A 55071-nucleotide genomic window follows, 5' to 3' on the forward strand; every position below is an offset into this window, starting at 1 on the left:
CCCCCCCCCCCCCCCCCCCGCCCCCCCCCCCCCCCCCCCCGCCCCCCGCCCCCCTGCCCCACCGCGCCCCCGGGGGCGAAGAGGGGGTCTGGCCAGCCGCGGCTGAGCCGGATCGGGCGCGGCTGGGGTCGTGCCGGCTGGCTAGAGTCCCGGCCGTGCCGGTCGACGAGCTGCTGACCCGATCCCCCGACTCCTGGCGCGCTGCCACCGCGCACCCGTTCCTCACCGGGGTGCGCGACGGCACCGTGCCGGTGGCCGCCTTCGACACCTGGCTGGTGCAGGACGCCCGGTTCGTCGCCGACCTGCTGCGCTTCCAGGCCCGGCTGCTGGCCCGGGCGCCCCGGCCGGCGCAGGCGGTGCTGGCCGGCGGGCTGGTCGCGCTGACCGACGAGCTGGCCTGGTTCGAGTCCCTGGCCGCGGCCCGCGGGCTGGACCTCACCGCGCCGGCGCGGGCGGCCACCACCGGGTACGCCGAGCTGCTGGCGCGGCTGGACGGCGCCGACGTCCCCACCGGGCTGACCGCGCTCTGGACGATCGAGCGCACGTACCTGGACGCCTGGTCCGGCGCGCTCCCCGGGGCGCCGCAGTACCGGGAGTTCGTCGAGCACTGGACCGTGCCGGGCTTCGCCGGCTACGTGGCCGGTCTGGCCGAGGCCGCCGACGCGTACCCGCCCGCCGGCCCCGACGCCCAGGCGGTGTTCGACGAGGTCGTCGCCGCGGAGATCTCCTTCTGGGACATGGCGATGGAGGCGGCGTGAGCGTCTCCGCCGAGCTCTGGGCGGCCGACGCCGACCTGGCCGCGGCCGCGCTGGCGCACCCGTTCGTGCAGGGGATCGCCGACGGCACGCTGCCCCGGGAGCGGTTCGCCGGCTACGTCGCCCAGGACGCCTTCTTCCTCGACGCCTTCGCCCGCGCCTACGCCCTCGGTGCCGACAGCAGCGGCGACCCCCGGGTTCGCGAGGTGCTCACCGACCTGCGGGCCGGGGTGCAGGAGGAGCTGCGGCTGCACGCCGGCTACGCCCAGCAGTGGGGGATCGACCTCACGCAGGTGCAGCCGCTGCCGGCGACCTCGGCCTACACGGACTTCCTGCTGGACGCCGCCGGCCGCGGCGACGCCGCGCTGACCTGCGCCGCGATGACCCCGTGCATGCGGCTCTACGCCCATCTGGGGCAGCAGCTGGCCGACCGGGCGCACGGGTCCTACCGCGAGTGGGTGGACACGTACGCCGCGCCGGAGTTCGACGAGCTCGCCGCCACCCTGGAGCGGCTGCTCGACCAGCTCTGCGCCGGTGCGGGCGAGGACCGCCGCGCCGCGGTGCGGGCCGCCCACCGCCGGGCGATGCAGCTGGAGGTCGGCTTCTTCGACGCGGCCTGGGCCGGTGCCTGACCCGGCGCTGCTCGAGGCGCACGACCTGCTCGTCGGCTACGCCGCGGGCGAGCCGGTCTGCGCCCCGGTCACCGTGGCGGTGCAGCCGGGCACGGCGCTGGGCCTGGTCGGGCCGAACGGGGCGGGCAAGTCGACGGTGCTGCAGACCCTGGTCGGGCTGCTCCCGGCGCTGGGCGGTTCGGTGCACTACGCCGGGACGCCGGTGGACGAGCGCTCGGCGACCTTCCGCGCCGAGGTGGCCACCGTGCTGGACGAGGACGCGTTCTTCCCGGCGCTCACCGGGGTGGAGCACCTGCTGCTGACCGCCCGCGGGCACGGCGTCGCCGACGCCGAGGAGGTCGTCGCCCGGGAGGTCGAGGCGTTCGGGCTGGCCGGGCGGGCCGAGGCGCTGCCCGCGGCGGTCTCCTCCGGGCAGCGGCGGCGGCTCGCGCTGGCCGCGGCGCTGGTGCGGCCGGCCCGGCTGCTGGTGCTCGACGAGCCCGAGCGCCGGCTGGACACCGGGATGCGCCGGCAGCTGGCCGCCCGGCTGCACGCCGAGGTCGCCGCCGGTGCCGCCGTCGTGTTCGCCAGCCACGACCCGGAGTTCCTCCGCGCCCTGGCCGACGTGGTGCTGGTCGTCGACGACGAGGAGTGCCCGCTGGTCTCCCCGGACGACGCCGTCGCCGTGCTGCACGAGGGCTGAGCCCTGGCCGTCACCGTCGCCGGGGCGCCCGACGCCGTGGGCCTCAGCGGCGCCGCCGTCCGCCGGGTCACCCGCCGGGCGACCGCGGCGCGGGCCGACACCAGCTGGCTGACGCTGGTCGGCGACGTCGTCGGCTGGCTGACCTCGCTCGGGGTGCTCGTCGCGGTGGTCGGCGGCACCGTCTCCAGCCTGCGCGTGCAGATCGCCGCCCGCCCGGCGACCGGGACGGCGGTGCTGCCCGGCGCGGTCACCTCCCTGGTCGCCGCGGTGCCGGTGGTGGCCGGGCTCGCCTGGGTGCTGGCCCGGCTCGGCCCGGTCAGCGCCACGCCGGCCGCGGCCGTCTGGTGGCTGCCGCTGCCGGCCGACCGGCGCGGGCTGCTGCGCGGCGAGCTGGTCCGGGTGGTGCTGGTCTCGGCGACGGCGGCCGCGGTGGTCGTCGTCCCGGTGCTGCTCGCCGTGCCGGTCGCGCCGGCCGCGGCCGACGTGCTGATCGGGGTGGCGACCGCGGCGCTGCTCACCGCCGCGGGAGCCGGGGTGCTGGTGGTGCTGCAGGCGGCCGGCCGGGGCGGGTGGCTGCCGACCGCCGCCGGTGCGCTGGCGTGCGCGGGGGTGGTGGGCGCCGCGCTGGCCGGCACGGTGCTGGCCGCGGTCGGCGCCGGGCCGGGAACCGGGTGGGCGGTGCGGCCGGCCGGGACGCCGCTGGTGGCCGCCGCCGTCGTGGCCGCGGTGCTGGCGGTGCTCGCGGTGGTGACCGCCGACCGCCGGCTGGACCGGCTGCGCGCCGGTGACCTGCGGGCGCGGGGCGAGATCGTGCAGTACGCCACCGCCTCGACGTTCTCCATGGACACCCGCGAGCTGGGCCGGGCGCTGGCCAGCTCGCCCCGGGCTCCGCGTCGTCCGCGCCGGTGGCGGCGGGTGCGCGGCCCGGGCACCGCCGTCCTCGCCGCCGACCTCGCGGTGCTCACCCGGTCGCCCTGGCGCTGGGGGCAGCTGGCGGTGGGTGCGGCGCTGCCGGTGCTGGCCGCGCGCACCGCCGGGCTCGGGAACCTGCCGGCGCTGGTCGCCGTGGTGGCCGTGGTGGGGTGGGCGCTGGCCGCGGTCGCGCTGGGTGAGCCGAGCCGGCGCGCGCAGGCCTCCCCGGCGCTGGACCGGGTGCTGCCGCTCTCCGCCGACGTCGTCGTCCGGCTGCGGTCGGTGGTGCCGCTGGCCGTGCTGGTGGTCGTGTGCGGGGTCTCCGGCGCGCTGGTCGGCCAGGGCACCGGGTCGATGGCCGTGTGGGCCGGGCTGGGCGCCGCGGTCGCGCCGGCGTGGGCCGGGGCCGCGGTCCGCGGTGGGTACCGGCCGGAGCTGGACTGGTCGGGGCCGGTGGTGGCGACGCCGATGGGCGCGGTGCCCACCGGGGTGGGCCAGACGCTGGTGCGCGGGCTCGACCTGGGCGTCGTCGGGACCGTGCCGTTCGGCATCGCCCTGCTGGTGGGCACGCCGTCGGTGGTGTGGGTGCCGGTGCAGCTGGGCTGGGCGCTGGCCGTCGGCGCCCTCGCCGTGCTCACCGCCCGCCCGAAGAGCTGACCGCTGCCCTCCGGGTGTATGCACGAGGGCGACAGCACCGGACTCGACGGTGCCGGACTCGACGAGGAGATGCAGTGGCAGAGCAGCGGACGGCGATCATCACCGGGGCGGCGCGCGGGATCGGCGCGGCCATCGCGAGGCGGTTCGCCACGGACGGCATGGCGGTGGCCGTGCTCGACCTGGACGAGTCGGCCTGCGCGGGCACGGTCGAGGCGATCACCGACGCCGGTGGGCGGGCGCTCGCCGTCGGCGCGAACGTCGCCGACGAGGACTCGGTGGCCGCCGCCGTCGACCGGGTGGCCGCCGATCTGGGCGCCCCGACCGTGCTGGTGAACAACGCCGGGATCACCCGGGACAACCTGCTGTTCAAGATGAGCGTCGGCGACTGGGACGCGGTGCTGGGTGTGCACCTGCGCGGGGCGTTCCTGATGAGCCGGGCGGCGCAGAAGCACATGGTCGAGGCCGAGTGGGGCCGGATCGTGAACCTCTCCAGCGTCTCGGCGCTGGGCAACCGCGGGCAGGTCAACTACTCGGCGGCGAAGGCCGGCATGCAGGGGCTCACCAAGACCCTCGCCATCGAGCTGGGCCGCTACAACGTGACCGCGAACGCGATCGCGCCCGGGTTCATCGAGACCGAGATGACCGTGGCGACGGCCGAGCGGGTCGGCGTGCCGTTCGAGGAGTTCAAGGCGGGCGCGGCTAAGCAGATCCCGGTGCGCCGCGTCGGCCAGCCCGAGGACATCGCGCACACCGCGGCGTTCCTGGCCAGCGAGGGCGCGGGCTTCGTCTCCGGCCAGGTCATCTACGTCGCCGGCGGCCCCAAGGCGTAAGGGCCCCCTTCCTCCCCGCACCTCGCAAGCTCGGCACGGGCCCCTGGAAGGGGGCCGAACGGGCCGCCGTGCCGTCAGTCGGTGCGGCGGCCCGGTCCGCCGTCGAGGCCGCGGCGGGCCATCGCGGCGGTCAGCGCCGTCCAGGCCCGCACCGGCACCAGCCGGGTGGCCTTCATCAGCAGCGACATCGGCAGCGGGAAGACGATCTCCGCCTTGTCCCGGGCGATGCCGTCGGCGATGGTGCGGGCGGCCGCGTCCGCCTCGACCCGGAACGGCATCGGGAAGCGGTTCCGGTCGGTCATCCGGGTGCGCACGAAGCCCGGGTTGACCAGCTGGACGACGACGCCGCGCGGCGCCAACGAGCCGCGCAGGCTCTCCAGCAGGCTGATCAGCGCGGCCTTGCCGGCGTTGTAGGCCTCCGAGCCGGGGAGCCCGCGGTAGCCGGCGACCGAGGCGACGCCGATGATCCGGCCCCGCCCGTCGGCGAGCATCTGCGGGACGACGGCCTCGAAGGTGTGCACCGCGCCCATCACGTTGATCCGCAGGTGCGCGGCGAACAGGTCCGAGTCCCACGGTTCCACGTGGAACCCCGACCAGGTGCCGGCGTTGGCGACGACGACGTCGATGCCGCCCAGGGCCTGCCGGACCGCGTGCCCGGCGGCGACGGTGGCCGCCCGGTCGGTGACGTCGACCGGGACCACGGTCATCCGGTCCCCGGCCACCTCGGTGAGCTGCTCGGCGTTGCGGGCGCTGATCGCCACGCGTGCCCCGCGGTCGGTGAGCTCCCGGGCGAGCGCCGCGCCGATGCCCGCCGAGGCGCCGGTGATCCAGATCCGTGCTCCGCTGATCTCCACGCGCCGATCATCCGACGGCGACCGCCGCCGGCGTGCAGCCGGGGACCGTGCGCGGGACCGGATCGGCGCGGCACCGTGTCCTACGCTCGCCGGACGAGCTCGACCGGACCAGGGCAGGTGGTTGCTGTGTACGGCGGAATCGGCGGGAACGGGCACTGGGTGCGCACGCGGGACCCCGAGGGAGCGAAGGCGTTCCTGCGGGAGCGGGAGATGACGGCCGCGCGCCGGGAGGCATCCGCCGCCCGCTCCCGGGAGCGGTGGGCGGCCGCTCTGGGTTGGCTCCGCAGTCGGGTGTCCCGCCGCTGACCCACGCCGGTGGCCGGCACCACCGGGTCCGGGATGATCGGGCGCATGGCCCCGCGCAAGCAGCCCCGCCGGTCCGCCGCGCCGTCCCCAGGAGTCGGTCCCGGCGAGTTCGTGATGTACCCGGGCACCCGTGCCGAGGTGTACGACCTGCTGGAGCGGCTGTCCGCGGCCGCCGGTGACTCACCCGACTCCGGGACGCCGGGGCTGAGCCTGGACCGCACCCGGCTGGTGGTCCGCTGGTTCGGGGAGGTGCCGGCCGCCGTCCAGCGGGTGGTCGACTCCGCCGGCGAGGGGCTCACCGTCGTCGTCCAGCAGACCGAGTTCCGACCCGGCGACCTCCGGGCGGAGGCCGAGCGGATCACCGCGGAGCACGCCCCGGTGGTGCAGTCGGCCGCCGCCCGACCCGAGGGGGACGGCGTCGAGGTGCTGGTCGCGCCGGACGCGGTGCAGGCCGCGGGCAGTGCGGAGACCGCCGTCCTGGCCGCCGGTGTGGAGAGCGGCTTCCCGCTGTTCGCCGAGACCGGGGACGCCGGCTGACCGGCCCCGCTCAGCGCTTCGGGTGGTTGCGCCGGCTCCAGCTGCTCCAGCTGACGTCCTGGTTGTAGGGGTTGCCGAGGATCTCGGCGTCCCGGCGGCTCTCCCGCGCCTGCCAGGCGACGTCGGCGCCGTGGCTGATCCGCGCTCCGCGCCGCCGGCCGGCCCGGTCCATCAGCCAGGCCACCAGCAGCAGCCCGGCCAGCACCATGCCCATGACCAGCCAGAAGACGCCCATGGGTGATCCTGGCACATCCGGACGGTCCCGGTCCGGTGCGCGTCGGAACGGGCCCTAGCTCCCGGCCGGGCCGTAGGTCAGGTGGACGACCCCGTTGCTCAGCGATTCGCTGCCCAGGTGCGCGAGCGGCTGGGCCGTCCCCTCGGGGAAGAGCCGGATCCCGGTGCCGACGGCGAGCGGGTAGACGTAGAGGTGCAGCTCGTCGACCAGCCCGTCGGCCAGCAGCGCCCGGACCAGCGTGGCGCTGCCGCTGACGTACAGGTCGCCGCCCACCTCGCCCTTGAGCGCCCGGATCCGGTCGGCGTCGTAACCGCCGAGCACCGTGGTCGGGGCCCAGATCGACTCGGCATCGGTGAGCGTGGAGCTGACCACGTACTTGCGGGTGTCGTTGAAGAACGGGGCACCCTCGTCGTCCTCGACCGTCCGGGTCGACCAGGCCGGGCCGAACATCTCGAAGGTCCGCCGGCCCAGCAGGATGCCCGCCGAGGAGCCGGTCAGCGCGCCGATCGAGGCGGCGAGGTCGGCGGGGAAGCCGTACTCCATCGTCCACATCGGGGTGTCGACGACGCCGTCGACGGTGGTGAACTCGTGGACCTTGATCGCACCCACAGCACTGCTCCTCACGCCTCGCCCCGGCCCGGTCGCCGGATGCTGTCACGGAGAGGACGACTGGCGGCGCGACAACTCATCGGCGTTCAGCCCAGGAAGGTGCTCACCAGCAGGTAGCCGTTCAGCGCGATGATCAGCGCAGCGACCACCGAGCCGGTGAGCGTGGTGATCCGGCGGTTGACCCAGCCGCCCATCAGGTCCTTGCGGGAGGTCAGCCACAGCAGCGGCACCAGCGCGAACGGGATGCCGAAGCACAGCACCACCTGCGACCAGACCAGCGCCGTCGTCGGGTCGCCGCCCAGGCCCAGCACCAGCAGCGCGGGGGCCAGGGTGATCAGCCGGCGGACCAGCACCGGGATGTGCTTGCGCAGGAAGCCGGCCATCACCACCTGGCCGGCGTGGGTGCCGACCGAGGAGCTGGCGAACCCGGCGGCGAGCAGGGCGACGGCGAAGGCCAGCGCCGCGCCGCTGCCGAGCTGGTCGCCCAGGCCGGCGTGCACGCTCTCCAGCGACTCGATGCCGTCGCCGGCGGTGAACAGCTGGGCGGCGATCACCAGCATCGCGGCGTTGACCAGCCCGGCCAGGCCCATCGCGATGAAGACGTCGATCCGCTGGGCGCGCAGCAGGCCGCGCCGTCCGGTGTGCGTCCTGCCGGCGGTGACGGTGTCGCCGTACCGGCCGGGCGTCAGTGCGGAGTGCACGTAGATGACGTGCGGCATGACCGTGGCCCCCAGGATGCCGGTGGCCAGCAGCAGGCTGTCGGTACCGGCGAAGCTGGGCACCATGCCCGAGGCGACGCCGCCGGGGTCGACGCCGGCGCCGATCAGCGTGTAGACGAAGCCGCCCCCGATGACCAGCAGCAGCCCGGTGATCACCCGCTCGAACGGCCGGAAGCCCCGCGACTGGGCGGCCAGCAGGACGAACGCGACGACCGCGGTGATGATCCCGCCCATCCACAGCGGCACCCCGAACAGCAGGTTCAGCGCGACCGCCCCGCCGACGATCTCGGCCAGGTCGGTGGCGATGGCCACCGCCTCGGCCTGCGCCCACAGCCCCCAGGTGACCGGCCGGGGGAGCCGCTCGCGGCAGCAGGTGGCCAGGTCCCGCCCGGTCGCCAGCCCCAGCTTGGCGGTGAGCGTCTGGATGAGCATCGCCATCAGGTTGGCCGCGACGATCACCCACAGCAGCGTGTAGCCGAACGAGGCGCCGCCGGAGAAGTTGGTCGCGAAGTTGCCCGGGTCCACGTAGGCGACCGCCGCGACGAACGCCGGCCCGAGCAGCGGCCACAGCCGCCGCTTCGTCTTCGGGGGCGTCGGGCGGGGCAGGGTGCGCGGCAGCGTGCTGGTGAGGACGGCGGCCTCGGTCTTCGACAGGTACACGGGGACCTCGCGGGGGGCTGGGGCGGGGCGGTCGCTCCTGTCCTGCCCGACCCGCGGGGGCCAACCGGGCCGACCTGTGGCCCCCGGGGGTCAGGTCAGCCTCACCTGGCCCCGGGGTCAGCTGCGCTTCGGCTGGCGGACCAGGGTCCAGATCGGCAGCTCGTGGTCGACCGCGGTGCGGGTCGAGTGCGTGACGGCGAAACCGGACCGCTGCAGCCAGCGCACCACGGTGGAGGTGTAGACCGTGGCCGCGGCCGGCACCCCGTCGGCGTCGCAGCGGTCCAGCACCGGCTGCAGCACCGCGGAACCCAGCCCCTGGTGCCGGGCCGCCGGGCGGGTGCCGACGGCGTGCAGCCACCAGTGCGGCTCGTCCGGCCGGCCCAGCGCGCCGAGCCGCTCGCTGGCCAGCACGACCGGCTGGCGGGCACCGAACACCCGGGGCAGGTCGCGGTCGATGACCGCCTGCAGGTCCGCGGCGTGGGGTTCGGCGTCGGGGGCGACCCAGGCGGCGGCTGCCTGCACGTCGTCGGTGACCCACGCCGTCCCGGCCAGCACCGGCACCAGCGCGCCCCACAGCTCCGCCCAGCGGGACAGCCGCTGGACGCGGCCGTCCTCGGGCAGCGCCCAGGAGGTCCACCGGTAGTCGGGGTAGGCGGCGGCCAGGGTCGCGGCCAGCCGGGGGACGTCGGCCCGGGTCGCGCGCCGGACGACGGGGGGAGTGCTCACCGGTCGATCAGACCACGGGCCCGCCACGCCCACGCCCCGGCCCGTCAACCCGCCTTCGCCCACGGCACAAGAAATGCGCTGACCGCGCAATACGCCATTTCCACGGGCTCCTCGACGTGCATTCCTGCTTGGCTCACGTCGTCCATTCCGACGACCTGCAGGAGTCCCTGATGACCATTCCCGGCATGCCCTTCCCGATCACCATGCGGACCGCCGCCCCGCCCGCCACCACCCTCGGCGACGCGGTCTACGAGCGCCTGATGCGCGAGCGCATCGTCTTCCTCGGCCGCGAGGTCGACGACGTCATCGCCAACGAGCTGTGCGCGCAGATGCTGCTGCTCTCGGCCGAGGACCCGACCCGTGACATCCATCTGTACGTGAACTCCCCGGGTGGCTCGGTGATGGCCGGGCTGGCCGTCTACGACACGATGCGGTTCGTCGACTGCGACGTCGCCACCTACGCCATGGGCATGGCTGCCTCGATGGGCCAGTTCCTGGTCACGGCCGGCACCGCGGGCAAGCGCCACAGCTTGCCGCACACCCGGATCCTCATGCACCAGCCGAGCGCCGGCCTGCGGGGGACCGCCGCCGACATCACCATCCAGGCCGAGATGCTCGGCCAGCTCAAGCAGCAGGTCAACGAGCTGCAGGCGGAGCACTCGGGGCAGGACGTCGAGCAGGTCGCCCGGGACTCCGAGCGCGACCGCTGGTTCTCCCCGGCCGAGGCCCGGTCCTACGGCCTGGTCGACCACGTCATCCCGGACGCGAGTGCGTCGCCGCCGCGATGAGCTCGTCGATGCGGCGGCTGTGGGCGCCGCGCCAGTAGACGTGCCCGCAGCGGGTGCACCGGGAGAACTCCTCGGCAGCGCGCGCGGTCCCCGGTTCGACCAGGTCGGCGACCTCTGCCCTCGGCACCCGCGCCAGCTCCCCGTTGCAGGCCGTGCAGCGGGTGAGCGGCGCCGGTGCGACGGTGAACCGGTCCACCACGTCCGCGAGCTGGTCGTCCGGGTCGCTCCCGCGGACCAGTGCGCCGTGCCGCAGGGCCCGGCGCTTCAGCAGGCCGCGGTCCTGCGTCAGCAGCACCCGGTCCTCGGCCGCCGCCCGGGTCACCAGCTCCGGGTCGTCCGCGTCGTTCGACCAGGCGGCGTCCAGTCCGAGCAGGCGCAGCCGCCGGGCCAGCGCCCCCAGCCCGACGTCCAGCAGGAAGCCCCCGGCCGGCACCGGCTGCGGACGGGCGGCGGGGGAGACCTCGAGGACGGTGCCGGGGGAGGGCCGCGCGGACAGCTGGACCGACGCCCCGTCGACCCGCACCTCCCCCACCTCGGTCAGCGGCACCCCGGCGGCCTGCACCAGGTGCCCGATCGTGGCGTCCGGGTCGGCGGTCAGCTCCCGCTCACCGGCGGCCCGGATCCGCGGGGGCAGCAGCCACCGCAGGTCGGGGTCCAGCCGGACGGTCACCGTGGGACGTCCCCGGCCCGAGTGGTCCATGTCCGGCGTCGGTACCCCACCGGCCGGGGTTCCGCACCCGGCCTCCGGTCGGTCCACGCCCGAGTGAGCAGCGGCTCGCGGCGGGTACCCAGGCCCCGTCCTGGTCGCCGGCCCAGGGCTGCTCCCGGCGTCGGCCGGAGGAGGACCGAGAGGAGCGCTGACGCGTGGAGGTCGTGCTGCTGCCCACCCCGGAGGACTGCGGCCGGGTGGTCGCCGACGCCGTCGCCGGCTCGGTGCTCGCGGCGCTGGCCCGCGGTGGTCCGGTGGTGCTTGGGCTGGCCACCGGCTCCTCGCCGCTGCTGGCCTACCGCGAGCTGCGGCGCCGGCACGCGGAGGAGGGGCTGTCCTTCGCCGGGGTGCAGGCGTTCCTGCTCGACGAGTACGTCGGCCTGCCCGCCGGTCACCCGGAGAGCTACCGGGAGGTGATCCGCCGGGAGCTCACCGACGGCCTGGAGCTGGACCCCGCGGTGGTGCACGGCCCGGACGGCTCGGCGGCCGACCCGGTGCGGGCGGCCCGCGACTACGAGGCGCGGCTGCGGGCGGCCGGTCCGGTGGCGGCGCAGCTGCTGGGCATCGGCGCCAACGGGCACCTCGGCTTCAACGAGCCGGGGTCGTCGCTGGCCAGCCGCACCCGGCTGAAGACGCTGACCGAGCAGACCCGGCGGGACAACGCCCGGTTCTTCGGCGGCGACGTCGCCGCGGTGCCCCGGCACGTGCTGACCCAGGGGCTGGGCACCATCCTGGACGCCGAGCACCTGGTGCTGGTGGCCACCGGGGAGCGGAAGGCGACCGCGGTCGCCGGGGCGGTCGAGGGGCCGCTGACCGCGTCGTGCCCGGCGTCGGTGCTCCAGCTGCACCCGCACGTGACGTTCGTCGTCGACGAGGCGGCGGGGTCGCGGCTGGACCGGGCGGACCACTACCGGTACGTGCTGGCCCACAAGCTGCCGCAGCAGGGCTGGTGACCGGGACGACGCTCAGCAGCCGCAGCTGACCCCGGCCGGTGCGGTGAGCGGGTCGACGTCCGGGCGGGTCACCCCGGCGGCGGTCTCCACCGGCAGGCCCTCCCGGGCCCAGTACTCGAAGCCGCCGATCATCTCCCGCACCCGGAAGCCGAGCCCGGCCAGCGCCAGCGCGGCGCGGGTCGCGCCGTTGCAGCCCGGCCCCCAGCAGTAGGTGACCACCGGGACGGCGGGGTCCAGCTCCGCCGCGCGCGCGGTGATCTCCCGGCCGGGCAGGTGGACCGCCCCCGGCACGCGCCCCTGCGCCCACGACTCGGCGCTGCGGCTGTCCAGCAGCACGAAGCCGGGCTGCCCGGTCTCCAGCGCGGCGTGGACGTCGGAGACGTCGGTCTCCACGGCGAGCCGGCGGGCGAAGTGGGCGGCGGCGTCGGCGGGCGGGGTGGACCAGTCGAGCGTCATGTCGTCGATGGTGTCGGTGGCGGGGGCGGCCGACGAGGGCCAGGACGGACACCGATCGCAACGAACGGGCCCTTGACGGGACGGCGTCTGACATCTGAGATGTCAGTCATGCCGATCGGTCCCGTCCCGCGGGTGCTGCTGCGTGACCAGGCGGCCCAGCTGATCCGCGCCGCGATCGTCAGCGGGGAGCTGGCGCCCGGTGCGGTGGTGAAGGACGCCGAGCTCGCCACCCGGCTCGGGTTGTCGGTCGCCCCGGTGCGCACCGCGCTGGCCCGGCTGGCCGACGAGGGCCTGGTCGAGGCGAAGCCGCAGAGCCACACCCGGGTCACCCCGCTCGACCGGCGGCAGGTGCGCGACGCGGCCGTCGTCGTCCGGGCGATGCACGAGCTCGCCACCGGCGAGGCCGCCGGGCGGACGACGGCCGAGGACGTCGCCGCGATGCGGGCGGCGAACAGCCGGTTCGCCGCCGCGGTGGCCGCCGGCGACCTCCCCACCGCGCTGGCCGCCGACGACGAGCTGCACCAGGTGCTGCTCACCCGGTGCGCCAACGGCGCGGTGCAGGCGACGGTCGACCGGTTCACCCCCGCGGTCCGGCGGCTGGAGCGGCAGCGGTTCGCCGCGGCCCACGGCCGGGAGTCGGTGGCCCTGCACGACCGCCTGATCGCCGCCTGCGCGGCCGGGGACGTCGAGGACGCCGTCGCCACCACCACCGAGATCTGGACGGCGCTGCTGTCCGAACTGGAGGAGACGACCGATGACTGACGCGACCCCGGGGACCACCCTGGCCGACTTCCCCCGCTTTCCGCTGCTGTTCGGGCCCTCGCCGGTGCACCGGCTCGACCGGCTGACCGAGCGCCTGGGCGGCGCGGCGGTGTGGGCGAAGCGGGAGGACGTGAACTCGCCGATCGCCTTCGGCGGCAACAAGACCCGCAAGCTCGAGTACCTGGTCGCCGACGCGCTGGCCCAGGGTTGCGACACGCTGGTGTCGATCGGCGGGGTGCAGAGCAACCACACCCGGCAGGTCGCGGCGGTGGCCGCCCGGGTCGGGCTGCGGTGCGTGCTGGTGCAGGAGAGCTGGGTCGACTGGCCCGACGCCGTCTACGACAAGGTCGGCAACATCCTCATCTCGCGGCTGGCGGGTGCCGACGTCCGGCTGGTGAAGGCCGGCTTCGGCATCGGGTTCAAGGAGAGCTGGGAGGCGGCGCTCGCCGAGATCACCGAGCGCGGCGGGAAGCCCTACCCGATCCCGGCCGGGGCGTCGGACCACCCGCTCGGCGGGCTCGGGTTCGCCAACTGGGCGCACGAGGTGGCTGCCCAGGAGGCCGAGCTCGGCGTCTTCTTCGACACCGTCGTGGTCTGCTCGGTGACCGGGTCGACCCAGGCAGGGATGGTCGCCGGGTTCGCCCAGCTCGAGGAGAGCGGCGCCCGGCCGCGGCGGGTGCTGGGCATCGACGCCTCGGCGAAGCCGGCCGAGACGCGCGACCAGGTGCTGCGCATCGCCCGGCGGACCGCGCGGGCCATCGGCGTGCAGCGAGAGCTGACCCTCGATGACGTCGAGCTGGACGAGCGGTTCCACGCGGGCACCTACGGCATCCCGGACGCCGCGACGATCGCCGCGATGGAGCTGGCTGCCCGCACCGAGGGCATGGTCACCGACCCGGTCTACGAGGGGAAGTCGATGGCCGCGACGATCGACCTGGTCGGGCGCGGGGAGATCGACCGCTCGTCGACCGTGCTCTACGCGCACCTCGGCGGGCAGCCGGCGCTGAACGGCTACAGCGCGCTCTTCTCCTGACGACGCCCTCCCGTGGGACCGGGTCGCCGGTAACCGATCAGCGCCAGCCGGACACTTCCCGGGTGTGAGCAAGGTGGACGGTGCCCGTGACTGAGCCCAGCGAGACGCGGTTCGACCGGCTGTGGGCCGATCATGCCGCGGCCGTGGTGCGCTACGCCCGGGCACACGTGCTGCCCGACGACGTCGAGGACGTCGTCGCCGAGACGTTCGTGGTGGCCTGGCGGCGGCTGGACGAGGTCCCCGAGTTCGGCCTGCCCTGGTTGCTGGGGGTCGCCCGCGGGGTGAGCGCCAATGCCCGGCGCACCCGTCGGCGGCACGGCGCGCTGCAGGAGCGGCTGCTGGCCCTGGGGGAGGGGCGGGCGCACGAGCCACCCGAGGACGCCTGGCCGCTGCTCGAGGACGGCGCCACCATCGCCGCCCTGCATGCGCTCTCCGACGCCGACCGGGAGCTGCTCACCCTGCTGGCCTGGGACGGCCTGAGCCAGGAGGAGGCCGCCGAGGCGCTGGGCTGCTCGCGCGGCGCGCTGAAGGTGCGGCTGCACCGGGCCCGCCGCCGGTTCGCCCAGCTCGTGGACGTGGCCCGCGACGTCACTCGTGACCGCCACCCCGCCCGTCACCCCGGAGGCACCCCGTGACCGACGACATCGACACCCGGCTGGACCACGCCCGGCCGCGCGACCTGCCCGACGAGTCGATGCAGGTGCTGCTGTCGCGGGTCCGGCGCACCGTGGACACCGAGCGCCGCCGCATCGCCCCCGGTCGCAGCCACCGCCTCACGCCCCGGACCCGGTTGGCGCTGGTCGCCGTCGCGGCCGCGGTCATCACCGCGGTGCCGGTCGCGGTCAGCGTGGTGGAGCAGGACGACTGGACGGCGCCGTCGGTGCTGCCGGTGGCGGTCGCCCAGAACGGCGAGTTCGTCTGCGGCGTCGGGTACGCCAGCGTCGTCGACCCGGCCGACGCCGAGGTCCGCCTGCTCCCCGACCAGCTGCCCGACGGCTGGGCCTACACCGAGGTCTTCGCCCGGCACGAGACCGGGGACGGCTGCGACGCCCAGTCGCTGGTCGCCCTGCGGCTCGATCCGGACGGCGTGGTGACCGGCCGGGTGGCGGTCAGCGGCCCGGTCGACGCCTACGTCAACGCGCCGGTCGTGGACCGCGACTCGGTTCCCGACACCGTCTTCGGGCACCCCGCACGCCGCTTCGACCACCTGCCGGGCCCGGACCGGCCCTCCGACGCCGAGCTCCACCGCTGGGTCTGGACCGACGACACCGGCCGCCAGTGGTCCGCGGAGGTGATCGGCTTCGGGCTGGACGAGGCGCGCCGGCAGCTCACCGGGGTCTCGATCGACGGGGACGCAGTCGCCTGGGCGGCGGTCGACCCCGGCTGGACCGCGGTCCACCAGCGCACCGGCGTCCCGTACGCCGTGCCCAGCGCCCGGGTCATCTGGTCGGTGCAGCTCACCGGCGGAGTGGAGGGCCACGGGTTCGACGTCTACAGCGGTCCCGAGCCGCGGCTGCCGGTCGCCGCCGATGCCTACATCGGGGACCGGCTCACCGACCTCGACGGCCACCCGGCGGTCGTGAGCCCGGCGCGGGGCGGCGAGGCCGACGGTGGTGCGCCCGGTTCCGTGCCGCTGATCACCATCGGGGTCGATGTGGGGCCGGGCGTGCAGGCCTTCTCCCGGTTCGCGGCCGACGACCTCACGGGCGTCCGGCAGATGCTCGGCTCGCTCCGGCAGGTCCCCCCGGACGATCCCCGGCTCGAGGAGTACGGCACGACCTGACGGCCGGTCACAACGGGACGGCGAGGCCCTCCGGGCTGGGCTGGGTGAGGGCGTCGGCGATCGCCTCGGGCATGGGCTCGAGGCCGGTGCCGGCCAGGACGACGTCCCGGGCGAAGGTGTGCCAGCGGTGCGACCGCCGGACCATGCCGTGCCCGCCGGCGATCGTGAACCGGGCCACCCGGGCCTTGGCGCGGCGGGCCCGGACGGCGAACTCCGCGGACAGCCGGGCGGGCACCCAGCGGTCGCCCCGGCCGTGCAGGATCACCACCGTCTGACCCCCCAGGTGCATCACCGGCTCGCCGGGCGGGGTCCACGGGGCGAGCGCGCAGACCGCGGTCACCGAGGGCTCGCCGCCCGCCCGCAGGACGGCGCGCCCGCCCATCGAGTGCCCGACCAGGACGATCGGCACGTCGGTGCCGTGCTCGGCGCGCATCTGCCCGATCGCCCAGCGGACGTCCTGGAACGCGTCGGCCGCCTCGCCGTTCCAGCCGGCCACCCGGTAGCGGAGCAGCGCGGTGGCGATCCCGCGGTCGGCGGTGCTGCGGTGCACGAACGACTGGAAGGCCCGCATCCGGACCAATGACAGCGCGCGCTCCTTGGGCGGGTCGATACTGGCGACGGTGCCGCCGTGGCAGAACAGCGCGATCCCGCGGGTCTCGCCCACCGCGGGGAGCTGCTCCAGCGCCGGGGAGCCGGGGTCGGGGCGGGCGGCGTCCGGGGTGTCGGGGGTGCTCACGTCGTCCTCCGGGTCGTCAGCGGCGGCGGCGCTTGCCACCCAGCTTCATGCGCGCCTTCTCGCCGAGGTCACCGGCCTTGAGCAGGCCGTTGCTGATCGCAGAGGGGCCGTTGCGCCGCTGCAGCGACTCCCCGAGGCCACGCAGCACCTTCGTGGCCAGCGGCGCGACGACGGTGAGGATGACCCACATGCGGAAACGGCGGGTGAGGAAGAGCCACATGATCGGCACTCTGCCCTGATCCGGCGGTCGGCAACCGGACCGCCCCTGTGCCGAGGAGCGGACGGGGGTCGGTGTTGCACGACGGATCTACCATCGGATCATGTTCTTCTCCCGCGCCAAGACCCAGCCGGTCACCGCGGAGGACGCCCTGACCGGCCGTTCCGAGCCGCTCCCCGGCATCCCCGAGGTGCACGCGGTCAACGGCAACCGCATCCAGCCGCCCTTCCCCGAGGGCATGCAGACCGCCGTCTTCGGCGCCGGCTGCTTCTGGGGTGTCGAGAAGGTCTTCTGGGAGACCCCCGGCGTGTACTCGACCGCCGCGGGCTACGCCGGCGGCCACACCCCGAACCCGACCTACGACGAGGTCTGCTCGGCGCGCACCGGGCACACCGAGGTGGTCCTGGTCGTCTTCGACCCGGCCGTCCTCTCCTACGACCGCCTGCTCAAGGAGTTCTGGGAGGAGCACGACCCCACCCAGGGCATGCGCCAGGGCAACGACATCGGCACCCAGTACCGCTCGGCGATCTACACCCAGGGCCCGGAGCAGGAGGCTGCCGCCAAGGTCAGCCGCGACCTGTTCCAGGAGCGCCTGACGGCGGCCGGCTACGGCGAGATCACCACCGAGATCGCCCCGTTGGGCGAGTTCTTCTACGCCGAGGGCTACCACCAGCAGTACCTGTACAAGGTGCCGAACGGCTACTGCCCGGTGAACTCCACCGGGGTCGCCTGCCCGGTCGGCCTCCCCGGGGTCTGAACGACGTGCTGACGGTGGGCCCGGGCGGGTCCACCGTCAGTAGGTGAACCGGGCGACCGTCCCGCGCAGGCCGGTCGCCATCCGCGACAGCTCGGCCACCGCGGTCGTCGTCTGGGTCAGCGCCTGCGTCGTCGAGTCGGCCGCCGCGGAGACGCCGGTGATGTTCGCGGCGATCTCCCCCGCGCCCCCGGCCGCCTCGGTCACCGAGCGGGCCATCTCCTGGGTGGTGGCGGTCTGCTCCTCGACCGCGCCGGCGATCACCGTCTGGTGGTCGCTGATCCGGCCCACGACGCTGCCGATCTCACCGATGGCGTCGACGGCGCCCGCCGCGTCGGCCTGGATCGCCTCGATCCGCCGGGCCACCTCCTCGGTCGCCGTCGCGGTCTGCCGGGCCAGCTCCTTCACCTCGGTGGCCACCACCGCGAAGCCCGTGCCGGACTCGCCGGCGCGGGCGGCCTCGATCGTGGCGTTGAGCGCCAGCAGGTTCGTCTGCTCGGCGATGGCGGTGATGATCCTCACGACGTTGCCGACCTCCCGGCTGGACTCCCCGAGCGCGAGCACCGCCGCGTTGGCGGCCTCGGTCCGGCGGACGGCGTCGCCGGCCACCCGCGCCGCCTCGTTCGCGCTGCCGGCGATCTCCCGGATGGAGCTGCCCATCTCCTCGGCGCCCGCGGCGACGGTGCTGACGTTGCGGGAGACCGCCTCGGCCGAGGCGGTCACCACCTGCGACTGGGTGCTCGCCTCCTCCGCGGCGGCGGCGATCTGCGTGGTGGACGCCGACAGCTCCTCCGTCGCGGCGGCGACCGCGTCGGCGGAGCCGACCACGTCGGACATGACCGCCCGCATGGCACCGGTCGCCTCGTCCAGCGCCACGCTCATCCGGCCCAGCTCGTCCTCGCTGGTCAGCCCGGTGGTGCGGGTCAGGTCGCCCAGGGCCAGCCCCTCGGCCACGTGCTGCACCGACCGGATGCCGCGGGTGATGACCGAGGCCACCAGCAGGCCGATGCCCGCCGCGACCGCCAGCCCCACGGCCAGCACGACCAGGGCGATGGTGCGGTGGTGCTCGTAGGACTCCCGGGCGCTGGCCGCCGCGGCCGCCGCCTCCCGGGTGTCGATGGCGCGCAGCTCGTCGAGGTCCTCGATCACCTCGGTGAGCAGCGGATCGACCTCCTCGGCCCCCGGGGGCACCACGGTGGTCACGCCGGCAGTGGCCGCGGGCAGCAGCACGGTGCTGGTCAGGGCGTCGATCTGCGCCAGGTCGTCGGTCGCCTCGACGACCAGGTCGTGCTCCCGGCCGGTCAGGTGGTTCGCGGCGTAGGCGGTCACCTGCCGCTCGTAGTCCGCGACCAGCGTGTGGACCTCGGACAGCGGCGGGGCGTGCGTGTCCACGGCGGTCGCGGCGCCGATCGCCAGCCGGATCTGCTCGACGTCGTCGATCATCAGGCCGATCTCCTCGATGCTGAGGACGTTGTCGGCGTAGATCGCCTCGCTGGTCGCCGCCGAGTCGGCGAGCGCGGTCAGCCCGAGACCGCCGACCACCGCCGCGACGACGCCGGCGGCGGCCGTGGAGGCGAGGACCTTGATCCGCACCGGGCGGTCGGCGAACCACCGGGCCACCGACGGGCTGCGACGGCTGGAGCTGGGCATGCGGGTCTCCCGGGAGGCGGTCCGAGGCCGCGACGAGGCGACCGGTGTGAGTGGCATCGGCAGGCCGGCCCTGGTTGCTGAGAACAACCACCCGATCAGGCGAACGAGGAGGGGGTGGACGTGCCCCGGGTGTCGCCCGGCAGAGTGGGGGCATGGACCCGGCCGAACTCTTCGCCCAGCTGCGCCGGGAGCCCGACGTCGACGCCCCCGACCTGGTCGCCGTCGACGCCACCGACCGGCTGCTGCTCGACGAGGCCGCGGCCGAGCTCGGCCGGCACCCCGAGGGCGTGGTCGTCATCGACGACGCGTACGGCGCGCTGACCCTCGGCGCCGTCGCGCTGCACGGGGTGCGCCGGCCGCGGGTGCACCAGGACGCGCTGGTGGGCGAGCTCGCGCTGGCCCGCAACGCCGAGCGGGTCGGGCTGCCCGACCCCCACCAGGCCCTGCCGCTGGGCCCCGAGCTGGTGCGCGGTGCCCGGGTGGTGCTGGCCCGGGCACCGAAGAGCCTGCACGGGCTCCGGGAGCTCGCCGAGGTCGTCGCCGCGGACGCCGACCCCGACGTCACGTTCTACGTCGGCGCCCGGGTCAAGCACATGACCCACGCGATGAACGACGTCCTGGGGCTGGCCTTCACCGAGGTGTCCGCGACCCTCGCGCGGCAGAAGTCGCGGGTGCTGGTGGCCCGCGGGCCCCGGCCGGTCGAGCAGACCTTCCCCCGGTGCCGGGAGGACGACGAGCTGGGCTTCACCGTCTGCGCGCACGGCGCCGCCTTCGCCGGCGCCAAGGTCGACCGCGGCACCCGGGCCCTGCTCCGGGCGCTCCCCGACGCCGTCCCGGAGGCGCGGACGGCGCTGGACCTGGGTTGCGGCACCGGCGTGCTGGCCGCCCAGCTGGCCCGGTCCCGGCCGGGGCTGACGGTGTACGCGTCGGACCAGTCGGCCGCCGCCTGCGCGTCGACCACGGCGACGGCCGCCGCCAACGAGCTCGCCGACCGGATCGACGTCCGCCGGGACGACGCCGCCGCCAGCCTGCCCGACGCCAGCGTGGACCTGGTGGTCTGCAACCCGCCGTTCCACGTGGGGACGACGGTCGCTGAGAACGCCGCCGAGCGGTTGTTCGCCGGCGCCGCCCGGGTGCTCCGGCCCGGCGGGGAGCTGTGGTGCGTCTGGAACTCGCAGCTGCCCTACCGCCGGGCCCTGCAGCGGATCGTCGGGCCGACCCGTCAGGTCACCCGCGACCCCACGTTCACCGTCACCGCCAGCACCCGGCGTTAGTGGCCGGAGCCCCCGCGGCTCACGACCGGGGGCAGCGTGGACCAGGGGAAGTCGATCCAGGCGTCGGTCCGCTTCCAGACGTAGTCGCAGCGCACCAGCGACCGGGGCTTCTCGTAGATGACCGCCGTCCGGACGGCGGAGACGTGCCCGGCGCAGAACTCCTCGACCAGCTCGAGCGTCTTGCCGGTGTCCGCGACGTCGTCGGCGATCAGCACCCGTGCGCCGGTCAGGTCGACGACGTCGAGGGTCGGCGGGAGCACCACCGGCAGCTCCAGCCGCTGGTCGACGCCGGTGTAGAACTCCACGTTCATCACGAAGAGGTTCTTCACGTCGAGCGCGTAGCCCAGCGCCCCGCCGAGGAAGAGGCCGCCGCGGGCGATGGACAGGATGATGTCGGCCTGGAAGCCGTCGTCGGCGACCTGTTGGGCGAGTTCGCGGGCCGCCCGGCCGAAGTCCTCGTACGTCAGCGTCTCGCGCCGGTCGCTCACCGGGCCATGATCCCAGTCCGGGCGGTGGGCACCGCAACCCGGAACGGTGGGAACGGCGGCGGCCCTCCGACCTGCCTTTCGTGGTGCACGACCGGGTCGCCCCCTTCCGAGACGGAGATCACATGGATCTCCGGTCTCGGCTTCATTCTGTTCCGGTACTGGTCGAGATCGTTCGTAGGCGGGTCCACCGGGTCCGGCCGAGCGAGGGCGCGGACGCGCCCGAGGACGGGAGCAGGACATGGGTGCACGCCTGCGTGCGGTTCGGGTCAGCACACGGCTGTGGGCGCTGGTCTTGGTGACGGTGATCGGCATGGCCACCATCGCGGTGATCGGCGCGCTGCAGGTGCGGACGACGATCGAGGACGAGCAGCGCAACAAGGCGCAGGCCGCCGTGGAGTCGGTGCTCGGCTTGCTCGCCCACTTCGGGGAGCAGGAGGCGTCGGGTGCGATGACCACCGCCGCGGCCCAGCAGGCGGCCGTCGACACCGTCCGCGGGCTGCGCTACTCCGGGGCGGAGTACTTCTGGGTCCAGGACGGCTCCCCGGCGATGATCATGCACCCGATCAAGCCGGAGCTGGACGGCACCGACCTCTCCGCCTCCGAGGACCCGACCGGCAAGAAGCTGTTCGTCGAGATGGCCGACGTCGTGGAGCGGGACGGCAGCGGCTTCGTCGAGTACCAGTGGCCCAAGCCAGGGGAGGAGAACCCGCAGCCGAAGATCTCCTTCGTCGCCGGCTACGAGCAGTGGGGCTGGATCGTCGGGTCGGGCATCTACGTGGCCGACCTCAACGGCGCCTTCCGCAGCGAGCTGCTGCACATGGCGATGTGGGCCGCTCCCGTGGCGCTGGCCATCGCCCTGCTCTCCCTGCTGATCTCCCGCAGCATCACCAGCCCGCTGCGCCGGATGACCGACGTGCTGGCCACCGGCGACCTGGCCCGCCGGCTGGACTGCGGCGACGGGCGCAACGAGCTGGACCAGCTCTCCGAGGCGCTGAACAGCACCCTGGGCCGGGTCGCCGAGGTGGTGACCGAGGTGGGCAACGCCTCCACGCGGCTGGAGGAGTCGGCGCGCACGCTGTCCGAGACCGGTGAGGGCATCGCCGGTGCCGCGACGCGCTCGACCGACCAGGCCGAGAGCGTCACCGCCGCCGCCCGCGAGGTCAGCACGGCGATCGACGCGGTCGCGGCCGGAGCCGAGGAGATGGGGGCATCGATCCGGGAGATTGCGCACAACGCCGCCGCGGCCGCCCGGGTGGCCGGTGAGGCGGTGCAGGCCGCGGAGAACGCCAACGGCACGGTCAGCAAGCTCGGGGACAGCTCCAAGGAGATCGGCGACGTCGTCAAGGTGATCACCTCGATCGCGGAGCAGACGAACCTGCTCGCGCTCAACGCCACGATCGAGGCCGCCCGCGCGGGTGAGGCCGGCAAGGGGTTTGCCGTCGTCGCCAACGAGGTGAAGGAGCTGGCCCAGGAGACGGCGAAGGCGACCGAGGACATCGCGCGCCGGGTGGAGGCGATCCAGGGCGACACCTCGGGTGCGGTCGCGGCGATCGGCCGGATCGGCGAGGTCATCGCCGCGATCAACGACTACCAGACGACGATCGCCAGCGCCGTGGAGGAGCAGACCGCCACGACCAACGAGATGACCCGGGCCATCGGGGACGCCGCCCAGGGTGGGCGGGCGATCGCGGCCACCGTCGGCCAGGTCGCGGAGGGTGCCCAGCAGACCTCGGCCGGCGTCGGTGGGATGCAGCTCGCCACCGAGGAACTGGTCCGGATGTCCCGTGAGCTGATGCGGTCGATCGACGGCTTCCGGAAGTGAGCCCGGCCGGATCGGGGACACCGGCCACACGCCGGTCACGCGCGCACCCTCTGTGACGGGAGTGACTCCGCCGCAGGTGAGGGGCGGGTCACCCCATCGTGGGGCTCCGGTTGCCGGGGGTGGTTGCCGAGAACTGGGGTGGGTGCTCGAGAATGCACCAGTTCTCTGTCCCCCTGAGTCCCCGCTCGTCCGGAGAGGTGCGATGACCACGATCGGCGGTCACCCCGCGCGCGCCCTGCAGCGCGCGCAGGTGGACCCCGGCGGTCCGGGCACCGGTGCACCCGGGCGGGGGCGCGACGGGCAGGTCGGGCACATGGCCGTGGTGCTGCGCTCCCGGGAGGAGCTGCTCGCCGCGGCCCTGCCGTGGCTGGACGCGGGGCTGGCTGCCGGTGACCTGGTGGTGCTGACCTGCCCGGAGGAGACCGCCCAGCTGCTCGTCGACGAGATGGGGAGCGCCGGGGCGGCCGTGGTCCGCGAACCGCGGGTCTCGCTGCGCGGCGCCCGGGCACCCGACGCGATCACCACCACCCGGCGGCTGCTCGACCGGGCCGCCGGCGCCGGCTCCGGCCGGTTGCGGGTCTTCGGTCATCCGGACTTCGGGCCCGCCCCGCGCAACTGGCGGGAGGCCCAGCGCTACGAGTCGGCGGTCAACGAACTCCTGGCCGGCACCCGGATGTCGGCGCTGTGCCCCTACGACGAGCGTGAGCTGCCGGCCGAGGCGGTCGACAGCGCCCGGGCCACCCACCCGTTCCTGCTGGTCGACGGCGTCCCCAGCGCCAACCCGGACTACCGGGCGCCGGCCGGGTACCTGGCCGAGCTCCCGCTCCCCCGCGAGGCGATGGAGGCCGGGCCCCCGGTCTTCGCCGTCGACGGTGCCCCCACGCTGGCCGGGCTGCGGCACCAGCTGGCCGACGTGCTGGCCGCGCACGTCCCCGACCGGGACCGCTGCGAGGACATGCACCTGGCGGTGAGCGAGATCGCCGCGAACGCCTTCCGGCACGGCACCCCGCCGGTGTCCGCCCGGGTCTGGGCCGAGCCCGGCTGGGTGGTCTGCACCATCGCCGACCGGGGCACCGACTTCGCCGATCCGCTGGCCGGGTTCATGCCCGCGCACGGCGACGACCTCTCCCGCGGCGGCATGGGCCTGTGGCTGGCCCGCAAGCTGTGGGAGCACGTCGACCTGATCGGCGGTCCGCACGGGCTCACCGTCCGGCTGAGCGCGCCCACCGGTTGAACTCCCCACCTCGTGGGGCCCGCACCCGTGGCGGACCGGACGGGACGGTCTCTCAGTTCTAAGGTGTCGGTGTGATCGTGGTGACCGCCGCCGGCGGACGGACCGGGACGGCAGTGGTCCGTGCCCTCCGGGAGCGGGGCGAGGCGGTGCGCGCCGTGGTGTCCCGCCGCGGGCCCCGTCCGGAGCTCACCGAGCTGGGCGCCGAGGTGGTGCACGCCGAGCTGACCCAGCCGCTGCCCTGGTCGGGGGTGCTCGCCGGCGCCGACGCGCTGTACCTGATCTGGCCGAACTTCGACCCGGACGAGGCCGAGGGGGCGCCCGCGCTGTTCCGCGAGGCCCGCCGGGCCGGCCTGCCCCGGCTGGTCTACCACTCGGTGCTCCGCCCGCAGCTGCGGGTGATGCCGCACCACGCGGCCAAGGACCTCGCCGAGGAGGCGCTGGACGCCAGCGGTCTGGCCTCCTGGCGCGTGCTGCAGCCCTGCGCCTACGCCGACAACCTCGACGACGAGCTGCCCGAGGTGGTCGCCCGGGGCGAGCTGCGCAGCATGTGGGGCGTGCGCACGGCGCAGTCGCTGGTCGACGTGCGCGACGTGGCGGAGGCCGCGGCCGTGCTGCTCACCGAGGACGGGCTGGACGGTGGCACCTTCGAGGCGGCCGGGCCCGAGCCGCTCACCGCCCCCGGGATCGCCGAGCTGATCAGCGCGCGGGTCGGCCGGGAGGTCGTCGCCGAGGACGTCGTCCCCGGTGGCGAGGTGCCCAGCGCGTACGCCGCCCGGTGCCGACGCACCATGTTCGACCACTACCGGGTGCACGGGTTCACCGGCAGCCCGCGGGTGCTCACCGACCTGCTGGGCCGACCCCCGCGCACCTACGCCGAGCACCTCGCCGACCTCGACCTGCCCGTCGAGGTGCTGCCGGACGACGAGCCGGCGTGACGGTGGCGGACAGGACGGTGCCGGACAGGACGGTGCCGGACAGGATGGTGCCCGACCGGACGGTGCCGGACGCGGCCGTGCCGGACCGGAGCGGGTCCGTCCCCGGCCCCGGCCCCGTCCAGGGCGACGCCATGGACGTGATCCTCGCCCAGTGGGCGCGGGAGCGGCCCGACCTGGATTGCTCGCCGATGGGCGTCATCGGCCGGGTCACCCAGCTGCAGCGGGAGGTGTTCCTCGCCCAGCGCGCCACCTTCGCCCGGCACGGTCTGGACGCGCCCTCCTTCGACGTGCTGGCCGCCCTGCGCCGGGCCGGGGAGCCCTACCAGCTGACCCCGACCGCGCTGATGCGCACCGCGCTGGTCACCTCCGGGGCGATCACCCAGCGGCTGGACCGGCTGGAGGAGAAGGGGCTGATCACCCGCGGGCGCAGCGAGGCCGACGGGCGCGCCGTCGTCGTCACGCTGACCGAGGCCGGCCGGACGGCGCTGGACGGTGCCCTGCCCGACCACCTGGAGACCGAGCGCGGCATGCTCGCCGGGCTCTCCGCCGAGGAGAGCGCCCAGCTGGCCGGCCTGCTGCGCCGCTGGCTGGTGTCGCTGGGCCGGGTGCCGGGAGCGACCCCCGACGCCAGCTGAACAGGGACCCCGTCCCCGTCACGCCCGTGAGCTCGGCGCGAGCCCCTGGACGGGGCCGTTCAGCGGTGCTCGGTACCGGGCGGCAGGGCGTCGTGCGTGGTCGGCGGCGAGCCCTCGCGCCGGTCGACGATGGTGAACCGGCGCCAGAGCCCGGAGACCTGCAGCGGCTTCGCCACCGTGTTGGAGTCGACCACCAGCGGCAGCTCGATGCCGCGGGGCTCGGCCATCCGCTCCAGCTGGACCAGGATCGACATGCCGGCGGAGTTCATGAAGGTGACGTCGCAGAGCTCCAGTTCGACGCGGTGCAGCGCCGGTGAGCTCAGCATCAGGTCGGTCATCGCGCGCACCAGCGGGCGGCGGCTCTCCTCGGTGAGCTCGCCGGAGACCCGGATCTGCGCCGTCGTCTCGTCCGGCTGCGCGGTCGTGACCTGCGCGTCCTCGCTGTGCGGCTCGGGCCTGCCGGAGGGGTCGGGGCTCGGGGCGGCGGTGCCGGGAGCGGTCTCGTCCATGGCTCGGCTGTGCCCGGCTGCACACCGCTTCATGCCCGCGACTCCTCGTATCGTCGAGTGCGGCCGAACGGAGGAGGCCGGGAGCGCAGGAGGGGCAGTGACCGAGCGGAAGCCCGAGGGGATGTCCTTCGACACCTGGGTGGAGCGGCAGATCGACCGGGCGCGGGCCGACGGCGCCTTCGACGACCTCGGTCCGGCCGGCAAGCCGCTGCCCCGCCGGGACCGCGAGGAGACCGCCTACGACTGGGCGCTGGCCTGGGCCCGGCGTGAGGACGGCGACGCCGGGACCCTGGTCGCCGGCATGCTCCCCACCGGGTTCGCCCTGCGCAAGGAGCGGGAGCAGCTGCCTGCCCTGGTGGCCCGGCAGACCTCCGAGGCCGCGGTCCGGGCCGTCGTCGAGGCGCACAACGCCCGGGTCGACCAGTACTACCGCCGTCCGGTGGAGGGCGTGTGGGTGCCGGTCGGGATGGCCGACGTCGACGCGGAGCTCGCCCAGTGGCGGCGGAACGGGCCGGTCGCCCCTGCACCGACGGCCGGACCCGCGTCGTCCGCGCCGACGTCTCCCCGGCGCCGCCGCTGGTTCCGCCGGCGTCCGGGCTGACGGGCGTCTCCCAGGCGGAATCCGGGTGGGCCGGGGGCACATCGTCGGAGAGGGTCGGTGGGTGGTCGAACACCAGGTGGTCGCAGGGGGGACACGGTCGGGGACCCGGGTGGTGACGCTGGGGGTGGCCGGCGGACCGTCCGTCGCTGCGGACGTGAGCGGCATCAGCACGGCGGTGGTGGTGGGCGACCGCTTCTACCTCGTCGACGCCGGGCACGGCGTGCTGCGGCAGCTGCGCCGGTCGGGGCTGGGCAGCCCTGCCCCGGTGGGCCCGCTGGACGCGCTCGCGGCCGTCTTCCTCACCCACCTGCACAGCGACCACGTGGCCGACCTGGCGGCGCTGCTCACCGCTGGGTTGTTCAACGGCCTGGGCCGGGTGCCGGACGTGGTGCCGATCTGGGGGCCGGGCCGGCGTGGCGCACTCGAGCCGCTCACCGGGACGGGAGCCCCGCCGGCGGTGGTCGCGCCGGAGAACCCGGGGCCGGGCACCGCGGACATGGTGCAGCTGCTCGTCCGGGCGTTCGCCGCTGACTTCAACAACCGGGCCCGCGACAACCGGGTGCCGACCCCCGACGCGTTGTTCGCGGGTCGCGACGTGCCGCTGCCGGCGGAGTACGCCGCGGATCCCAACGGGGCTCCTCACCCGCGGATGTCCCCGTTCCCGGTGCACGAGGACGACCGCGTTCGGGTGACCGCCACGCTGGTGCAGCACGCCCCGGTGTTCCCGGCGTTCGCCTACCGGTTCGACACCGACGACGGGTCCGTGGTCGTCTCCGGTGACACCTCCCCGTCGGAGAACCTCGTCGAGCTGGCCCGGGACACCGACCTGCTGCTGCACGAGGTCATCTCCCGATCGGCGATCGAGGCGAACTTCCCCGAACCGCGCACGCCGGCCACCGAGGCCGTGCTGCAGCACGTGCTGGGGGCACACACCACGGTCGAGGACGTCGGTGCCGTCGCCGAGCGGGCCGGTGCCGCGGCGCTGGTGCTCCACCACCGGGTGCCCATCGACCTGCTCGACGAGCAGTGGGCCGCCGCGCAGCAGGGCTACCGCGGCCGGGTGCACGTGGCGCACGACCTCGACGTGTTCACCGTGGGGTCCACCGCCCGCTGACCCGTGGGGGGCCGCGGGTGCGGTGCCCGCGGTCAGTCGTCCTCGGCCTGCTCCTCCGCCTGGTGCGCGGCCAGCTCCCGGGTGGCCATGCCGCCGTGCCCGCCCTCGTCGTACTGCCCCGGGCGGAGGTTGACCTGCTCGTCCTCGTTCGGCTCGCTCATCCCCGGAGCCTGCCCCGCCGCGCCGGGGGTGGCCACCGGAGCCGCCGGGATCACTCGGTCTCGGTGGGCGCCGAGGTCTCCACGTCGTTCGCGACGATGTACACCTCGCCCTGGTAGTCGAGGAAGGCGCCGTCGGCCAGGTCGATGCCCAGGTCCCCCTCGGCGGTGGCCTCGTTGAACGGGTCCTCGACCGTGCCGGAGACCTGGACGTCCTGGCCCGGCTCGAGGTCGCTCGCCATGTCGGGGGCGATGACCAGCAGGGGGTCGACGGAGCTGCCCTCGGCACCGGCGATGCTGAAGGAGTGCGGGCCGATCAGCTCGTCCACCGTCGCCGAGACGGTCACCTGCTGGCCGACGTACTCGTTCCCGCCGGCCGCGAAGGAGTCGTCGTAGGCGCCGGTGTAGCCGACCCCCGGGGGCACCTCGGTGCCTGCCCCGACGCCCGCGCCCGGCTCGGCCTGCTCGTCCTCCTGCTGGATGTCCCCGACGCTGACCTCCTCCTCCGGACCGGCGGTGTCGTCGCCGCAGGCGGTGAGGGCCAGCGGCGACAGCGCGAGGGTCCCCGCGAGGGTGAGCTTGGCGAAGCGGCTGGTGTGAGTGCGCACTGTGTCCGTCCTCTCGCGAAGGCGGCCCACGGGGGTCGCCTGCCGGTTGGTCACGAGAGGGGTTGCCCGACGAGGGCCCCGGATGCGGGAGGACGGCCAGGCTTTGCCGAGCCGTGACCTCCCGCTACGTCCGACCGCGGCGAGACGTTCCCGCCGGCCACGGATGTCACCGGCCCGTCATCCGCGACCCCGGCAGATGACGGCCGCGGACGACGACGCCGTCAGAGCAGGTCGAACTCGTTGTAGGTGGCACCGCCCGCGAGCAGCGCGTACCCCGGGCCGCGGTCGAAGAACGGCTGCACCTCCGGACGGGCGGCGCGCAGCGTCGCCCGCAGCTCCTCGGTGGCCGCCCCGTCGGCCGTGCCGTCCTCGCGCACGACGACGCCGTAGTCCTCCCGCGCCCCCGCGACGCTCACCTTGTGCCAGGCGATGTCGCGCAGCACCTCCTCGACCGGCCGGTCCAGCGGGTCGCCCCAGCCACCGCCGCCCGTCGTGCGCACCCGCACCACGGTGCCGGCCTTCAGCGGCTCCGCGTCGGCCAGCGCGTCGACCTCGTGCTCGTCGGGCCCGCCCGGGTCGACGGTGATGGAGAACGGCCGCCCGGCCCTGCCGCCCTTGACGCCCCAGCAGGACAGGATCGAGCGGTCGGCGATGGACATGAAGTGCGCGTCGCGCAGCACCCGGATGTCCTTCTCGTAGCCGCAGCCACCGCGGTACCGGCCCGGCCCGCCGGAGTCCTTCGCCAGCGCGAGGCGCTCGATCCGCAGCGGGAAGCGGGACTCGGTGAACTCGGTGGGCAGGTTCCGGGAGTCCGGCACGACGTGGATGGTGTCCTCGCCGTCGGCGTAGTACCGCCCGCCCGAGCCGCCGCCCAGCACCTCGCGCATCAGGTACGGCTCGCCGTTGGCGTCGGTGCCGTAGACGCCGGTGTAGCGGATCGTCTCCTGGTCGGCGGGCATCCGGCCGCCGGTGGCCTTGGCCAGCACCCCGGCCAGCACGCCGAGCAGCCGCAGGATCACGAACGTCCGGGCGTTGGTGGGCGCCGGGAAGATCGGGGTGAGCAGGGTGCCCTTCTCCGGGAACCGCATCTCGATCAGCGGCACGACGCCCTCGTTGACGTCGAGCTCGGCCATCCGCTCCGGTGACTCGGCGAGGTTGCGCAGGATCGGCGCGAGCCACTTCTTCAGGAAGTTGCCGTCGGCGTAGTCGCCGCAGTGGTTGATCGGGCCCTTGGCCTGCGGGCCGGTGCCGGTGAAGTCGATGACCAGCGGGACGTCCTTGGTGGAGTCCATGGTCAGCGTGATCCGCTGCCGGTGCAGCTGGGGCTCGTCGACGCCGTCGTGCTCGGCGTAGTCCTCCCAGACGTAGGAGCCGTCGGGGATCTGGGACAGGATCTCCCGCCGGTACACCTCGGTCGAGCTGCTCAGGATCGACTCGAAGCAGGCCTCGACCGCGGCCACCCCGTACCGGTCGAACAGCTCGCCCAGCCGGCGCGCGCCGGCCAGGCAGGCCGAGCACTCGGCGTCCAGGTCGGCGGCGAGCGAGTCCGGCATCCGCGAGTTGCGGGTCATGATCGTCAGCGCGGCGTCGTTGCGGACGCCGCGGTCCCACAGCTTGATCGGGGGGACCATCAGGCCCTCCTCGAACACGCTGGTGGCCGCGCTCGGCATCGAGCCGGGCACCGCGCCGCCGATGTCGTCGTGGTGGCCGAACGCCTGGATGAAGGCCACGACGGTGGGGGCCCCGTCGACGTCGGCGAAGACCGGGACCGTCACGCACAGGTCGGGCAGGTGACCGATCCCGCCCTCGGAGAGGTAGACGTCGTTGTGGAAGAAGACGTCGCCGGGGTTCATCGTGGGGATCGGGTGGTCGCGGACCACCGGGTGCACCAGCGCCGAGTACGAGCGGCCGGTGAGCTTGCGCAGCCGGCGGTCGTGGATGCCGGCCCGGAAGTCGTGCGCGTCGCGGATCATCGGCGAGCGCGAGGTGCGCCCGATCGACGTCTCCACCTCCTTCTCGATCGCGGCCAGCGTGCCGGCGACGATCTCCACCAGCACCGGGTCGGCGGCCCCGCCGTCGCCAAAGTGGCCACTCTGGCGCGTCATCGGTCGGTCTCCTTCGTGAGCAGCAGGTCGCTCGACCCGGCACGGGTCAGCAGCAGGTTGCCGAAACGGTCGACGGTGGCGGAGAAGCCCGGGTGCACCGGGACGGTGGAGCCGAACTCCTCGACGATCGCCGGGCCGGCGACGACGTCGCCGGGGGAGAGGTCGGGCCGCCAGTACAGCGGCGCCTCGACCCACTCGTCGAAGAAGACCGCGCGGGAGCCCCGGCGCGCGTCCCGGCCGGACGGCGCCGGCTCGACGATCTCCGGCCGGCGGATCGGCCCGATCCCGCTCACCCGCAGGTTCACCCACTCCACGGCCTGCCGCGGGTCGGTGGCGAAGTCGTAGCCGTAGAGCTGGTGGTGGGCCGCGTGGAAGGCAGTGGCGACGGCCTCGATCGCCGCGTCGTCCAGCTCGCCGTCACCGACCGGCACGCGCACCTCGAACGCCTGGCCGACGTAGCGCAGGTCGGCGGTGCGCTGCATCCGCTGCTCGCTGCGCGGGAAGCCCTCGCCGTCCAGGGCGACCTCGGCCTGGCCCTCCAGGTCGGCGAAGGCGGTGGCCAGGGTGGCGGGGGAGACGTCGGCGTGCCGGGCGACCATCGTCTGCACGTAGTCGTTGCGGACGTCGACGGTCAGCAGCCCGAAGGCGCTGACGTTGCCCGGGTTCGGCGGCACCAGCGTCCGGGGCAACCCGAGCACGTCCATCAGCCGGCAGGCCAGCAGGGAGCCGGAGCCGCCGAAGGTGGTGAGGGTGAAGTCGCGGACGTCGAGGCCGCGGGCGACGGTGACCTGGCGCAGCGCGTTGGCCTGGTTCCACGCCGAGATCTCCAGGATCCCGCTGGCCAGCGCCTCCACCGTCAGGCCGAGCTTCCCGCCCAGCTGCTCCAGCCCGGCCCGGGCGGCGTCGACCGAGAGCGGGATCTCCCCGCCCAGCAGGTGCGGCGGGATCCGGCCGAGGACGACGTGCGCGTCGGTGACGGTGGGCTGCTCGCCGCCGTTGTCGTAGCAGATGGGCCCCGGGTCGGCGCCGGCCGACTTCGGGCCCACCTTGAGCGTGCCCTCCGGCGACAGCCAGGCGATCGACCCGCCGCCGGCGCCGACGGTGACGACGTCGATCATCGGGATCTTGGACGGGTAGTCGCCGACCGAGCCCTCGGTGGTCAGCGTCGGCTCGCCGTCGATGACCACGGTGACGTCGGTGGAGGTGCCGCCGCCGTCGCAGGTGAGCACCCGGTCGAACCCGGCGGTGCCGGCGATCAGCGCGGCGCCCAGGGCGCCCGCGGCGGGCCCGGAGAGCATCGTGGTGATCGGCTGGTGCACCACCTCCGCCGCGCTGAGCACGCCGCCGTTGCTCTTCATCACGTAGAAGGGGACGGCGGGGGCGATCTCGTCGAGGCGGCGGCGGATGTTGGTGACGTAGGCACCGACCCGGGGCTTCACCGCAGCGTCGACGAGCGTGGTCACCGAGCGCTCGTACTCGCGGTACTCGCGCAGCACCTGGGAGCTGATCGAGACCACGGCGCCCGGATGTTCCACGTGGAGCACGTCGAGCATCGCCCGCTCGTGGGCGTCGTTCGCATAGGAGTGCAGGAAGCAGACGCCGATCGTGGTGATCCCGGCGTCGCGGAAGAACCGGGCGGCCGCGACGGCGTCCTCGGCGGAGAAGGGTCGGACCTCGGCGCCGCTGACGTCGAGCCGGCCGCGCACGGTGCGGACCAGGTCGGCCGGCACGATGCGCGGCGGCTTCACCCAGAAGTAGCTGTTGCCGTAGCCGTCGGGCACCGACTGCCGGGCGATCTCCAGCACCGACCCGTAGCCCTCGGTGGTGATGAAGCCGATCCGGTCCAGCTTGCCCTCGAGCAGCTGGTTGGTGGCGACGGTGGTCCCGTGGCTGACCGCGGTCACCGACGACCCGTCCAGGCCCAGCTGGCCGAGCACCTTCTGCACGCCGGCGAGGAAGCCGTCGGCCGGGTCGCTCGGTGTGGACGGCGTCTTGGTGGTGGAGACCTCCCCGGTCTCCTCGTCGACGGCGACGACGTCGGTGAACGTGCCTCCGGTGTCGATCCCGATGCGTACCCGGCGCCCGCTCATGCCGAGAAACCTTAGCGGTGAGATACCCGCGTAGGAAGGCGCCGGTCGATGAACGTCGCCAGGCAGCTGACGGGGCGTCCGGCTAGCGTCCCCGCATGGCCGACCGCCCGCGGACCACCCTGACCGCGACCGTGCTCGACACCCCCGACCCCCGGGGGCTGGCGCGGTTCTACAGCGAGCTGCTGGGCTGGCCCATCGGCGAGGACGACCCCGAGTGGGCGACGCTCGTGCCCGGCGGGCCCGGGCTGTCCTTCCAGCGGGAGCCCGACCACGTGCCGCCGGTCTGGCCGGCCGGCGACGGCGACCCGCGGATGCAGGCACACCTGGACATCGCCGTCGACGACCTGGCGGCGGCCAGCGCGTTCGCCCAGTCGCTCGGCGCCACGCTGGCGGCGTTCCAGCCGCAGGAGCACGTCCGGGTGCACCTCGACCCGGCCGGCCACCCGTTCTGCCTCTACCTGCCCGAGTAGGTCAGTCGTCGGCGCGCTCCTGCCCCGGGGGGTCCAGCGGCGCGTTCCGCAGGGCGCCACCGGCGTGCACGGGGGTGTCGGCGCCGGTGAGCCGGTCGCGGAGGAAGGCGACCACCTCGGCGCGGGCGTCGTTGGCCGGGTGGCCGGGGGTCTCGACGTCGGGGTGGGTGAGCACCCGGTGCGCCCCGGTGCCGATGCCGGCGGGGTTGCCCGGCCGGGAGCTGATCACGACCGGCAGCCAGCCGTCGCCGAAGACGGCGCGCAGGGAACGGAAGCGGTCGGGCGGGCAGACCCGGTCCTCGCTGAACCGCAGTCCCAGCAGGCGCAGCCCCTCGCCGCGCACCCGCTGGGCAACCGCCTCGGCCTCCTCGTCGGACATCCCCAGGTCGCCCCGCCGTCCGGGGGTGACGCCGACCGGCAACGACGGCTGGCCGGCCACCGGGGCGAGCACCACCGGCTCGACGGCGGCCGCCAGCGCGAACCCGCCGCTGAAGCCCGTGCCGATCACCCCGACGCCCGGCCCGCCCACCCGGTCGTGCAGCCGGCGGGCGACGGCGCGGACGTACCCGGCCACCGGCCGGTCGGCCCGCGTGGCCAGGGCGCGGAACTCCCGGGTGGTGCAGATCCGCGCCGCCGACCCCAGCGCGTAGCCGGGGGAGACCGGGCGGCCGGGCTCCCCGAACAGCGAGACCACGGTGACGGTGAACCCGGCCTCGACCAGGTGGTCGGCCAACCCCATCACCTCGGGCGTCATGCCGGGGACCTCCGGCAGCAGCACCACCCCGGGACCGGAGCCGCGCGTGAACAGGGCGTGGGTGATGCCGGCGTCGGTGAAGTCCTCGGACGCCCAGCCTGCCAGTGATGACGACTCTGTCATCGGTCGATGGTGGAGCACGCGGGCCCGATCGGTCGAGTCCTCCCGCCGCCACCGCATGACGATCCGGCGTCGTTTCCGGTCCTGTTGTGCACCACCGGCCGCGCCGGGTCAGGCTCGGCTGATGAGCGCGTCAGCACAGCTGGGTGGGCAGCGCCCCGCCGACCGGGTCGGGGAGCGGGTGCCGGCCGGCCGGGCGGCGCTGTCCGGGCTGCTGGCCACCGGGCTGGGGATCGGCGTGGTCGAGCTGGCCGCCGGTCTCCTGGACGCGGTGCCGTCGCTGGTGATCTCCGTCGGGGACGCCGTCATCGACAGCGTCCCCGGCTGGCTCGAGCGCGCCGCGATCGCCGCGCTCGGCACCAACGACAAGCCGGTGCTGCTGGCCTCGATCGGGCTGGTCGCCGCAGTGCTCGGCGCCGGGACCGGGCTGCTGGCGCGGCACCGGTTCCCGCTGGGTGCGGTCGCGTTCGCGCTGTTCACCGGACTCGGGGTCGCGGCCGGGCTCGCCGCGCCGGACGCCTCCGCCGTCCCCACCGTGCTGGTCGGGCTGGCCGGCGCCGTCCTCGGGGTGCTGGCGCTGCGCCTGCTGCTCGGTGCGGCCCAGCGGGAGGCCCGGCCGGATCCGTCCCCCGAGGCCGACCGGCGCGGCTTCCTCCTGCTGGCCGGAGCCGCCGCCGCGGTCGCGGTGGCCGGCAGCGTCGGCGGCTGGCTGCTGAGCGGCCGCGAGCGGCTGGACGCGGTGCGCGCGGCGATCCGGCTGCCGCGGCCCTTCCGCCCGGCCGGGCCGGTCCCACCGGACGCCGACCTGGAGATCGCGGGCCTGACGCCGCTGTTCGTCCCGAACGCGGACTTCTACCGGATCGACACCGCGCTCCGGGTGCCGACCATCGACCCGGCCGGGTGGCAGCTGGAGGTCCGCGGGATGGTGGACGCCCCCTTCACGCTCACCTACGACGAGCTGCTGGCGATGCCCCAGATCGAGGCCGACGTCACGCTGACCTGCGTCTCCAACGAGGTCGGCGGGGACCTGGTCGGCAACGCCCGCTGGCAGGGCGTGCCGCTGCGGGCGCTCCTCGAGCGCGCCGGGGTCCAGCAGGGCGCCACCCAGCTGCTGAGCCGCTCGGTCGACGGCTTCACCGCCGGTTTCCCCACGATCACCGCCCTGGACCTGGAGGAGGCGATGGTGGCCGTCGGGATGAACGGCGAGCCACTGCCGGCCGAGCACGGCTTCCCCGCCCGGCTCGTCGTCCCCGGGCTGTACGGCTACGTCTCGGCGACCAAGTGGCTCTCCGTGATCGAGTTGACCGACTGGGACGTCGACGGGTACTGGATCCCTCGTGGCTGGGCGAAGGAGGGGCCGATCAAGACGGCCTCGCGGATCGACGTCCCCCGGCTCGGGGGCGCGGTGAGCGCCGGACGGCAGCCCATCGCCGGCGTCGCCTGGGCGCCCACCCGGGGCATCGCGGGGGTGGAGGTGCGCGTCGACGACGGGCCGTGGCAGCAGGCCGTGCTGGCCGAGCAGCTCGACGTCGACTGCTGGCGGCAGTGGTACCTGCCGTGGGATGCCACCCCGGGCCGGCACCGGATCGCCGCCCGGGCCACCGACGGGCTCGGGGAGCTGCAGACCGACGAGCAGCTGCCGGTCGCGCCCGACGGTGCGTCCGGCCACCCGGTGATCGAGGTCGTCGTCGAGGGCTGACCGGCGGGGCGGGGATCAGACCCCGGAGCCCGGCCTGCACCCGGTCCAGCAGGGCGCCCCGCCAGCCACAGCGACCACGCAGCGCCGGCGGACAGACCGGTCCAGGCCCGTGCGCCCGTCGTCGGTCCGCACGGACGGCGGTGACCCGTTCATCCGATGGGCCAGCCGGCGGGCGCGCTGCCGGCGTGCCCGCCCGGCGGCAGCGATCGCGGCGTCGGCGTGGAGGTCCGGCAGGGTCACTCGCCGGGGGTGATCTCCGAGGCCTGGACGTAGAAGTCGCCGGTCTCGAACTGCGTCGTCGGGTCGAACAGCTGCAGGTCGGCGAGGAACTCCTCGTCTACCTGCTCCAGGGTGCCGCTGAAGCTCACGGTGTCACCCTCCTGCACCTGGAAGGGGGACTCCGGGTCCTCGGTGCCGCTGAAGGGCTGCAGCCGCACCAGGATCGTCCGGCCGACCTCCGGGCCGACGAAGAACGCCTCGTCGGCGACGACCGCCTGCACCTGCACGCTGTTCGCCTCGACCGGCTCCCCGACGCTCGTGCTCAGGTCGACGTCCGGGGCGAGCGCATCGAGGTCCCCGATCAGGACGGTGCCGAGACCGGCCCCCTCGGCCGGGTCGGGGGACGGGGTGGCGGTGGCGGTGGCCGTGGCGGTGACCTCGGTCTCCGTCGCCACGGTGGTCTCCTCGACGGCGGTGGTCGCGCTCGGGTCGTCGTCGCCGGTGAACTCGGCGATCAGCCACCAGATCAGGAGGGCGGCGATCAGCGCGGCCAGCAGGATCCAGGGCCACACCGGCCGCTTCTTCGCCGCGGCGACGGTGGCGCCGCTGTCTCGTGGTCCGGTCATCGGAAGACGTCCTCTGGGTCGGTGACGGATGTGCTCCACAGCCGTGCCCTCAGGTGCCGGTGCTGCCCACCCGGGGCCGGAACGTCACCGTTTCGATGAAGGAACGAGACCGGATCGCAACCTGCACCGCGGTTGCCGCCCGACCTCGCCGACGCTGGCACGGACAGGTCACGGTGCGGCAAAGACGACCCGTGTCACCGGCGAACCCTGGGTAGCCCTGCGCCATGAACCGCTCCCTCCCCGACTCCGGCCGGTCGGCGGCCGGCCGCGAAGGGGCGCGGGCGCCCGGACGGTTCGGCGCCCGCGCCGGTCTGGGGCTGGTGGCACTCCTGGTGGGCGCGGTGCCGTTCCTGGCGCTGTGGCTGCTGGTGCAGCAGAGCTGGTCACCGCTGGCCTCCCTCGACGGGGACGTCGCCGCCGGCCTGAACGACGTGGTCAGCGACTCGCCCGTGACGGTCAGCGTGCTGCGTGCCGTGACCGACCTCGGGGGAGCCGGAGCCTCGGTGCTGGTGACGACCCTGGCGACGCTCTTCCTGCTCATCCGCCGGCACCGGCGGCTGGCGGCGTACGTCGCGGTCTCCGGGATCGGCCTGGCCGTGATCGTGCCGCTCACCAAGTACATCGCCGACCGGGCCCGCCCGGTCGTGGCCAACCCGGTGGTCGACACCCCGAGCAACGCCAGCTTCCCGAGCGGGCACGCGATGACGGCCGTGGTGACCTGGGGGGTGCTGCTGATGGTCCTGCTGCCGCTGGTGCGCCGCCGCCTGCGGCCGTGGCTCATCGCGGTGTTCGCGCTGCTGGTCTTCGTGATCGGCTTCACCCGGCTGGCCCTCGGTGTGCACTTCGTCTCCGACGTGCTGGCCGGCTGGGCGCTGGGGGCGGCGTGGCTGGCCATCACGACGGCGGCCTTCCGCGGCTGGCAGCACGATCGGCACCAGGGCAGCGACGAGCCGCTGGACCCGCTCGACGTCGACCCGGCGGAGGTCGCCGGGCCGGCGCCCAGCCACCAGCCGGTGCTGCCCGCGGGACGGACGACGGTGCTCCAGCTGGTCGTGGTGGCCGCTGCGCTGTTCGCCACGCTCGCCGGGCTGGGCCTGCTGGTCACCGGCGTGCTCCGGGACACCGCGCTCGGCCGGTTCGACCGGAGCGTCACCGTGTGGTTCGTCGACCAGCGCACCGAGACGCTGACGACGGTGGCCGAGGCGGTGAGCGCGCTGTCGGGCACCCGGGCGGTCATCGCCGTCGGGCTCACCCTCGCCGTCCTGTCGCTGGCCTGGGTCGGCAGCTGGCGCCCCGTCGTCTTCGTGCTCGTCACCATCGTCGGCGAGCTGGCGCTGTACTTCGTCATCGGCCTGGTGGTCGGCCGGGTGCGGCCCTCCGTCGTCGACCTCACCGAGGGGCTGCCGGCGGGCGCCAGCTGGCCCTCCGGCCACTCCGGGATGGCCGTCGCCCTCTACGGCGCCCTGGCCGCGCTGGTGATCGGCTACGGGGTCGGTCGCCGGCGGTGGGCCGTGCTGGCGATGCCGGTGCTGCTCGCACCGGCGATCGGGATCACCCGGATCTACGTCGCCGCGCACTACCCGACCGACGTCGTCGCCGGGCTGCTGCTGGGCACCGGGTGGGTGCTGGCGTGCGCCTGGGCCTTCCAGCTCGGCTCCGGCCGGGGCCTCCGGCACCCGGCCACCGGCGCTGCCACGGCCATGGCGACGGCGAGCCGGGCATGAGGCGCTGGGTCGTCCGCGTCGGGCTGGCGCTGCTGGCGGCCCTCGTCCTGCTCATCGGCTACGGCGTCCTGATCGAACCGCGGCTCGTCCTCGACGAGGAGCGGGAGACGGTGGAGCTGCCCCGGCTGCCCGCGGGCGCACCCCCGATCGAGGTCGCCGTCCTGGCCGACATCCAGATCGGCATGTGGTGGGGCAACCCGGGCATGGCCGAGCGCGCCGTCGAGCGCGCGGTGGACGCCGAGCCCGACCTGGTGCTGCTGGGCGGCGACTTCGTCTACGACGCCGGCCCGGACGTCGGGCCCGAGGTGGCGACGGTGCTGGACGTCCTGGCTCCGCTGCTGGACTCCGGGATCCCGACCTACGCCGTCCTGGGCAACCACGACCACGCGAGCGACGCGGTGGAGGAGCTCACCGCCGCGCTGGAGGACGCCGGCATCCCGGTGCTGCTCAACGAGTCGGTCGAGGTGCCCGGCACCGGGGACGACCCGCTCCACGTGGTGGGCGTCGGGCCGGTCCGCCCCGGGCTGGTCGACGTGGACCAGGCGTTGCGCGGCCTGCCCGAGACGGCGCCGCGGGTGGTGCTGATGCACAACCCGGCCGCGTTCCCGGAGATGCCGGCCGACAGCGCGCCCCTCACCGTGGCCGGGCACACCCACTGCGGGCAGATCGCGCTGCCCGGCCTGCCGAACTGGTCCTACCTCGGCCTCACCGAGGAGGAGGAGGTCGTCGTCGACGGGTGGGCCCCGGAGGGGCACGGCGCCCCGGGCAACGCCCTGTTCGTCACCTGCGGGATCGGCTTCAGCGCGGTGCCGGTGCGGATCAACGCCCCGCCCCAGGTGGTCTTCTTCGAGCTGACCCCGCCGGAGGAGTGACGGCGCTGCGTCAGTCGGTGAGCTGACGCAGGATCCGCTCGAGCGTCGCCCGGTCCTCGGCCGACAGCCGGGCGAACAGCTCGGTCGAGTCGGCCGCCCGGGCCTCGTCGACCTCGTGCTGCACCGTCCGGCCGGCCTCGGTGGGCACCAGCACCACCGCCCGCCGGTCGCCGGGGTCGGCGGTGCGCGCGACCAGGCCGCGCTCGGCCAGTCCGTCGGCGACCTCCGTCGCCGAGCGCGGCGCGATCCGCAGCGCCTCGGCGAGCTCGGAGAGCCGGACGCCGTCCCGCGCGCACACGACCCGCAGCGCCCGGGCCTGGTGCGGCGAGAGGTCCCACGGCGCGAGCGTGGCGATGAACCGGCGGCGCAGCGTTCGGGCCACCCGCATGAGCAGGTCGCCCAGGGTGGTCGTGCCGCCGTCCCGCATGGGCGGAATCCTAGCGGCACATGTGTGGTTACCACACCGTGAGGTAACCTCAGCAAACTTCGATCGAGAGGGGTGGTCGCCATCGACGACACCTTCCAGCCCGGCCGGGGAGGCGGGCGCCCCGGTGGGCGACCCGACCCGGCCGACCGCGCCCAGCTGGACCGCGCGCCGGTGAGCTGGCGCCGGGTGGCCCAGCTCTTCCGGCCCCACCGTGGCCAGCTCGCGATCGTGATGGCCCTCATCGTGACCAGCTCGGCCATCGCGCTGGCCACGCCGTTCCTGATCCGGCTGGTCATCGACGAGGCGATCCCGGAGCAGGACGTGCCGCTGCTCGCCTGGGCGGTGGCCGGGATGGTCGCGGTCGCCGCCGTGACCGCCGTCCTCGGTGTGCTGCAGACCTGGCTGTCCACCACGGTCGGCCAGCACGTCATGCACGGTCTGCGGACGTCGGTCTTCACCCACCTGCAGCGCCAGTCGCTCGGCTTCTTCACCCGCACCAAGGGCGGCGAGGTGCAGTCCCGGCTGACCAACGACATCGGTGGCATGCAGTCGGTGGTCACCACCACGGCCACCTCGTTCGCCGCCAACGCCACCACGGTGATCGGCACGGTCATCGCCATGGCCGCGCTGAGCTGGCGGCTGTCGCTGCTGTCCCTCGTCGTCCTGCCGCCGTCGATCTGGCTCAGCCGGCGGGTGGCCCGGATGCGGCGCACCATCACCGCCCAGCGGCAGCGCCACCTCGCCGACCTGCACTCCCAGGTGGAGGAGGGGCTCAGCGTCAGCGGCGTGCTGCTGGGCAAGACGCTCGGCGCGGGGCCGGCGCAGTCGCAGCGGTTCGCCGGGACCTCCGACCTGCTGGTCGGGCTGGAGGTGCGGTCGCAGCTGGCCGGCCGGTGGCGGATGGCCACCATGAGCATTGTGTTCGCCGGCATCCCGGCGCTGATCTACCTGGCCGCGGGGCTCCCCGCGACGTCCGGCGGGATGACGATCGGCACGCTGGTCGCCTTCACCGGGCTGCAGGGCGCGCTGTTCCGCCCGCTGATGGGCCTGCTGGACATCGGCGTCTCGCTGACCGCCTCGATGGCGCTGTTCAGCCGGGTGTTCGAGTACCTGGACCTGCCGGTCGACATCGACGACCCGGCGTCGCCGGTGCCGTTGGGCGACGTCCGCGGCGAGGTGCGGTTCTCGCACGTCGGCTTCCGCTACCCCGACGGCCACCGGGACGCGCTGACCGACGTCGACCTGGCCGTGCCGGCCGGCGCGACGCTGGCGCTGGTGGGGGAGACCGGGTCGGGGAAGAGCACGCTCGCCTCGCTGGTCGCCCGGCTCAACGACCCGACCGCCGGGCAGGTGACCATCGACGGCATCGACGTCCGGGACGTGACCCTGGCCGACCTGGCCCGCACCGTCGGCGTCGTCGCCCAGGAGACCTACCTGCTGCACGGCACGGTGGCGGAGAACCTCCGGCACGCCAAGCCCGACGCCACCGACGCCGAGCTGGTCGAGGCGGCCCGCCGGGCGCAGGTGCACGAGGTGATCGCCGCGCTGCCCGACGGCTACGAGACGGTCGTGGGTGCCCGCGGGCACCGGTTCTCCGGCGGGGAGAAGCAGCGGTTGGCCATCGCCCGCACGCTGCTGCGCGATCCGCGGGTGCTGGTGCTCGACGAGGCGACCAGCGCGCTGGACAACGGCACCGAACGCGCCGTGCAGGTGGCGCTGGACGAGGCCAGCCGCGGCCGGACGACGATCACCATCGCGCACCGGCTCTCCACCGTCCGGGACGCCGACCTGATCGCGGTGCTGTCCGGCGGGCGGGTCGTGGAGCAGGGCACGCACCAGGAGCTGCTCGCCCTCGGTGGCCGCTACGCCGCGCTGGCCGGCGCCGCCGAGCGGGAGGCCGTGCTCAGCTCGTGACGTCAGGCCGGACGACTCCCCGGGCGGGTGCCCTGATGAACGCGGAACGGGAACAGGCTGAACTCCTGGCTATCGTTCGGCCGACCTGCCCCGTCCGGGTCGCCACGGACGGGGACACGACGGGGAGCTCGCCCTCCCGCTGAGCCGACTGCCGGGAGCTGCCCAGTGACGACACGAGACTCCCCAGCCGGGGACGCCGCCCCGGGGGCCGATGCCGAGCTGGCGCGGGCGTTCATCGACGCCACGTCGGCCCTGGTCTGCGTCGTCGACCACGCCGGGCGGATCCTGCTGGCCAACCGTGCTCTGCAGGACTTCACCGGTCGCTCGGTCGCCGAGCTGACCGGACACTTCTTCTGGGACGTCTACGTCGTCCCCGAGCACGTGGAGCTGGCCCAGGATGCCATCGCCCGGGCGATGGCCACCGGGGTCGCCTTCCCCCAGGAGGGGGACTGGCTGGCCGCCGACGGGGTGCGCCGCCGGATCGCCATGCGGACCGACGTCCTGGCGGACGCGGCCGGCCGGCCGTGGGCGGTGGCCTGCATCGGGCTGGACGTCACCGCGGAGCGCCAACGGGAAGCCCAGCTGCACGCGCGGGCCCACACGGACCTGCTGACCGGGCTCTCGAACCGCTCCGCGCTGTTCGACGTGCTGCGCCGGCACCTCGACCCCCGCCACGGCGACGGGTGCGGCGTGCTGTTCTGCGACCTGGACCAGTTCAAGTCCGTCAACGACCGGTACGGCCACGCGGCTGGGGACCAGCTGCTGCTGGATGCAGCCCTCCGGCTGCGGGAGCTGGCCGGTCCACGGGACCTGGTGGCGCGGCTGGGAGGTGACGAGTTCGTCCTCGTCTGCCCGGCCGGGGACACCGCCGGGCTGGTCGAGCTGGCCGAGACGCTCGTGATGCGCTTCCGCGAGCCGTTCGCCGGCCCGGCGGGTGAGCTCGTGATCGGTGTCAGCGCGGGGATCGCGGTCGGCGAGCCGGGTGAGACGCCGGACGCGCTGCTGGCCCGGGCCGACAGCGAGATGTACGGCGTCAAGTCCCGGCACCGGAGGCGGGGGGAGCGGCCGCCTTCCTGACCGGCCGTCCGGGGCGCCGGGGAAGTTGGTCAGCGGCCGGGTTCGCGGGGCGACCGGGTGAGCGCCAGCACGCTCCCGGCCGCTCCGATCACCACGACGGCCAGGCCCACGCTGACCCAGCCGAAGGTGTCCCAGTAGACGTCCTCCAGCTGGATCAGCAGCGCGGCCTCGTCGACGATCAGCGCCAGGGCCACGCCGTACAGCAGTCCGAGCCCCGCGCGCACCCGGTGGGACCGGTCCCCGATGGCCGCCCCACCGACGACGGCGAGCAGCAGGATGCCCCACAGGTAGTGGTGCAGGTGGGTGTCGCCCACCTCGACGTCCCCGAGGACCGCGACGTCGACGCGGATCAGCCAGGTCAGCAGGCGCAGCAGCACGAACGTGGCGGTGAACCCCCACCAGGCCAGCACGTAGCCGCGGCGGGTCGCGGCCACCTCGCGCAGGCGGCGCGGACGACGGTCGGTGTCTGCGGGGGCCATGTCACGCCCCTGCCCGCTGGTTCCCGGACGCAACCAGTGGTGAGTGCGGGAGTGAGCCTCGACGCAGTCGGTGCGGTGCCGGAATGGTCGTCATACACAACCACCTTGTGCACGACATGAGCCTGTTCTCCCCTGTGACGCTCGGCGACCTCGAGCTCGCCAACCGCGTCGTGATGGCCCCGCTGACCCGCATGCGCGCCGGTGCCTCCGGCGTCCCGAACGACCTGCTCGTCGAGCACTACGCGCAGCGCGCGAGCCTCGGCCTGATCATCACCGAGGGCACCTACCCCCGGCACGAGTCGCAGGCGTTCGTCGGCCAGCCGGGCATCGTCACCGACGAGCAGGTCGAGGGCTGGCGTCGGGTGGCCGAGGCGGTGCACGCCCGCGGGGGCCGGATCGTCCTGCAGGTGATGCACGGCGGCCGGGTCACCCACCCCGACGTCAACGGCGGCCGGCGGGTCGAGGCGCCCAGCGCGATCGCGATCAACGGCGAGGGTCACACGGAGAAGGGCAAGCAGCCCTACCCGGTGCCGCACGCGCTGACCACCGAGGAGGTCCGCGAGGTGCGGGACTCGTTCGTCACGGCCGCGCGGCGCGCGGTCGTCGAGGCCGGGCTGGACGGCGTGGAGATCCACGGCGCCAACGGCTACCTGCTGCACGAGTTCCTCTCCCCGGCGTCGAACCGGCGGGACGACGAGTACGGCGGCACCCCGGAGAACCGCGCACGGTTCGCCGTCGAGGTCGTCACCGCGGTGGCCGAGGCGGTCGGTGCCGGCCGGGTGGGCCTGCGCATCTCCCCGGAGCACGACATCCAGGACGCCCTGGAGACCGACCGGGACGACGTGCTGGCCACCTACGGCACCCTGGTCGACCAGTTGCGCCCGCTGGGCCTGGCCTACCTCTCGGTGCTGCACCGCGAGCCGGCCGGTGACCTGGTGCAGGCGCTGCGCCGCCGGTTCGGCGGCCCGCTGATCGCCAACAGCGGCTTCGGCACCGTGACCACGCGAGCGGAGGCGGTGGCCCTCATCGAGGCCGCGCACGCCGACGCCGTCGCCGTCGGCCGCGCCGCGATCGCCAACCCCGACCTGGTCGAGCGGTGGGCGGGCGAGCACCCGGAGAACCAGCCGAACGCGGCGCTGTTCTACGCCGCCGGCGCGGAGGGCTACACCGACTACCCGACGCTCCAGCTCAGCCAGAGCTGATCCCCGCCGTTGTGCGCTGGTCGTCGTTCCCCGCGCGAGGAACCGACCACCAGCGCACGACGGCGAGGGGCCGGCGGCTCAGCCCTCGAGCAGGCCGGCCTCGTGGGCCAGGATCGCGGCCTGGGTGCGGTTGGTGAGGTCGAGCTTGGCGAGCAGCCGGGAGACGTAGGTCTTCACCGTCGCCTCGCTGACGAACAGCCGCCCGGCCAGCTCGGCGTTGGAGTCGCCGCTGCCCAGCAGCGCCAGCACCTCCCGCTCCCGGTCGGTGAGCGTGCCGACCCGGCGCAGCGCCTCGGCCCGCCGGGGCGCGGTCCGCCGGTGCACGTAGGAGTCGATGAGCGTCGTGGTGACCGCCGGGGAGAGCGTCGCCGTCCCGTCGGCGACTGCGCGCACCGCGGCGACGATCTCCCGGGGCGGGGTGTCCTTGAGCAGGAAGCCGGCCGCGCCGGCGGCGAGCGCCGCGTACACGTACTCGTCCTGGTGGAACGTGGTGAGGACGGCGACCTGCGGCGGCTGCGGCAGCGCCAGCAGCTGCTCGGTCGCGGCCAGCCCGTCGAGCACCGGCATCCGGACGTCGATCAGCACCACGTCCGGCCGCAGCTCCCGGGCCGCCCGCACCCCCGCGGCGCCGTCCCCGGCCTCCCCGACCACCTCGAACCCGCCCGAGGACTCCAGCACCGTGCGCAGGCCGAACCGCACCAGCTCCTCGTCGTCCACGAGCAGCACCCGGACGTCGGTCATGCCGGCAGCACCGCCTCGACCACGAAGCCGCCGTCCAACCGGGGTTCGGCCGTCAGCCGGCCGCCGAGGGTGCGCACCCGCTCACCCAACCCCACCAGGCCGTACCCGTCACCGGGCACCGGCTCGGCCGGGCGGGTCGGCGGGCCGTTGACCACCCGCAGGTGCAGCTCCTCGGTGCCGCGCTCGACGGTGAGCCGCACCCGGGCGCCGGGGGCGTGCTTGCCGGCGTTGGTCAGCGCCTCCTGCGCGATCCGATAGGCGGCCCGGGCCACCGCGGGGTCGACCCCGGCGTCGGCCGGGCCGGTCAGCGCGACGTCCATGCCGGCCTCGCGCGCCTGGTCGACCAGGCGGGGCAGGTCCTCCAGGCCCGGCTGCGGACCCAGCGGCGCGTCCTCGTCGACGTCCCCGGCACGGAGCACCCCGACCATCTGGCGGAGCTCGGCGAGTGCCCGCCGTCCCGCGGCCTGCACCTGACCGGCCAGCTGCTCGACCCGGTCGGCGTCGCGTGCGGCCAGCTCGATCGCGCCGGCCTGCAGCACCATGAGGCTCACCCGGTGCCCGACGGCGTCGTGCATCTCCCGGGCGATCCGGGTGCGCTCGGAGAGGACCGCGTCGCGCGCGAGCAGCTCCCGCTCGCCTTCCGCCCGCTCGGCGCGCTCGCGCAGCACCCCCAGCAGCTGTTCGCGGGTGCGCTGCCAGATCCCCAGGGCGGCGGGGAGGGCGACGATCGCCCCGGTGGCGGCGGCGACGACCGTCCAGCCCCCGACCGTGACCGGGTCCGCGGCGACGGCGATCGCCACGGCCCCACCCGTCCCCACCCCACCCCGGACCCACCACGAGTCGCTGTAGCGGCCGACGGCGTAGCTGGCCAGCAGCCAGGGCCCGGTGGGGGAGAAGCCGAGCGCGGCCGACACGGCGCACACCGCGAAGGGGACCGCGGGCTGGGTGCGGCGGAAGAGGAACAACCCGAGGGCCATCAGCGCGGTGGCCACGGCGACGGCGCCGAGGCCCAGCGACGGGGGCGCGAGGGTGCCGAAGCCACTGACGATCATCACCACGCCCAGCCCGGCGAGGCCGGCCTCCAGCGCGATGCCGCGGGCGGTGAGTCCCGGCCAGATGCGCTCGCGGACCCCCATGGGTCGGAGCGTAGGTCCTGTCCGGCGCGCTGCGGGTCACCCGCGGGTCGACTGCCGACGTCCTCTTCCGGATGACCGGGTCGCACCGTCCGGTGCGCAAGGCCGCGGCCTCCGGGCGACGCGCTGACCAGTGGGTTCGCCGCAGATTGGGGACACCACACCGAACCCCGGAGGCACCCATGATCTCGGTCAACGGACTGACCAAGCGCTACGGCGCACGCACCGTCGTCGACGACGTCAGCTTCACCCTCGAGCCCGGCACCGTGACCGGCTTCCTCGGCCCGAACGGCGCCGGCAAGACCACCACGATGCGGATGATGACCGGGCTGATCCCGGCGACCGCGGGCACGGCGACGATCGACGGCCGCCCCTACGCCGACCTGCCCAACCCGGGCGCCGTCGTCGGCACCCTGCTCGACGCCTCGGCCGTGCACCCCGGCCGCACCGGCCGGGCGCACCTCGGGCTGCACGCCATCGCCGTCGGCGTCGACTCCCACCGGGTCGACGAGGTGCTGGAGCTCGTCGGCCTCGCCGACGCCGCCCGCAGGCCGGTGGGCGGCTACTCGCTGGGGATGCGGCAGCGGCTCGGCATCGCCGGCGCGCTGCTCACCGTTCCGCCGGTGCTGGTGTTCGACGAGCCCGCCAACGGCCTGGACCCGGACGGCATCCGGTGGTTGCGCGGCCTGCTGCGCAGCTACGCGGCGAACGGCGGCACGGTGCTGCTCTCCTCGCACCTGCTCGGCGAGGTCGAGCACACCGTCGACCGGCTGCTGGTGATCGGTGGCGGGCGGATCGTGGCCGACGGGCCGGTCGGCTCGCTGCTGGGCGCCAGTGGCACCGCAGTGCGGTCGGTCGACCCCCGCGGGCTGGCCGACGCGCTGCGGGCCCGGGAGTTCCACGTGGAACGCCAGGCCGACGGCGTGCTGGTCGTGACCGGCGCCGAGCCCGCCACCATCGGCGCCATCGCCGCCGAGGCCGGGGTCGCGCTGATCGATCTGCATCCCGTGCAGCGCGGCCTCGAGGACCTGTTCTTCCAGCTCACGGACGACTCCGGAGCTGCCCCCACCCCCGCTGAGCACTGAGGAGCCCCGACATGACCACGAGCTCGAACACCATGACCCTCGACACTGCTGCTCCGGTACGGCCCGCCGTCCGTCCGACCCGGGCCTCGCTGCCGACGCTCGTCGGCCTCGAGGTACGCAAGACCCTGACCACCCGCTCCGGCCGAATGCTCGCCCTCGCCGCCGCACTGGCCGGGCCGGCCGGGATGGGTCTGCTGGAGGCCAGCGACGATGCCTTCCCCTCCGTGGCCGGCCCGTTCGCCGTGGTGGGCATCATGACCGGTCTGCTGCTGCTCGCCATGGGGGTGCTGAGCACCGCCGGTGAGTGGACGCACCGGACCGCGCAGACCACCTACCTGCTCGTGCCGCAGCGCGGCCGGGTGCTCGCGGCGAAGACCGGCGCGACGGCGCTGCTCGGCGTGGCCCTGACCGCCGTCTCGATGGGGGCGTCGTGGCTGATCCTGGCCGTGCTGGCCGACCCGAGCGTGTCCTGGGACGGCGCCGCCCGGGCCGCGCTGACCGCGGTGGGCGCCGGGGCGGCGTTCGCGCTGATCGGGGTGGGGGTCGGCGCCGCGACCGCGAACACCCCGGCCGCGCTGACCGGCCTCTACCTGACCGTGCTCGGCCTGGTGCAGATCATCCGGGCCTGGGACACGCAGGTCGCCGACGCGGTCGACCCGCAGCAGGCGGTGCTCCGGTTCGCCCGCGGCGACGCCGAGGTGGCCTCGCTGCTGACGCTGGGCGGCTGGGTGGTCGCCGCGCTGGTCGCGGGCTGGGTGTTCAGCAGGCGGCGCCCGGTGCAGTGACGGCAGTCCACCGGCGACGGCCGGGAACCGGTTCGCCGGCTCCCGGCCGTCGCCGCGTCCCCGCCGCGCTGCGGCTCAGGCCCGCGCGGCGGCGGGCGCGCGGGGCGCGCGGGACGGCGCGGCCGCCCGGCGTCGCAGTGCCCACTCGACCGCGGCCAGGTTGACCACCCAGCCGGCCAGCATCGCCACAACCCGGCCGGTGCCGCCGGGCTCGGCGCCCTGCAGCACCCAGGGCAGGTGGGTCAGCACCTGGGTGCCTGCGCCCAGGCCGATCGCGTAGCCCCGGGCCATCCAGGCGCGGTGGGCCAGGACGTCCCGCCGCGCGATGGCGAGGACCCCGAGCACGATGCAGCCGGCCATCGCGACACCGAAGAACAGCCGGATCGGGGTCAGCAGCACGTCGTCAGCCGGTGGTCGTGCGTAGACCAGCGTCATCCACAGGCCGGACAGCGCCGCCACGAGCCCGGCGGGAACCAGGACACGACCCGCGGCTCGGTGCCACCCGGGCCGGCGGCGGCGGATGTGGGGGACGAACTGGAACGCCCCCAGCAGGGAGTACACGGTCGCGCTGACGATGTGCACCACGACGGGCGCAGGCGAGGCGATGAACCGGGCGTTGGCCGCGGTCACCGCCGGGTCGCCGGCCAGTTCGGTGACCCGCACCGCGCCGGCGAGCACCGGGACGAGGCTGAGCAGGACGAGCCCTCCGGCGAGCCACCACTGGCGCTGGCCGTCACTCCTGGACCCCACGGCGCTCTCCCCATCTCGAGAGGTGTACGGCGTACACCCGATGGCCGGGACGGTAGGTGTACGCCGTACACCTGTCAACGGGGTAGGTTGCCCGGGTGGCTCCTCCGGTGCGGCGCCCGCCGCTGAGCACCGACCGCGTGCTGCGCGCCGCGGTCGACCTCGCCGACGCGGTGGGCGTCGACGCGGTGAGCATGCGGCGGTTGGCCCAGGAGCTCGGCGTCGTCCCGATGGCGCTCTACAAGCACGTGGCGGGCAAGGACCAGTTGCTCGACGGCATGGTCGACGTCGTCGTCGGGGAGTTCGAACCGGTCGACCCGGCGCTGGACTGGCGGGCCGCCGTGCGGGCGCGGGTGCTCTCCGCGCGGCGGGCGGTGCTGCGGCACCCGTGGGCCCGGCAGGCGATCGAGTCGCGCACCCATCGGACGCCGGCCGTGCTCGGCCACATGGACGCCCTCGCCGGCACGTTCCGCCGCGGCGGGTTCTCCGCCGACCTGACCCACCACGTGATGCACGCGCTGGGGAACCGGATCTGGGGCTTCAGTCCGGAGCTCTTCGACGAGCCGCCGGCGCCGGACGCCGCACCGCCATCGGCCGAGGAGCAGCAGGCGATGGCGGCGGAGTTCGCCGAGAGTTACCCGCACATCCTGGAGATCGCCGTCGCGGCGACCGGTGGCGACCTGTCCGGCGTCGGCGGGGGGTGCGACGAGCAGTTCGAGTTCGAGTTCGCCCTCGACCTGCTGCTCGACGGCTTCGACCGGCTCCGCGCGCAGGGCTGGAGCTCCGTGCGCCGCTGACCTCAGGCGGGGCGGGACCCCTCGTCGTCCGGCGCCGGCCGGTGCCAGCCCTGCGCGACCGAGGCGCGGGCGCGCTGGGCGTCATCGCCGCAGGCGGCGAACAGCGCGCCGAGCAGGAGTGGCCCGTGGTCGAGGGTCGCCCGCGGCAGCGGGCCGGTGGCGACCAGGGAGACCAGCCCGTGGCCGAGGGCCCAGCTCTGGATCGCCAGGTCCAGCGGGACGACGTCGGCCCGGAAGCGCCCCGCGTCCCGGCCCCGGCGGGCGGCCTGGACCAGGTGTTCGAGGGTGGCGTCGGCGGCGGGCAGGTCCTCCAGGTCGACGCTCGCGTCGAACATCACGCGGTACAGGTCCGGGTGGGTGAGGGCGTGGTCGAGGTAGGCCGCGGCCAGGGCGGTCAGGTCGCACACCGGGTCGTCGGACGTCGGTACGGCGGTGAGCCGGGTGCCCAGCCGGGTGAAGCCCTCCTGGCGCAGGGCCTGCCACAGGCCGTCCATCCCGTCGAAGTGCGTGTAGACGGCCATCGTCGAGACGCCGGTGCCGGCGACCAGCGAGCGCAGCGTGATCGGCTCGCGCGCCCGGAGCATGGCGGCAGCCCGCTCGATGAGCAGGGCGGCGAACGCGGTGCACGCGGTCGACCTGGCCACCGGCGAGGTGCTGGCCACCGGCGAGCTCGACGTCACCCCGAACGAGATCGCCGTCGTCACCGGCTGATCTCGCTCACCGCCCGATCGGCCGGGCCGGCCTCGCGCCGGCCCGGCCGGCAGCCCTCACATGGTGTTGACGATGAGCCCGATGTGGGTGAAGAAGTTCAACGCACCGAAGAGGAAGAAGATCGCTCCGGACACCGCCCAGCAGATCCCGGCGATCCAGGCGACGACGTTGAGCCGACGTGCCCGCAGGACCAGCGGCAGCAGCACCGCCCCGATGCCGACCAGGACGAACAGCATCGAGATGAACGTCGCCTCGAGCATCGGCTGATCGGCGAAGTTGCCGGAGATGGGCTCCTCGGGAGGCGCGACGAAGAGCGTGTACCGCCAGCCGGCGGCAGCGATCCCGAAGCAGCCCAGGCCCATGCCGACGGCGAAGAGGGAGAAGGGCAGGAACGTCCTCGCCAGGGAAGCGAGCGGATCCACCTCCGCGGTCAGGCTGGCGCTCCGCTTCCACAGGTAGAAGGACGTCGCCAGGAGCATCACGCCGAACGCGAGCGACGTCTCACCGAAGACGATGTTGTCGAAGGGGAAGTCGGGTGCCAACGGCCAGGTGAGGGTCATGTGCAGGCCGGTCGGCGTGAGGATCAGGCCGAGCACCCCGAAGGCCAGGGCCCAGCCCTCGAACGCCACCGCGCGACGCTTCACGAGCAGGTAGCCGAGAGCGACCAGCAGGAGGAGCCCGGCGCCACCGGCCACGGACATCACGGTGTTGTAGGTGGGCAGGTTCTCCCAGTCGATCGTCAGCCCCTGGTCCTCAGCTGCGAGCACGTTCACCATGTCAGAATCCACCAGCCCACTCCGTCATCAACGACCACTTGTGTCAAGCCCCGAAGGCTGGTTCGCCACGGGTGTGGCGGACGGGCGGAGCCGACCTGCGGCGGGCGGCTGTCGGCGGCGACCGGCCCGCCGTGCCCGCCACCGACGCCAGGACGAGGTGGTGTTGGTCGGCGCCGTCGGCGGCCTGTACTTGCTCGACGTCACCCCGAACGAGATCGCCGTCGTCACCGGCTGACCTCGTCCACCGCCCGACGGGCCGGGCCGGCCTCGCGCCGGCTCGGCCCGGCCTGCTGATCGGACCGCGGCTGCTGACTCGCTGTCCGTCATGCCGCGCCGGAGGGGGTTCCGGGCGCATTGACCTGCCGTGCCCGGTGGCACGACCCTTCCGGCACGCCGGCGGCGAGGGGGAGCCATGCGGTGGGTGCGGGCAGGGTTGTGCGGCCGGATCGCGATGGTCGTGGCGGCGTGCGCCGCACCGTCCGGAGACGGTCCGCCCGCAGCCGCCGTCACCACCACGGTGGTCCTGGCGCCGCCCGCGGCGGCGACCGCGAGCCCGACCACGGAGCCCGCGCTCCCGACCACCGAGCCCACACTCCAGTCGGCGTACGACACGGTCCGGTCGGGGGTCGTGCGCCTGGAGGTCGCGGGATGCGGTGCGGCAGCGATCGGTTCCGGCTTCACGCTGTCGGACGACCTCGTGGCGACCGCAGCCCACGTCGTCGAGGGTGGTCAGGTCATCCGGGTGATCCAGGGGACGACCGCGACCGCCGGGCAGGTCATCGGCATCGACCGCGGTGCCGACGTGGCGCTGGTCCGTACGGCGGTGCCCCTCTCGGGCCACGTGTTCCGGCTGGCGCCCGGCAGCCCGGAGGTCGGCGACGCGATCGCGGCCCTCGGCTTCCCCGAGGGGCAGCCGCTGTCCTTCAACACGGGGACGGTGAACGGGCTGGAGCGCAAGGCGGTGATCGAGGGGATCCCCCGTCACGATCTGGTGGAGATCGACGCGGCCACCACGCACGGCAACAGCGGGGGCCCCGTGATCCGAGCGGACGGCCAGGTCGTCGGCATCGTCGACGCCGGCCCGGACGGGGAGCCGGGACGGCGGCTGGCCGTGTCCATCGCAACGGCGCGGCCGCTCATCGACGCCTGGTCGGCCGCGCCGGAGCCGGGCGTGCTGCCATCGTGCACTGCGGAGCTCGACGCGGACGGGGCTCCGCTCTCTCCGGCCCATGCGCCGACCAGCGACGAGATGCAGGCCATCACGACCCTGGACGTCTACTTCCGGGCCATCAACCTCGGTGACTTCCCCACTGCCGCCGCTCAGCTCGTGGACACCCCTGACGTCGCGGCCTTCCGCGCGGGCGTCGCCAGCTCGCAGGACGTCGGGATCCGGTACTGGTCGGTGGTCGCCGAGGGGGATGCCCTCGTCGTCTGGGTGACCTTCACCAGCCATCAGGACCAGGGTCGGGGGCCGGCCGAGCGGCCGGACGAGACCTGCACGGACTGGTCGCTGGACTACGTCATGACGGCGGACAACGGTCTGTGGCTCATAGCCGACACCCGGCCCCACGACGGCTCGGGCAGCGCGCCGTGCGCCGCCGGCCCGGCGGACTGACCGGGGCCGCAGCGCGTCCCGGCCGTCCGCTCAGCCGCGGCGGCCGAGGAGGTAGCCGACCCAGACGCCGAGCAGGGTGAGCAGGCCGCCGCCGGCGGCGCCGACCAGCAGGGGCTTCGCCTCGGCCGGCACCCAGCCGCCGACAGCAGCCGGGGCCTTGGCGTAGGTGACCGGTGCAGCCGGCGTGGCGGCGTCCGACGTTCCCGCGGGAACGTCCGCGGCGAGCGGCGTCACCTCGGCCACCACGTTCGGCTCGGTCAGCTCCTTGTCGATGGCGGCGAAGAACTGCCCGGCCATCCGCTTCGCGACGCCGGTGATCATCCGCTGCCCCACCCCGGCCACGGCTCCGCCGACGACGGCGTCCGCCGAGTAGGTCAGCTCGGTGCCGTCACCGGAGGGCACCAGCTTGATCTGCACCGTCGCCCGCACCGAGCCCGGTCCGCCCGACCCCGACGCGTGCATCACGTAGGAGGACGGGAACGTGAGGTCCGACAGCCGCACCTCACCGGCGTACTTGCCGCGTACGGCCCCGACCCCGGCCGAGACGACCATCGTGTAGCTGTCCTCGCCGACCTGCTGCAGCGACTCGCACCCGGGGATGGTCCGCGCCAGCACCGTCGGGTCGGTGATCACCGCCCACACCTGCTCGGGCGTCGCCGAGAGCACCGCACTGCCGTCCAGGTTCACGCCATAGCTCCACTCGGGTTGTTGATCACTCGCTCGGTGTCCGAGCGCACCAGGTCGTACAGCTCCGACGGCGAGATCGGCATCGCCGCGATCCGCCGTCCCACCGCATCCTCGATCGCCGAGGCGATCGCCGCGGACCCGGGGATCACGCCCGCCTCGCCGGCGCCCTTGATGCCCAGCGCGTTCAGCGGCGACGGCGTCTCCTGGTGGTCGATCACCACCGGCGGCACCTCGCTCGCGTACGGCATCAGGAAGTCCATGAACGAGGCGTTGGTCAGCTGCCCGTCGCGGTCGTAGGCCATCCGCTCGTACAGCGCCCCGCCCACGCCCTGCGCCACCCCGCCGTGCACCTGGCCCTCGACGATCATCGGGTTCACCACGTTGCCGCAGTCGTGCACCACCGAGTACCTGAGGACCTCGATCTCCCACGTCAGCGGGTCGATCTCCACCTCCGCGGCGTGCGCCCCCGAGGCGAACGTCGAGCGCAGCGGCGAGTAGTAGTCGGTGTGCTCCAGCCCCGGCGCGTCGCCCTCGGCCACCGGCGGCTTGGAGTCGTCGCCCGGCCCGGCGAACTGGGTGGCCTGCCGCGCCGCCTCGTCGAAGGCGTACCGCAGCGGGTTGGACAGCACCGCCACCGTGCGCAACGGGATGGTGGCCCCCGGCGTCCCCTTGACCCCGATCAGGCCCTCGTCGATCTCCAGGTCGGCGGGGTCGACCTCCAGCACCTCGGCGGCGATCCGCAGCGCCTTCTCCCGCACCCCGCGCGCCGCCTGGGCCACCGCGTTGCCGCTCACCACCGCGGCCCGCGAGGCGAACGTGCCCACCGCGTAGCCGAACCGCCGGGTGTCCCCGGTGGTCACCTCGACGTCCTCCAGCGGCACCCCGAGCTCCGCGGCCGCGAGCTGGGCGAACACCGTCTCGTGCCCCTGGCCCTGCGAGGTCAGCCCGGTCGAGACCAGCACCTTGCCGCTGCCCAGCACCTGCACGTGCGCGCCCTCGTACGGCCCGGGCCCGGTGCCCTCCACGTAGGGCGCCAGCCCGATCCCGCGCAGCTTCCCGCGCGCCTCGGACTCCGCCCGCCGCTCGGCGAACCCGTCCCAGTCGGCCAGCGCCCGCAGCTTGTCCATCATCCCGGGGTAGTCGCCGGAGTCGTAGATCAGCGGCCGGCCGTCCTGGAACGTCAGGCCCCAGTCGTAGGGGAACTGGTCGACCTGGATCAGGTTCCGCATCCGCACCTCGAGCCGGTCCAGCCCGCGCTCCTGCGCGATCCGGTCCATCGCCCGTTCCATCGCGAACGTGCCCTGCGGCCGGCCGGCTCCGCGGTACGGCGTCACGATGACGGTGTTGGTGTAGACGCTGTTGACCCGGGCCCGGTAGACCGGGACGTCGTACGGGCCGCACAGCTGGGTGGCCGTGTTGATCGGCACGATGATCCCGTAGGGCGTGTACGCGCCGTTGTCGTGCCAGACCAGGACGTCGAGCGCGGTGATCCGCCCGTCGTCGTCGTAGCCGATCGTCACCTCCTGGCGCTGCTGCCGCTCGTGCGCGCTGGAGATGAAGTGCTCGCGGCGGTCCTCGGCCCACTTCACCGGGTGGCCGAGCAGCCGCGCCGCCATCGGCACCAGCAGCTCCTCCGGCCACGGGTGCACGATCTTCACGCCGAACCCGCCGCCGACGTCCGGGGCGACGACCTCGACCTTCTCCATCGACAGCTCGAGCTTCGCCGCGATCGCCGCCCGCACCGACGTCGACGCCTGGGTGCTCGAGTACACCCGCAGCGAGGAGTCGGCGTCGTCCCAGCGTGCGTGCACCCCCTTGCCCTCCATCGGCATCGAGGCGCTGCGCTCGAAGTACTGGGTGAAGGACAGGGTGTGCTTGCTGGC

At 74.7% G+C, this 55071-nt stretch carries 58 protein-coding genes (1 of these 58 only partly in view); 31 read left to right on the forward strand and 27 right to left on the reverse strand.

Annotation, left to right across the window (positions count from 1 at the left end):
- Window positions 1-155: 155 nt before the first annotated feature.
- The 5 genes from ACI79U_RS15495 to fabG all read left to right on the forward strand — a co-directional run bounded on the left by ACI79U_RS15495 (window position 156) and on the right by fabG (window position 4468).
- Window positions 156-758: a thiaminase II/PqqC family protein gene (locus ACI79U_RS15495; RefSeq protein ID WP_457068583.1), complete on the forward strand. Its 603-nt coding sequence runs from the start codon at window positions 156-158 to the stop codon at window positions 756-758.
- On the forward strand, window positions 755-1387 hold the full coding sequence (locus ACI79U_RS15500; protein ID WP_457068581.1) for a TenA family protein: 633 nt from the start codon (window positions 755-757) through the stop codon (window positions 1385-1387). Before ACI79U_RS15495 ends, ACI79U_RS15500 begins: the two co-directional genes overlap by 4 nt.
- Entirely contained in the window at window positions 1380-2069 is a 690-nt protein-coding gene (locus ACI79U_RS15505) for an ABC transporter ATP-binding protein (RefSeq protein WP_457068579.1), read from the forward strand. Before ACI79U_RS15500 ends, ACI79U_RS15505 begins: the two co-directional genes overlap by 8 nt.
- A gap of 36 nt (window positions 2070-2105) precedes the next feature.
- Window positions 2106-3638 (forward strand): DUF6297 family protein, encoded by a 1533-nt coding sequence (locus ACI79U_RS15510; protein WP_457068577.1) that lies wholly within the window; start codon window positions 2106-2108, stop codon window positions 3636-3638.
- A gap of 74 nt (window positions 3639-3712) precedes the next feature.
- Entirely contained in the window at window positions 3713-4468 is a 756-nt protein-coding gene (gene fabG, locus ACI79U_RS15515) for a 3-oxoacyl-ACP reductase FabG (RefSeq protein WP_457068575.1), read from the forward strand.
- A gap of 74 nt (window positions 4469-4542) precedes the next feature.
- On the opposite strand, the gene ACI79U_RS15520 is transcribed toward fabG, so the two are convergent.
- Window positions 4543-5322 carry an SDR family NAD(P)-dependent oxidoreductase gene (locus ACI79U_RS15520; RefSeq protein ID WP_457068573.1) on the reverse strand — a complete coding sequence of 260 codons (780 nt, stop codon included), beginning with the start codon at window positions 5320-5322 and terminating at the stop codon, window positions 4543-4545.
- A gap of 351 nt (window positions 5323-5673) precedes the next feature.
- Here ACI79U_RS15520 and ACI79U_RS15525 point away from each other — a divergent pair, with 351 nt between their 5' ends.
- Window positions 5674-6165 (forward strand): hypothetical protein, encoded by a 492-nt coding sequence (locus tag ACI79U_RS15525; RefSeq protein WP_457068571.1) that lies wholly within the window; start codon window positions 5674-5676, stop codon window positions 6163-6165.
- A 10-nt stretch (window positions 6166-6175) separates the two neighbouring features.
- Here ACI79U_RS15525 and ACI79U_RS15530 read toward each other — a convergent pair whose 3' ends face one another.
- From ACI79U_RS15530 to ACI79U_RS15545, 4 genes are all read right to left on the reverse strand, one after another.
- Window positions 6176-6400: a hypothetical protein gene (locus tag ACI79U_RS15530; RefSeq protein ID WP_457068569.1), complete on the reverse strand. Its 225-nt coding sequence runs from the start codon at window positions 6398-6400 to the stop codon at window positions 6176-6178.
- Between the two features lie 54 nt (window positions 6401-6454).
- Complete coding sequence (locus ACI79U_RS15535; RefSeq protein WP_457068567.1) at window positions 6455-7009, reverse strand: dihydrofolate reductase family protein; 555 nt, start codon at window positions 7007-7009, stop codon at window positions 6455-6457.
- Between the two features lie 86 nt (window positions 7010-7095).
- Window positions 7096-8388, reverse strand: a complete 1293-nt coding sequence (locus ACI79U_RS15540) for an Nramp family divalent metal transporter (protein WP_457068565.1) — start codon at window positions 8386-8388, stop codon at window positions 7096-7098.
- A gap of 117 nt (window positions 8389-8505) precedes the next feature.
- On the reverse strand, window positions 8506-9114 hold the full coding sequence (locus tag ACI79U_RS15545) for a GNAT family N-acetyltransferase (protein WP_457068563.1): 609 nt from the start codon (window positions 9112-9114) through the stop codon (window positions 8506-8508).
- Between the two features lie 170 nt (window positions 9115-9284).
- On the opposite strand from ACI79U_RS15545, the gene ACI79U_RS15550 reads away from it, so the two are divergent.
- The gene (locus tag ACI79U_RS15550) at window positions 9285-9902 is read left to right on the forward strand and encodes an ATP-dependent Clp protease proteolytic subunit (RefSeq protein ID WP_457068561.1); all 618 of its coding nucleotides are present in this window, start codon (window positions 9285-9287) and stop codon (window positions 9900-9902) included.
- On the opposite strand, the gene ACI79U_RS15555 is transcribed toward ACI79U_RS15550, so the two are convergent.
- Window positions 9868-10572, reverse strand: coding sequence for a Mut7-C RNAse domain-containing protein (locus ACI79U_RS15555; protein ID WP_457068559.1), 705 nt, complete (start codon window positions 10570-10572; stop codon window positions 9868-9870). The genes ACI79U_RS15550 and ACI79U_RS15555 overlap by 35 nt on opposite strands.
- A gap of 194 nt (window positions 10573-10766) precedes the next feature.
- Here ACI79U_RS15555 and nagB point away from each other — a divergent pair, with 194 nt between their 5' ends.
- Window positions 10767-11564 (forward strand): glucosamine-6-phosphate deaminase, encoded by a 798-nt coding sequence (gene nagB / locus ACI79U_RS15560; RefSeq protein ID WP_457068557.1) that lies wholly within the window; start codon window positions 10767-10769, stop codon window positions 11562-11564.
- Window positions 11565-11576: 12 nt separating this feature from the next.
- Here the strand turns inward: nagB and ACI79U_RS15565 are convergent, their stop codons facing one another.
- Window positions 11577-12020: a rhodanese-like domain-containing protein gene (locus tag ACI79U_RS15565; protein ID WP_457068555.1), complete on the reverse strand. Its 444-nt coding sequence runs from the start codon at window positions 12018-12020 to the stop codon at window positions 11577-11579.
- A 108-nt stretch (window positions 12021-12128) separates the two neighbouring features.
- On the opposite strand from ACI79U_RS15565, the gene ACI79U_RS15570 reads away from it, so the two are divergent.
- The 4 genes from ACI79U_RS15570 (at window position 12129) to ACI79U_RS15585 (ending at window position 15598) form a co-directional block, all read left to right on the forward strand.
- Window positions 12129-12782: a GntR family transcriptional regulator gene (locus tag ACI79U_RS15570; RefSeq protein WP_457068553.1), complete on the forward strand. Its 654-nt coding sequence runs from the start codon at window positions 12129-12131 to the stop codon at window positions 12780-12782.
- Window positions 12775-13815: a 1-aminocyclopropane-1-carboxylate deaminase gene (locus ACI79U_RS15575; RefSeq protein ID WP_457068551.1), complete on the forward strand. Its 1041-nt coding sequence runs from the start codon at window positions 12775-12777 to the stop codon at window positions 13813-13815. Before ACI79U_RS15570 ends, ACI79U_RS15575 begins: the two co-directional genes overlap by 8 nt.
- An 86-nt stretch (window positions 13816-13901) precedes the next feature.
- Entirely contained in the window at window positions 13902-14450 is a 549-nt protein-coding gene (locus ACI79U_RS15580; protein ID WP_457068549.1) for an RNA polymerase sigma factor, read from the forward strand.
- The gene (locus ACI79U_RS15585; protein ID WP_457068547.1) at window positions 14447-15598 is read left to right on the forward strand and encodes a hypothetical protein; all 1152 of its coding nucleotides are present in this window, start codon (window positions 14447-14449) and stop codon (window positions 15596-15598) included. Before ACI79U_RS15580 ends, ACI79U_RS15585 begins: the two co-directional genes overlap by 4 nt.
- 7 nt (window positions 15599-15605) lie before the next feature.
- On the opposite strand, the gene ACI79U_RS15590 is transcribed toward ACI79U_RS15585, so the two are convergent.
- Together ACI79U_RS15590 and ACI79U_RS15595 are read right to left on the reverse strand one after the other, a co-directional pair.
- Entirely contained in the window at window positions 15606-16334 is a 729-nt protein-coding gene (locus tag ACI79U_RS15590) for an alpha/beta hydrolase (protein WP_457068545.1), read from the reverse strand.
- Between the two features lie 16 nt (window positions 16335-16350).
- On the reverse strand, window positions 16351-16554 hold the full coding sequence (locus ACI79U_RS15595) for a hypothetical protein (RefSeq protein ID WP_457068543.1): 204 nt from the start codon (window positions 16552-16554) through the stop codon (window positions 16351-16353).
- A gap of 100 nt (window positions 16555-16654) precedes the next feature.
- Here ACI79U_RS15595 and msrA point away from each other — a divergent pair, with 100 nt between their 5' ends.
- A complete protein-coding gene (gene msrA, locus ACI79U_RS15600; RefSeq protein WP_457068541.1) occupies window positions 16655-17308 on the forward strand; it encodes a peptide-methionine (S)-S-oxide reductase MsrA in 654 nt (217 codons plus the stop codon).
- A 36-nt stretch (window positions 17309-17344) separates the two neighbouring features.
- Here msrA and ACI79U_RS15605 read toward each other — a convergent pair whose 3' ends face one another.
- A complete protein-coding gene (locus ACI79U_RS15605; RefSeq protein ID WP_457068539.1) occupies window positions 17345-18955 on the reverse strand; it encodes a methyl-accepting chemotaxis protein in 1611 nt (536 codons plus the stop codon).
- Between the two features lie 152 nt (window positions 18956-19107).
- On the opposite strand from ACI79U_RS15605, the gene ACI79U_RS15610 reads away from it, so the two are divergent.
- Complete coding sequence (locus ACI79U_RS15610; RefSeq protein ID WP_457068537.1) at window positions 19108-20229, forward strand: class I SAM-dependent methyltransferase; 1122 nt, start codon at window positions 19108-19110, stop codon at window positions 20227-20229.
- Here the strand turns inward: ACI79U_RS15610 and ACI79U_RS15615 are convergent.
- Complete coding sequence (locus ACI79U_RS15615; RefSeq protein WP_457068535.1) at window positions 20226-20717, reverse strand: phosphoribosyltransferase; 492 nt, start codon at window positions 20715-20717, stop codon at window positions 20226-20228. The two genes, ACI79U_RS15610 and ACI79U_RS15615, sit on opposite strands and share 4 nt — an antisense overlap.
- 310 nt (window positions 20718-21027) lie before the next feature.
- On the opposite strand from ACI79U_RS15615, the gene ACI79U_RS15620 reads away from it, so the two are divergent.
- The 4 genes from ACI79U_RS15620 to ACI79U_RS15635 all read left to right on the forward strand — a co-directional run bounded on the left by ACI79U_RS15620 (window position 21028) and on the right by ACI79U_RS15635 (window position 25343).
- Window positions 21028-22539 (forward strand): cache domain-containing protein, encoded by a 1512-nt coding sequence (locus ACI79U_RS15620; RefSeq protein WP_457068533.1) that lies wholly within the window; start codon window positions 21028-21030, stop codon window positions 22537-22539.
- A 202-nt stretch (window positions 22540-22741) separates the two neighbouring features.
- Window positions 22742-23773, forward strand: coding sequence for an anti-sigma factor RsbA family regulatory protein (locus ACI79U_RS15625; RefSeq protein WP_457068531.1), 1032 nt, complete (start codon window positions 22742-22744; stop codon window positions 23771-23773).
- Between the two features lie 71 nt (window positions 23774-23844).
- Window positions 23845-24708 carry an SDR family oxidoreductase gene (locus ACI79U_RS15630; RefSeq protein ID WP_457068529.1) on the forward strand — a complete coding sequence of 288 codons (864 nt, stop codon included), beginning with the start codon at window positions 23845-23847 and terminating at the stop codon, window positions 24706-24708.
- On the forward strand, window positions 24705-25343 hold the full coding sequence (locus ACI79U_RS15635; protein ID WP_457068527.1) for a MarR family winged helix-turn-helix transcriptional regulator: 639 nt from the start codon (window positions 24705-24707) through the stop codon (window positions 25341-25343). Before ACI79U_RS15630 ends, ACI79U_RS15635 begins: the two co-directional genes overlap by 4 nt.
- Before the next feature lie 59 nt (window positions 25344-25402).
- Here the strand turns inward: ACI79U_RS15635 and ACI79U_RS15640 are convergent, their stop codons facing one another.
- The gene (locus tag ACI79U_RS15640) at window positions 25403-25852 is read right to left on the reverse strand and encodes an STAS domain-containing protein (RefSeq protein ID WP_457068525.1); all 450 of its coding nucleotides are present in this window, start codon (window positions 25850-25852) and stop codon (window positions 25403-25405) included.
- A gap of 97 nt (window positions 25853-25949) precedes the next feature.
- Between ACI79U_RS15640 and ACI79U_RS15645 the strand changes: the two genes are divergently transcribed.
- Window positions 25950-26453, forward strand: coding sequence for a DnaJ family domain-containing protein (locus ACI79U_RS15645; RefSeq protein WP_457068523.1), 504 nt, complete (start codon window positions 25950-25952; stop codon window positions 26451-26453).
- 154 nt (window positions 26454-26607) lie between these two features.
- Window positions 26608-27567 (forward strand): MBL fold metallo-hydrolase, encoded by a 960-nt coding sequence (locus ACI79U_RS15650; RefSeq protein ID WP_457068521.1) that lies wholly within the window; start codon window positions 26608-26610, stop codon window positions 27565-27567.
- Window positions 27568-27599: 32 nt separating this feature from the next.
- On the opposite strand, the gene ACI79U_RS15655 is transcribed toward ACI79U_RS15650, so the two are convergent.
- The 4 genes from ACI79U_RS15655 to ACI79U_RS15670 form a co-directional block, all read right to left on the reverse strand.
- A complete protein-coding gene (locus ACI79U_RS15655) occupies window positions 27600-27728 on the reverse strand; it encodes a hypothetical protein (RefSeq protein ID WP_457068519.1) in 129 nt (42 codons plus the stop codon).
- Between the two features lie 50 nt (window positions 27729-27778).
- The gene (locus ACI79U_RS15660) at window positions 27779-28333 is read right to left on the reverse strand and encodes a hypothetical protein (RefSeq protein WP_457068517.1); all 555 of its coding nucleotides are present in this window, start codon (window positions 28331-28333) and stop codon (window positions 27779-27781) included.
- Between the two features lie 221 nt (window positions 28334-28554).
- The gene (locus ACI79U_RS15665) at window positions 28555-30438 is read right to left on the reverse strand and encodes a hydantoinase B/oxoprolinase family protein (protein ID WP_457068515.1); all 1884 of its coding nucleotides are present in this window, start codon (window positions 30436-30438) and stop codon (window positions 28555-28557) included.
- Window positions 30435-32528 (reverse strand): hydantoinase/oxoprolinase family protein, encoded by a 2094-nt coding sequence (locus ACI79U_RS15670; RefSeq protein WP_457068513.1) that lies wholly within the window; start codon window positions 32526-32528, stop codon window positions 30435-30437. Before ACI79U_RS15670 ends, ACI79U_RS15665 begins: the two co-directional genes overlap by 4 nt.
- A gap of 95 nt (window positions 32529-32623) precedes the next feature.
- Here ACI79U_RS15670 and ACI79U_RS15675 point away from each other — a divergent pair, with 95 nt between their 5' ends.
- Window positions 32624-32998 (forward strand): VOC family protein, encoded by a 375-nt coding sequence (locus ACI79U_RS15675; RefSeq protein ID WP_457068511.1) that lies wholly within the window; start codon window positions 32624-32626, stop codon window positions 32996-32998.
- Between the two features lies 1 nt (window position 32999).
- Here ACI79U_RS15675 and ACI79U_RS15680 read toward each other — a convergent pair whose 3' ends face one another.
- A complete protein-coding gene (locus ACI79U_RS15680) occupies window positions 33000-33875 on the reverse strand; it encodes a dienelactone hydrolase family protein (protein WP_457068509.1) in 876 nt (291 codons plus the stop codon).
- Window positions 33876-33996: 121 nt separating this feature from the next.
- On the opposite strand from ACI79U_RS15680, the gene ACI79U_RS15685 reads away from it, so the two are divergent.
- On the forward strand, window positions 33997-35571 hold the full coding sequence (locus tag ACI79U_RS15685; protein WP_457068507.1) for a molybdopterin-dependent oxidoreductase: 1575 nt from the start codon (window positions 33997-33999) through the stop codon (window positions 35569-35571).
- A gap of 236 nt (window positions 35572-35807) precedes the next feature.
- Here ACI79U_RS15685 and ACI79U_RS15690 read toward each other — a convergent pair whose 3' ends face one another.
- Window positions 35808-36416: a hypothetical protein gene (locus ACI79U_RS15690; protein ID WP_457068505.1), complete on the reverse strand. Its 609-nt coding sequence runs from the start codon at window positions 36414-36416 to the stop codon at window positions 35808-35810.
- A 224-nt stretch (window positions 36417-36640) separates the two neighbouring features.
- Here ACI79U_RS15690 and ACI79U_RS15695 point away from each other — a divergent pair, with 224 nt between their 5' ends.
- Window positions 36641-38140 (forward strand): phosphatase PAP2 family protein, encoded by a 1500-nt coding sequence (locus ACI79U_RS15695; protein ID WP_457068503.1) that lies wholly within the window; start codon window positions 36641-36643, stop codon window positions 38138-38140.
- Window positions 38137-39012 (forward strand): metallophosphoesterase, encoded by an 876-nt coding sequence (locus ACI79U_RS15700; RefSeq protein ID WP_457068501.1) that lies wholly within the window; start codon window positions 38137-38139, stop codon window positions 39010-39012. Before ACI79U_RS15695 ends, ACI79U_RS15700 begins: the two co-directional genes overlap by 4 nt.
- A gap of 10 nt (window positions 39013-39022) precedes the next feature.
- On the opposite strand, the gene ACI79U_RS15705 is transcribed toward ACI79U_RS15700, so the two are convergent.
- The gene (locus ACI79U_RS15705; RefSeq protein WP_457068499.1) at window positions 39023-39439 is read right to left on the reverse strand and encodes a MarR family winged helix-turn-helix transcriptional regulator; all 417 of its coding nucleotides are present in this window, start codon (window positions 39437-39439) and stop codon (window positions 39023-39025) included.
- A 72-nt stretch (window positions 39440-39511) separates the two neighbouring features.
- Here ACI79U_RS15705 and ACI79U_RS15710 point away from each other — a divergent pair, with 72 nt between their 5' ends.
- Together ACI79U_RS15710 and ACI79U_RS15715 are read left to right on the forward strand one after the other, a co-directional pair.
- Complete coding sequence (locus tag ACI79U_RS15710; RefSeq protein ID WP_457068497.1) at window positions 39512-41353, forward strand: ABC transporter ATP-binding protein; 1842 nt, start codon at window positions 39512-39514, stop codon at window positions 41351-41353.
- 165 nt (window positions 41354-41518) lie between these two features.
- Window positions 41519-42430: a GGDEF domain-containing protein gene (locus tag ACI79U_RS15715; protein WP_457068495.1), complete on the forward strand. Its 912-nt coding sequence runs from the start codon at window positions 41519-41521 to the stop codon at window positions 42428-42430.
- A gap of 29 nt (window positions 42431-42459) precedes the next feature.
- Here ACI79U_RS15715 and ACI79U_RS15720 read toward each other — a convergent pair whose 3' ends face one another.
- On the reverse strand, window positions 42460-42909 hold the full coding sequence (locus ACI79U_RS15720; RefSeq protein WP_457068493.1) for a hypothetical protein: 450 nt from the start codon (window positions 42907-42909) through the stop codon (window positions 42460-42462).
- A 116-nt stretch (window positions 42910-43025) separates the two neighbouring features.
- Between ACI79U_RS15720 and ACI79U_RS15725 the strand changes: the two genes are divergently transcribed.
- Window positions 43026-44111 carry an alkene reductase gene (locus tag ACI79U_RS15725; protein ID WP_457068491.1) on the forward strand — a complete coding sequence of 362 codons (1086 nt, stop codon included), beginning with the start codon at window positions 43026-43028 and terminating at the stop codon, window positions 44109-44111.
- 78 nt (window positions 44112-44189) lie between these two features.
- Here the strand turns inward: ACI79U_RS15725 and ACI79U_RS15730 are convergent, their stop codons facing one another.
- Window positions 44190-44852 carry a response regulator transcription factor gene (locus ACI79U_RS15730; protein ID WP_457068489.1) on the reverse strand — a complete coding sequence of 221 codons (663 nt, stop codon included), beginning with the start codon at window positions 44850-44852 and terminating at the stop codon, window positions 44190-44192.
- The gene (locus ACI79U_RS15735; protein ID WP_457068487.1) at window positions 44849-45988 is read right to left on the reverse strand and encodes a sensor histidine kinase; all 1140 of its coding nucleotides are present in this window, start codon (window positions 45986-45988) and stop codon (window positions 44849-44851) included. Before ACI79U_RS15735 ends, ACI79U_RS15730 begins: the two co-directional genes overlap by 4 nt.
- Before the next feature lie 179 nt (window positions 45989-46167).
- On the opposite strand from ACI79U_RS15735, the gene ACI79U_RS15740 reads away from it, so the two are divergent.
- Both ACI79U_RS15740 and ACI79U_RS15745 read left to right on the forward strand, forming a co-directional pair.
- Window positions 46168-47070, forward strand: coding sequence for an ABC transporter ATP-binding protein (locus ACI79U_RS15740; RefSeq protein ID WP_457068485.1), 903 nt, complete (start codon window positions 46168-46170; stop codon window positions 47068-47070).
- A gap of 11 nt (window positions 47071-47081) precedes the next feature.
- Entirely contained in the window at window positions 47082-47855 is a 774-nt protein-coding gene (locus ACI79U_RS15745; RefSeq protein WP_457068483.1) for a hypothetical protein, read from the forward strand.
- Between the two features lie 75 nt (window positions 47856-47930).
- Here the strand turns inward: ACI79U_RS15745 and ACI79U_RS15750 are convergent, their stop codons facing one another.
- Window positions 47931-48605 (reverse strand): DUF2306 domain-containing protein, encoded by a 675-nt coding sequence (locus ACI79U_RS15750; protein ID WP_457068481.1) that lies wholly within the window; start codon window positions 48603-48605, stop codon window positions 47931-47933.
- 95 nt (window positions 48606-48700) lie between these two features.
- Between ACI79U_RS15750 and ACI79U_RS15755 the strand changes: the two genes are divergently transcribed.
- Window positions 48701-49399 (forward strand): TetR/AcrR family transcriptional regulator, encoded by a 699-nt coding sequence (locus tag ACI79U_RS15755; protein ID WP_457068479.1) that lies wholly within the window; start codon window positions 48701-48703, stop codon window positions 49397-49399.
- A 2-nt stretch (window positions 49400-49401) separates the two neighbouring features.
- On the opposite strand, the gene ACI79U_RS15760 is transcribed toward ACI79U_RS15755, so the two are convergent.
- Both ACI79U_RS15760 and ACI79U_RS15765 read right to left on the reverse strand, forming a co-directional pair.
- Window positions 49402-49983, reverse strand: coding sequence for a TetR/AcrR family transcriptional regulator (locus ACI79U_RS15760; protein ID WP_457068476.1), 582 nt, complete (start codon window positions 49981-49983; stop codon window positions 49402-49404).
- 183 nt (window positions 49984-50166) lie between these two features.
- Window positions 50167-50898, reverse strand: coding sequence for a DUF981 family protein (locus ACI79U_RS15765; RefSeq protein WP_457068474.1), 732 nt, complete (start codon window positions 50896-50898; stop codon window positions 50167-50169).
- A gap of 439 nt (window positions 50899-51337) precedes the next feature.
- Between ACI79U_RS15765 and ACI79U_RS15770 the strand changes: the two genes are divergently transcribed.
- Complete coding sequence (locus tag ACI79U_RS15770) at window positions 51338-52501, forward strand: S1C family serine protease (RefSeq protein ID WP_457072807.1); 1164 nt, start codon at window positions 51338-51340, stop codon at window positions 52499-52501.
- Window positions 52502-52531: 30 nt separating this feature from the next.
- Here the strand turns inward: ACI79U_RS15770 and ACI79U_RS15775 are convergent, their stop codons facing one another.
- Together ACI79U_RS15775 and cutA are read right to left on the reverse strand one after the other, a co-directional pair.
- Window positions 52532-53188: an SRPBCC family protein gene (locus ACI79U_RS15775; protein WP_457068470.1), complete on the reverse strand. Its 657-nt coding sequence runs from the start codon at window positions 53186-53188 to the stop codon at window positions 52532-52534.
- A protein-coding gene (gene cutA / locus ACI79U_RS15780) for an aerobic carbon-monoxide dehydrogenase large subunit (protein WP_457068468.1) crosses the window boundary here: on the reverse strand, window positions 53185-55071 show its 3' portion. It continues 522 nt past the right edge of the window; only the last 1887 of its 2409 coding nucleotides appear in the window; its start codon lies beyond the right edge, outside the window; the stop codon is at window positions 53185-53187. Before cutA ends, ACI79U_RS15775 begins: the two co-directional genes overlap by 4 nt.

Source organism: Modestobacter sp. SYSU DS0904, from assembly GCF_054051115.1.

Bases quoted from the DNA above. Each gene is read 5' to 3' on its own strand.
- ACI79U_RS15525 (WP_457068571.1), top strand. From the start codon at position 5,674: ATGGCCCCGCGCAAGCAGCCCCGCCGGTCCGCCGCGCCGTCCCCAGGA.
- ACI79U_RS15530 (WP_457068569.1), bottom strand. From the start codon at position 6,400: ATGGGCGTCTTCTGGCTGGTCATGGGCATGGTGCTGGCCGGGCTGCTG.
- ACI79U_RS15550 (WP_457068561.1), top strand. From the start codon at position 9,285: ATGACCATTCCCGGCATGCCCTTCCCGATCACCATGCGGACCGCCGCC.
- ACI79U_RS15565 (WP_457068555.1), bottom strand. From the start codon at position 12,020: ATGACGCTCGACTGGTCCACCCCGCCCGCCGACGCCGCCGCCCACTTC.
- ACI79U_RS15570 (WP_457068553.1), top strand. From the start codon at position 12,129: ATGCCGATCGGTCCCGTCCCGCGGGTGCTGCTGCGTGACCAGGCGGCC.
- ACI79U_RS15575 (WP_457068551.1), top strand. From the start codon at position 12,775: ATGACTGACGCGACCCCGGGGACCACCCTGGCCGACTTCCCCCGCTTT.
- ACI79U_RS15595 (WP_457068543.1), bottom strand. From the start codon at position 16,554: ATGTGGCTCTTCCTCACCCGCCGTTTCCGCATGTGGGTCATCCTCACC.
- msrA (WP_457068541.1), top strand. From the start codon at position 16,655: ATGTTCTTCTCCCGCGCCAAGACCCAGCCGGTCACCGCGGAGGACGCC.
- ACI79U_RS15605 (WP_457068539.1), bottom strand. From the start codon at position 18,955: ATGCCCAGCTCCAGCCGTCGCAGCCCGTCGGTGGCCCGGTGGTTCGCC.
- ACI79U_RS15610 (WP_457068537.1), top strand. From the start codon at position 19,108: ATGGACCCGGCCGAACTCTTCGCCCAGCTGCGCCGGGAGCCCGACGTC.
- ACI79U_RS15620 (WP_457068533.1), top strand. From the start codon at position 21,028: ATGGCCACCATCGCGGTGATCGGCGCGCTGCAGGTGCGGACGACGATC.
- ACI79U_RS15625 (WP_457068531.1), top strand. From the start codon at position 22,742: ATGACCACGATCGGCGGTCACCCCGCGCGCGCCCTGCAGCGCGCGCAG.
- ACI79U_RS15640 (WP_457068525.1), bottom strand. From the start codon at position 25,852: ATGGACGAGACCGCTCCCGGCACCGCCGCCCCGAGCCCCGACCCCTCC.
- ACI79U_RS15655 (WP_457068519.1), bottom strand. From the start codon at position 27,728: ATGAGCGAGCCGAACGAGGACGAGCAGGTCAACCTCCGCCCGGGGCAG.
- ACI79U_RS15665 (WP_457068515.1), bottom strand. From the start codon at position 30,438: ATGACGCGCCAGAGTGGCCACTTTGGCGACGGCGGGGCCGCCGACCCG.
- ACI79U_RS15670 (WP_457068513.1), bottom strand. From the start codon at position 32,528: ATGAGCGGGCGCCGGGTACGCATCGGGATCGACACCGGAGGCACGTTC.
- ACI79U_RS15675 (WP_457068511.1), top strand. From the start codon at position 32,624: ATGGCCGACCGCCCGCGGACCACCCTGACCGCGACCGTGCTCGACACC.
- ACI79U_RS15680 (WP_457068509.1), bottom strand. From the start codon at position 33,875: ATGACAGAGTCGTCATCACTGGCAGGCTGGGCGTCCGAGGACTTCACC.
- ACI79U_RS15685 (WP_457068507.1), top strand. From the start codon at position 33,997: ATGAGCGCGTCAGCACAGCTGGGTGGGCAGCGCCCCGCCGACCGGGTC.
- ACI79U_RS15690 (WP_457068505.1), bottom strand. From the start codon at position 36,416: ATGACCGGACCACGAGACAGCGGCGCCACCGTCGCCGCGGCGAAGAAG.
- ACI79U_RS15695 (WP_457068503.1), top strand. From the start codon at position 36,641: ATGAACCGCTCCCTCCCCGACTCCGGCCGGTCGGCGGCCGGCCGCGAA.
- ACI79U_RS15700 (WP_457068501.1), top strand. From the start codon at position 38,137: ATGAGGCGCTGGGTCGTCCGCGTCGGGCTGGCGCTGCTGGCGGCCCTC.
- ACI79U_RS15705 (WP_457068499.1), bottom strand. From the start codon at position 39,439: ATGCGGGACGGCGGCACGACCACCCTGGGCGACCTGCTCATGCGGGTG.
- ACI79U_RS15720 (WP_457068493.1), bottom strand. From the start codon at position 42,909: ATGGCCCCCGCAGACACCGACCGTCGTCCGCGCCGCCTGCGCGAGGTG.
- ACI79U_RS15725 (WP_457068491.1), top strand. From the start codon at position 43,026: ATGAGCCTGTTCTCCCCTGTGACGCTCGGCGACCTCGAGCTCGCCAAC.
- ACI79U_RS15730 (WP_457068489.1), bottom strand. From the start codon at position 44,852: ATGACCGACGTCCGGGTGCTGCTCGTGGACGACGAGGAGCTGGTGCGG.
- ACI79U_RS15735 (WP_457068487.1), bottom strand. From the start codon at position 45,988: ATGGGGGTCCGCGAGCGCATCTGGCCGGGACTCACCGCCCGCGGCATC.
- ACI79U_RS15740 (WP_457068485.1), top strand. From the start codon at position 46,168: ATGATCTCGGTCAACGGACTGACCAAGCGCTACGGCGCACGCACCGTC.
- ACI79U_RS15745 (WP_457068483.1), top strand. From the start codon at position 47,082: ATGACCACGAGCTCGAACACCATGACCCTCGACACTGCTGCTCCGGTA.
- ACI79U_RS15760 (WP_457068476.1), bottom strand. From the start codon at position 49,983: ATGCTCCGGGCGCGCGAGCCGATCACGCTGCGCTCGCTGGTCGCCGGC.
- ACI79U_RS15770 (WP_457072807.1), top strand. From the start codon at position 51,338: ATGGTCGTGGCGGCGTGCGCCGCACCGTCCGGAGACGGTCCGCCCGCA.